General features: G+C 72.4%; 50 protein-coding genes and 1 tRNA gene (1 of these 51 running past the window's edge). 18 read left to right on the forward strand and 33 right to left on the reverse strand.

Annotated elements, in window-relative coordinates:
• Positions 1-846: 846 nt before the first annotated feature.
• Entirely contained in the window at positions 847-1611 is a 765-nt protein-coding gene (locus tag V6U89_RS02725; RefSeq protein ID WP_334568995.1) for an SDR family oxidoreductase, read from the reverse strand.
• Positions 1612-1711: 100 nt separating this feature from the next.
• Between V6U89_RS02725 and V6U89_RS02730 the strand changes: the two genes are divergently transcribed.
• The 4 genes from V6U89_RS02730 to V6U89_RS02745 all read left to right on the forward strand — a co-directional run bounded on the left by V6U89_RS02730 (position 1712) and on the right by V6U89_RS02745 (position 4529).
• Positions 1712-2566: an MmyB family transcriptional regulator gene (locus V6U89_RS02730; protein WP_334568996.1), complete on the forward strand. Its 855-nt coding sequence runs from the start codon at positions 1712-1714 to the stop codon at positions 2564-2566.
• A gap of 168 nt (positions 2567-2734) precedes the next feature.
• Positions 2735-3655 (forward strand): polysaccharide deacetylase family protein, encoded by a 921-nt coding sequence (locus tag V6U89_RS02735; RefSeq protein WP_334568997.1) that lies wholly within the window; start codon positions 2735-2737, stop codon positions 3653-3655.
• A gap of 48 nt (positions 3656-3703) precedes the next feature.
• Positions 3704-4153 carry an Rv0361 family membrane protein gene (locus V6U89_RS02740; protein ID WP_334568998.1) on the forward strand — a complete coding sequence of 150 codons (450 nt, stop codon included), beginning with the start codon at positions 3704-3706 and terminating at the stop codon, positions 4151-4153.
• A gap of 73 nt (positions 4154-4226) precedes the next feature.
• Positions 4227-4529 carry a DUF1540 domain-containing protein gene (locus tag V6U89_RS02745; protein ID WP_154942291.1) on the forward strand — a complete coding sequence of 101 codons (303 nt, stop codon included), beginning with the start codon at positions 4227-4229 and terminating at the stop codon, positions 4527-4529.
• A 39-nt stretch (positions 4530-4568) separates the two neighbouring features.
• Here the strand turns inward: V6U89_RS02745 and V6U89_RS02750 are convergent, their stop codons facing one another.
• Positions 4569-6578, reverse strand: a complete 2010-nt coding sequence (locus V6U89_RS02750) for a protein meaA (protein WP_334568999.1) — start codon at positions 6576-6578, stop codon at positions 4569-4571.
• A 151-nt stretch (positions 6579-6729) separates the two neighbouring features.
• Here V6U89_RS02750 and V6U89_RS02755 point away from each other — a divergent pair, with 151 nt between their 5' ends.
• Both V6U89_RS02755 and V6U89_RS02760 read left to right on the forward strand, forming a co-directional pair.
• A complete protein-coding gene (locus tag V6U89_RS02755; RefSeq protein ID WP_334569000.1) occupies positions 6730-7578 on the forward strand; it encodes an ABC transporter ATP-binding protein in 849 nt (282 codons plus the stop codon).
• Positions 7575-8420 (forward strand): ABC transporter permease, encoded by an 846-nt coding sequence (locus V6U89_RS02760; protein WP_334569002.1) that lies wholly within the window; start codon positions 7575-7577, stop codon positions 8418-8420. Before V6U89_RS02755 ends, V6U89_RS02760 begins: the two co-directional genes overlap by 4 nt.
• A gap of 54 nt (positions 8421-8474) precedes the next feature.
• On the opposite strand, the gene V6U89_RS02765 is transcribed toward V6U89_RS02760, so the two are convergent.
• Both V6U89_RS02765 and murA read right to left on the reverse strand, forming a co-directional pair.
• On the reverse strand, positions 8475-9323 hold the full coding sequence (locus V6U89_RS02765; RefSeq protein ID WP_334569004.1) for a 3-hydroxyacyl-CoA dehydrogenase family protein: 849 nt from the start codon (positions 9321-9323) through the stop codon (positions 8475-8477).
• 151 nt (positions 9324-9474) lie between these two features.
• Positions 9475-10917, reverse strand: a complete 1443-nt coding sequence (gene murA, locus V6U89_RS02770) for a UDP-N-acetylglucosamine 1-carboxyvinyltransferase (protein ID WP_334569005.1) — start codon at positions 10915-10917, stop codon at positions 9475-9477.
• On the opposite strand from murA, the gene V6U89_RS02775 reads away from it, so the two are divergent.
• Together V6U89_RS02775 and V6U89_RS02780 are read left to right on the forward strand one after the other, a co-directional pair.
• Positions 10916-11488 carry a cob(I)yrinic acid a,c-diamide adenosyltransferase gene (locus V6U89_RS02775; RefSeq protein ID WP_088960578.1) on the forward strand — a complete coding sequence of 191 codons (573 nt, stop codon included), beginning with the start codon at positions 10916-10918 and terminating at the stop codon, positions 11486-11488. The genes murA and V6U89_RS02775 overlap by 2 nt on opposite strands.
• Positions 11489-11499: 11 nt before the next feature.
• Positions 11500-11889, forward strand: coding sequence for a VOC family protein (locus V6U89_RS02780; RefSeq protein ID WP_442933863.1), 390 nt, complete (start codon positions 11500-11502; stop codon positions 11887-11889).
• Between the two features lie 128 nt (positions 11890-12017).
• Here V6U89_RS02780 and V6U89_RS02785 read toward each other — a convergent pair whose 3' ends face one another.
• The 13 genes from V6U89_RS02785 to glyA form a co-directional block, all read right to left on the reverse strand.
• Positions 12018-12473, reverse strand: a complete 456-nt coding sequence (locus V6U89_RS02785; protein WP_154942282.1) for a DUF2550 domain-containing protein — start codon at positions 12471-12473, stop codon at positions 12018-12020.
• A 12-nt stretch (positions 12474-12485) separates the two neighbouring features.
• Positions 12486-12764 carry a F0F1 ATP synthase subunit epsilon gene (locus V6U89_RS02790; RefSeq protein WP_088960575.1) on the reverse strand — a complete coding sequence of 93 codons (279 nt, stop codon included), beginning with the start codon at positions 12762-12764 and terminating at the stop codon, positions 12486-12488.
• Between the two features lie 147 nt (positions 12765-12911).
• On the reverse strand, positions 12912-14060 hold the full coding sequence (locus tag V6U89_RS02795; protein ID WP_334569006.1) for an LCP family protein: 1149 nt from the start codon (positions 14058-14060) through the stop codon (positions 12912-12914).
• A 212-nt stretch (positions 14061-14272) separates the two neighbouring features.
• Complete coding sequence (gene atpD / locus V6U89_RS02800) at positions 14273-15712, reverse strand: F0F1 ATP synthase subunit beta (protein ID WP_334569007.1); 1440 nt, start codon at positions 15710-15712, stop codon at positions 14273-14275.
• The gene (locus V6U89_RS02805) at positions 15712-16641 is read right to left on the reverse strand and encodes a F0F1 ATP synthase subunit gamma (RefSeq protein ID WP_334569008.1); all 930 of its coding nucleotides are present in this window, start codon (positions 16639-16641) and stop codon (positions 15712-15714) included. Before V6U89_RS02805 ends, atpD begins: the two co-directional genes overlap by 1 nt.
• Positions 16642-16645: 4 nt before the next feature.
• Positions 16646-18298, reverse strand: a complete 1653-nt coding sequence (gene atpA / locus V6U89_RS02810) for a F0F1 ATP synthase subunit alpha (RefSeq protein WP_334569009.1) — start codon at positions 18296-18298, stop codon at positions 16646-16648.
• Positions 18299-18384: 86 nt separating this feature from the next.
• Positions 18385-19206: a F0F1 ATP synthase subunit delta gene (locus tag V6U89_RS02815; protein ID WP_334569010.1), complete on the reverse strand. Its 822-nt coding sequence runs from the start codon at positions 19204-19206 to the stop codon at positions 18385-18387.
• Complete coding sequence (locus tag V6U89_RS02820; protein ID WP_088960569.1) at positions 19206-19748, reverse strand: F0F1 ATP synthase subunit B; 543 nt, start codon at positions 19746-19748, stop codon at positions 19206-19208. The genes V6U89_RS02815 and V6U89_RS02820 overlap by 1 nt, the downstream gene beginning before the upstream one ends.
• A gap of 27 nt (positions 19749-19775) precedes the next feature.
• Positions 19776-20006, reverse strand: a complete 231-nt coding sequence (locus tag V6U89_RS02825; protein ID WP_210776188.1) for an ATP synthase F0 subunit C — start codon at positions 20004-20006, stop codon at positions 19776-19778.
• Between the two features lie 67 nt (positions 20007-20073).
• Positions 20074-20871, reverse strand: a complete 798-nt coding sequence (gene atpB / locus V6U89_RS02830; protein ID WP_210776187.1) for a F0F1 ATP synthase subunit A — start codon at positions 20869-20871, stop codon at positions 20074-20076.
• 11 nt (positions 20872-20882) lie between these two features.
• Positions 20883-21119 (reverse strand): AtpZ/AtpI family protein, encoded by a 237-nt coding sequence (locus V6U89_RS02835; RefSeq protein ID WP_088964442.1) that lies wholly within the window; start codon positions 21117-21119, stop codon positions 20883-20885.
• A 211-nt stretch (positions 21120-21330) separates the two neighbouring features.
• Entirely contained in the window at positions 21331-21762 is a 432-nt protein-coding gene (locus tag V6U89_RS02840) for a hypothetical protein (protein WP_334569011.1), read from the reverse strand.
• Complete coding sequence (glyA, locus tag V6U89_RS02845) at positions 21755-23044, reverse strand: serine hydroxymethyltransferase (RefSeq protein WP_334569012.1); 1290 nt, start codon at positions 23042-23044, stop codon at positions 21755-21757. The genes V6U89_RS02840 and glyA overlap by 8 nt, the downstream gene beginning before the upstream one ends.
• Before the next feature lie 35 nt (positions 23045-23079).
• On the opposite strand from glyA, the gene V6U89_RS02850 reads away from it, so the two are divergent.
• Positions 23080-24546, forward strand: coding sequence for an SDR family oxidoreductase (locus V6U89_RS02850; protein WP_334569013.1), 1467 nt, complete (start codon positions 23080-23082; stop codon positions 24544-24546).
• Positions 24547-24562: 16 nt separating this feature from the next.
• Here the strand turns inward: V6U89_RS02850 and V6U89_RS02855 are convergent, their stop codons facing one another.
• The 4 genes from V6U89_RS02855 to prmC form a co-directional block, all read right to left on the reverse strand.
• Positions 24563-26680: a transglycosylase domain-containing protein gene (locus tag V6U89_RS02855; protein WP_334569014.1), complete on the reverse strand. Its 2118-nt coding sequence runs from the start codon at positions 26678-26680 to the stop codon at positions 24563-24565.
• Between the two features lie 149 nt (positions 26681-26829).
• Positions 26830-27441, reverse strand: coding sequence for an arsenate reductase/protein-tyrosine-phosphatase family protein (locus tag V6U89_RS02860; RefSeq protein ID WP_334569015.1), 612 nt, complete (start codon positions 27439-27441; stop codon positions 26830-26832).
• A complete protein-coding gene (locus V6U89_RS02865; RefSeq protein WP_334569400.1) occupies positions 27442-28086 on the reverse strand; it encodes an L-threonylcarbamoyladenylate synthase in 645 nt (214 codons plus the stop codon). It lies immediately after the preceding gene.
• Positions 28086-29033, reverse strand: a complete 948-nt coding sequence (prmC, locus tag V6U89_RS02870; RefSeq protein ID WP_334569017.1) for a peptide chain release factor N(5)-glutamine methyltransferase — start codon at positions 29031-29033, stop codon at positions 28086-28088. Before prmC ends, V6U89_RS02865 begins: the two co-directional genes overlap by 1 nt.
• A gap of 74 nt (positions 29034-29107) precedes the next feature.
• Here prmC and V6U89_RS02875 point away from each other — a divergent pair, with 74 nt between their 5' ends.
• A complete protein-coding gene (locus V6U89_RS02875) occupies positions 29108-30658 on the forward strand; it encodes a GGDEF domain-containing protein (protein WP_334569018.1) in 1551 nt (516 codons plus the stop codon).
• 140 nt (positions 30659-30798) lie between these two features.
• On the opposite strand, the gene prfA is transcribed toward V6U89_RS02875, so the two are convergent.
• Both prfA and rpmE read right to left on the reverse strand, forming a co-directional pair.
• Entirely contained in the window at positions 30799-31887 is a 1089-nt protein-coding gene (gene prfA / locus V6U89_RS02880; RefSeq protein ID WP_334569019.1) for a peptide chain release factor 1, read from the reverse strand.
• A 100-nt stretch (positions 31888-31987) separates the two neighbouring features.
• Positions 31988-32212, reverse strand: coding sequence for a 50S ribosomal protein L31 (gene rpmE / locus V6U89_RS02885; RefSeq protein ID WP_280835989.1), 225 nt, complete (start codon positions 32210-32212; stop codon positions 31988-31990).
• A 274-nt stretch (positions 32213-32486) separates the two neighbouring features.
• On the opposite strand from rpmE, the gene V6U89_RS02890 reads away from it, so the two are divergent.
• A complete protein-coding gene (locus V6U89_RS02890; protein WP_334569020.1) occupies positions 32487-33383 on the forward strand; it encodes a phosphatase domain-containing protein in 897 nt (298 codons plus the stop codon).
• 276 nt (positions 33384-33659) lie between these two features.
• On the opposite strand, the gene V6U89_RS02895 is transcribed toward V6U89_RS02890, so the two are convergent.
• The 3 genes from V6U89_RS02895 to thrB form a co-directional block, all read right to left on the reverse strand.
• Positions 33660-37112 (reverse strand): phosphodiester glycosidase family protein, encoded by a 3453-nt coding sequence (locus V6U89_RS02895; protein WP_334569021.1) that lies wholly within the window; start codon positions 37110-37112, stop codon positions 33660-33662.
• Between the two features lie 144 nt (positions 37113-37256).
• Complete coding sequence (gene rho / locus V6U89_RS02900) at positions 37257-39278, reverse strand: transcription termination factor Rho (protein ID WP_334569022.1); 2022 nt, start codon at positions 39276-39278, stop codon at positions 37257-37259.
• 297 nt (positions 39279-39575) lie between these two features.
• Positions 39576-40520 carry a homoserine kinase gene (thrB, locus tag V6U89_RS02905; RefSeq protein WP_334569023.1) on the reverse strand — a complete coding sequence of 315 codons (945 nt, stop codon included), beginning with the start codon at positions 40518-40520 and terminating at the stop codon, positions 39576-39578.
• Between the two features lie 105 nt (positions 40521-40625).
• On the opposite strand from thrB, the gene V6U89_RS02910 reads away from it, so the two are divergent.
• Positions 40626-41105: a hypothetical protein gene (locus V6U89_RS02910; protein WP_334569024.1), complete on the forward strand. Its 480-nt coding sequence runs from the start codon at positions 40626-40628 to the stop codon at positions 41103-41105.
• A gap of 51 nt (positions 41106-41156) precedes the next feature.
• On the opposite strand, the gene V6U89_RS02915 is transcribed toward V6U89_RS02910, so the two are convergent.
• The 7 genes from V6U89_RS02915 to argS all read right to left on the reverse strand — a co-directional run bounded on the left by V6U89_RS02915 (position 41157) and on the right by argS (position 52397).
• Positions 41157-42401: an MFS transporter gene (locus V6U89_RS02915; protein ID WP_334569025.1), complete on the reverse strand. Its 1245-nt coding sequence runs from the start codon at positions 42399-42401 to the stop codon at positions 41157-41159.
• 23 nt (positions 42402-42424) lie between these two features.
• Complete coding sequence (locus V6U89_RS02920) at positions 42425-43198, reverse strand: polysaccharide deacetylase family protein (protein ID WP_334569026.1); 774 nt, start codon at positions 43196-43198, stop codon at positions 42425-42427.
• Positions 43199-43402: 204 nt separating this feature from the next.
• The gene (locus V6U89_RS02925) at positions 43403-46666 is read right to left on the reverse strand and encodes an efflux RND transporter permease subunit (protein WP_334569027.1); all 3264 of its coding nucleotides are present in this window, start codon (positions 46664-46666) and stop codon (positions 43403-43405) included.
• A 195-nt stretch (positions 46667-46861) separates the two neighbouring features.
• The gene (gene thrC / locus V6U89_RS02930) at positions 46862-47911 is read right to left on the reverse strand and encodes a threonine synthase (RefSeq protein WP_334569028.1); all 1050 of its coding nucleotides are present in this window, start codon (positions 47909-47911) and stop codon (positions 46862-46864) included.
• A gap of 107 nt (positions 47912-48018) precedes the next feature.
• Positions 48019-49332, reverse strand: a complete 1314-nt coding sequence (locus V6U89_RS02935; RefSeq protein WP_334569401.1) for a homoserine dehydrogenase — start codon at positions 49330-49332, stop codon at positions 48019-48021.
• Between the two features lie 8 nt (positions 49333-49340).
• Entirely contained in the window at positions 49341-50726 is a 1386-nt protein-coding gene (gene lysA, locus V6U89_RS02940) for a diaminopimelate decarboxylase (protein WP_334569029.1), read from the reverse strand.
• Between the two features lie 6 nt (positions 50727-50732).
• The gene (gene argS, locus V6U89_RS02945) at positions 50733-52397 is read right to left on the reverse strand and encodes an arginine--tRNA ligase (RefSeq protein WP_334569030.1); all 1665 of its coding nucleotides are present in this window, start codon (positions 52395-52397) and stop codon (positions 50733-50735) included.
• A gap of 97 nt (positions 52398-52494) precedes the next feature.
• On the opposite strand from argS, the gene V6U89_RS02950 reads away from it, so the two are divergent.
• The 6 genes from V6U89_RS02950 to mmsB form a co-directional block, all read left to right on the forward strand.
• The gene (locus V6U89_RS02950; protein WP_334569031.1) at positions 52495-53295 is read left to right on the forward strand and encodes a DUF3105 domain-containing protein; all 801 of its coding nucleotides are present in this window, start codon (positions 52495-52497) and stop codon (positions 53293-53295) included.
• An 8-nt stretch (positions 53296-53303) separates the two neighbouring features.
• Positions 53304-53972, forward strand: coding sequence for a DUF305 domain-containing protein (locus V6U89_RS02955; protein ID WP_334569032.1), 669 nt, complete (start codon positions 53304-53306; stop codon positions 53970-53972).
• Between the two features lie 190 nt (positions 53973-54162).
• Positions 54163-54858 (forward strand): winged helix-turn-helix domain-containing protein, encoded by a 696-nt coding sequence (locus V6U89_RS02960; protein WP_334569402.1) that lies wholly within the window; start codon positions 54163-54165, stop codon positions 54856-54858.
• Positions 54859-55019: 161 nt separating this feature from the next.
• Positions 55020-55091, forward strand: a tRNA-Arg gene (locus V6U89_RS02965).
• Positions 55092-55670: 579 nt separating this feature from the next.
• On the forward strand, positions 55671-57218 hold the full coding sequence (gene mmsA / locus V6U89_RS02970) for a multiple monosaccharide ABC transporter ATP-binding protein (protein WP_334569033.1): 1548 nt from the start codon (positions 55671-55673) through the stop codon (positions 57216-57218).
• Positions 57215-57671 carry the 5' end (the start) of a multiple monosaccharide ABC transporter permease gene (gene mmsB, locus V6U89_RS02975; RefSeq protein ID WP_334569035.1) on the forward strand. Its footprint extends 845 nt past the window's final position, so 457 of the gene's 1302 nt are visible here — the first part of the coding sequence; its start codon is at positions 57215-57217; the stop codon falls past the right edge of the window. Before mmsA ends, mmsB begins: the two co-directional genes overlap by 4 nt.

Raw genomic sequence — 57671 nt, forward strand, 5'->3', positions numbered from 1 at the left:
GGTGACGGGGCCGGCGAAGACGCCACCGGCGAAGGCCAGACCAGCGATACCCAGCACGCTCTTCCGCAGAATGGTGGTGTTCATCAGGATGGCTCCATTCGGGGGTCGGCACCCGGCTCGATGGGGGTCGAGCGGGTGCAAGCACCACGACGGCGCTCAAAGAATTCAAGGGGGAAAGTCTTCGCCCGGCAGGCTTCACGAGCGGGGGGCTCGGCGCCGGGTCCATGTGTAACGACCGGCGGCCCACCATCATTCCGGGGGCCCGGCATCCCGGGCCGGCCACTCGATGGGGCCAGGCCAGCGGGTGCTGCTGCGATCGTCCAGGTGATGTAACGACCCCGGGCGGGTCGCCATTCCGCCGCCCGGGTGCCGCCGGTCACGGGACGACCCGCCACCGGCTGGCCCAGACCCGGACATCCGGCACCTTCAGTGGCCCCCGGCAACCGGACATTCGGCACGCCGATGCCAAACCGGGGCCGGTCATCCAGGCACGCCGAGCCGGGCCCGAACCGAAAACGCGTGCCGATTTGCTCCCCCGAGCCGCCACGCGGGTGTCTCGTCGGCACGGCCGTCACCCAATGAGTGCGATACCTCAGAGGCATCAACATGCCTCTGAGGTATCACGCTCGTGCTGGTGTCATCCCCCAGACTGGCGCGACCGGATCGGCACGGCCGGCGGAACGCAGGAAGTCGGCCACCCAGGTTCGCCACGCCTCGTTGGTCGGGATGGCCAAGCTCGGCCGGAAGGCCGAGGAAGCCCTGGTCCCGACCCTGGGGGCCCCGCTTCAACCGGCCGCGGTGAGAGGGCTAGGACCGGGAGAGGCAGGACCGGAGAGGAACCTGACGCTACTTCCCGTGCGGGTCGGCGGCGTTCAGCGTCGCGACCACCTGGTCGTAGTCGCCGCGCGCCTCGCCGTACCGGAGGAACTTGACCCGCTCGACCTGGATCTCCGTCGCCGCGGGCTGCGTCTCCAGCAGCCCGACCACCTCCGCCACGAACTCGTCCAGCGGCACCGCGAACTCGCTCTCCTCCTGGCCGGGCAGCAGCGAGGTACGCACGGCCGGCGGTTCGAGCTCCACGACCTTCACGGTCGTGTCAGCGAGCTGCAGCCGGATCGACTCGCTGAGCATGTGGATCGCGGCCTTGGACGCGTTGTAGCTCGGGGTGGCCTTGAGCGGCGCGAACGCCAGGCCCGACGACACTGTCATGATCGTGGCGTCCGGCTGCGCCCGCAGGTGCTCGACGAACGCGGCGATGAGCCGGATCGGGCCGAGCACGTTGGTGTTCACCACGGCCTCGGCGGAGGCGAGGAACGTCTCGGGCTGGTGCCAGTCCTCGACGCGCATGATGCCGGCCATGGTGACGAGGACGTTGAGGTCCGGGTGCCTCGCCAGCACCTCCCGCGCCGCCGATGCGATGCTCGCCGGGTCCGCCGTGTCGATCGTGACCGTGTCGATGCCCGGGTCCTCGGCGGCGATCTGCTTCAGCAGATCGGTGCGGCGGCCGCCGACGATGACGGTGTTCCCCCTGGCCTGCAGTTCGAGGGCGAGGGCGAGGCCGATCCCGCTCGTGGAGCCGGGAATGAAGACGGTGTTGCCGGAGATGTTCATGCACCCACCTTCGCCGGTTCGCCGGGGGTGGGTGCAGAGAGCGCTCATCGGGGGATCGGCAATCCCTGGTTCGTCCCGGCGGGGGGCGGATACTCGGATCATGGACCGTGCAGCGCTGGCCGACTTCCTCCGCCGCCGCCGGGAGGCGTTGCAGCCCGGGGACGTCGGGCTGGCAGCCGGCGCGCGGCGGCGCGCGGCGGGCCTGCGGCGCGAGGAGGTGGCCACCCTGGCCGCCATGTCGACCGACTACTACACCCGGCTGGAGCAGCAGCGCGGCCCGCAGCCGAGCCCACAGATGCTCGCCGCGCTGGCCCGGGCGCTGCGGCTGACGACCGGTGAGCGCGACTACCTGTTCCGGGTGGCGGGGCACAACGCCCCGGCGCGGGTGACGACGGCGACGCACGTCGCCCCGGCGCTGCTGCGCGTGCTGGACCGGCTCGACGACACCCCGGCGCTCATCCTGTCCAACCTCGGCGAGATCCTCGTGCAGAACCGGATGGCCGAAGCCCTGTTCGGGGACCGGTCGGGCCACACGGGCCTCGCCCGCAGCGAGATCTACCGGTGGTTCACCGACCCGGCCGAGCGGCTGCGCTACCCGGAGGCCGACCGCCCCCGGCAGAGCCGCGCCCAGGTCGCCAACCTGCGCGCCGCGTACGGGTCGATGGGCCCGCGGTCGCGCGCCGGTGAGCTGGTGCGGGCGCTGCAGAAGGCGAGCCCGGAGTTCGCCGAGCTGTGGGAGCGGCACGAGGTCGCGCAGCGCTTCGCCGACCACAAGACGCTCATCCACCCCGAACTCGGCGCGATCGAGCTGGACTGCCAGGTCCTGTTCACCGAGGACCAGTCCCAGGCGCTCCTCGTGCTCACCGCGCCGCCGCGCAGCGAGGGCGACGAGAAGCTGCGGCTGCTCGCCGTCCTGGGGCACGAGCGCTTCCCCGCCGACACCACACCTGGTTAGCCCCGCCGCACCTCGCCCTGCGGCCACCCTGCGGCATGCCGCGAACCGTGCGACTGGTGGCCGGGCCGACGCGCGGGTGCGGACGGCGATCCCGGACGGACCGGCCGCCAGGCGGAAGGGGCCGTTCGGGGGCCACCGCGACACCGCACCCACTGCCATGATCACCCGGTGCTCGTGAAGAACTCCCGCGTCCTGCTCACCGCCGCCACCCTCGCGCTGGCCGCCATCGTCGCGCTCATCGTCGGCCCCGCGCCCCATCGGACCCCGGAACGGGCCGCCGTGCTGAAGCTGCCGGCCGGCGCCGGAACCACGGCGGGCGGGACCGCGGTAACGCCGACCCCCGGGCCGAGCGGACAGCCCGGCAACGGTGGGCGGCCGGGGGCGGACTCCGCGCTGCCCGGGGCGACGCCGCCGGGCACCCTGCCGCCGGTGGTCGACCATGGTCCGCGTACCGGGCGCAAGGTGGCGCTCACCTTCGACGCCGACATGACCGACACCATGCGCCGGCAGCTGCGCGGGCCGCACCCGCCGTCGTACGCGAACCTGGCGATCGTCGAGCTGCTGGAACGGGAGCGGGTGCCGGCCACCTTCTTCCTCACCGGCAAGTGGGTCGAGGACTACCCGGAGCTGACCCGCCGGCTGGCCGCCAACCCGCGCTTCGAGCTGGCCAACCACACCTACGGGCACGCCGCGTTCACCCCGCGCTGCTACCACCTGACGTCGCTGCCGCGACGGGAGATGACCCGGGACGTGGCGCGGACCTTCGAGGTGATCGGCCGGTACGGCGGCCGGCAGACCCGCTACTTCCGCTTCCCCGGCCTCTGCCACGACCGGGCGGCGCTGGCCGAGCTGGCCCCGCTCGGAGTGACCGTGGTGGACGGTGACGTGGTCAGCGGCGATCCGTTCGCCACCGCCTGGCAGCCGATCGTCCGGGCGGTGCTCAGCCAGGTCCGGCCCGGTTCGGTGATCATCCTGCACGTCACCGAGGCGAACGCGGCGATGACCGACGAGGCGCTGCCCCGGATCCTGGCCGGGCTGGCCGAGCGAGGGCTGGAACCGGCCCCGCTCTCCGAGGTGCTCGGCCGCTGACCCCGAGCGCGGACGGCGGCGCTTGCGCAACCCGCCTAGCCTGCGGCCATGACGTACCAGCCGATCCCGGTGCCCCCGCGCGACAATCGCCGTACCCTGCGGATCGTCCTGATCGTGGTGGGCGCGGTGCTGGCGCTCTGCTGCCTCGGCGGCGCGGTCGGCGGCTTCTTCGTCTACGGCGCGGCGAAGGAGGCGGTCGGGCCGGTCCGGGAGGCCACCACGAGCTACCTGGACGCCATCCGGAGCGGCGACCACCAGCGGGCGTACGACCTGCTCTGCCGGGCGGAGCGGGAGCGGACGTCGCTGGCCGAGTTCCGCCGGCGGTGGGAGGCCGAGCCGCGCCTGGTCGACTACGACGTCGCCGGGCTGACCGTCAACAACACCAACGGCCGGGTCCGGGGCACCGCCACCGTGCGGCTGACGACGGAGACCGGCGGCGCGAGCACCCAGGTGTTGACGCTGGTCAAGGAGGACGGGGCCTGGCGCCTGTGCGGGTGACGGTCCCGCCGAACTCCGCGCCGAAGTCGGGCAAATGCCTACCATCGGTACAGGAGTCGAGAGGGAGGCCGTCATGACCGCATCGATCGAGATGCCCCGGGTGCAGGAGTGCACCGTGGCGTCCTGCGCCTACAACCGCACCAACGACTGCCACGCCTTCGCCATCACCGTCGGCAGCAGCGACCACGCCCACTGCCACACGTTCGTCGAGATGCCGGTGCGGGGCGGGATCGAGCAGCTGATCGCGCAGGTGGGCGCGTGCAGCCGGTCGGACTGCCGGCACAACTCGGAGCTGGAGTGCCACGCCCCGGCGATCACCGTCGCCCCGGACCAGGACATGGCCGACTGCGTGACGTACCAGCCGCAGACCGTGTGAGCCCGCGCGACCGGGCGGTCGCGCGGGCGGTGACCCCGGTCAGGCGGTCAGACCGTTCGCCTGGCGGATCACGCCGACCAGTTCGTCGATGATCCCGGTCAGGGCGAAGTCCTTCGGGGTGAAGACCCGGGCGACCCCGGCGGCGCGCAGCGCCTCGGCGTCCCCGGCGGGGATGATGCCGCCGACGACCACCGGCAGGTCACCACGCCCGGCCGCGCGCAGCCCGTCCAGCACCGCCGGCACGGCCGCGAGGTGCGAGCCGGAGAGCACCGAGAGCCCGACCAGGTCCACGTCCTCCTCGACGGCGGCGGCGACGATCTGCCCGGCGGTCAGCCGGATGCCCTGGTAGACCACCTCGAAGCCGGCGTCCCGGGCGCGTACCGCGATCTGCTCGGCGCCGTTGGAGTGCCCGTCCAGGCCCGGCTTGCCGACCAGCAGCCGCAGCCGGCCGCTGCCCAGCTCGCCGGCGGTGGCGGCGACCCGTTCCCGGACCGCGACGAGGGTGGCGTCCCCGCCGACCCCGGCCGCGCCGGTCAGCCCGGTCGGTGCGCGGTACTCGCCGAAGACCTGGCGCAGCGCGCCGGCCCACTCGCCGGTGGTCACCCCGGCCCGCACGCACTCCAGCGTCGCCGGCATCAGGTTCGCCGTGGTCGCGGCGTCCGCCCGCAGCCGGGCCAGTGCCGCGTCGACGGCCGCCGTGTCCCGGCCGGCCCGCCATTCGCGTACGGAGGCGGTGGCGGCCGCCTCGACCGCCGGGTCGACCTGCTCGACGGCCTCGGCGCCGGCGGCGGTCAGCGGGGAGGGCTCGGTCTCGGTGTACCGGTTGACGCCCACCACCACGTCGGCGCCGGACTCGATCCGGCGGCGCCGGTCGGCCAGCGAGGCGACCAGCGCGCTCTTGAGGTAGCCGCTCTCCACGGCGGCCACCACGCCGCCCATCTCCAGCACCTTCTCCAGCTCGACGCGGGCGCCGGTGACGATCTCGTCGACCAGCGCGGTCATCACGTGCGAGCCCTCGAAGAGGTCCGGGTACTCCAGCAGGTCGGACTCGTACGCGAGCACCTGCTGCATCCGCAACGACCACTGCTGGTCCCACGGCCGGGGCAGGCCGAGCGCCTCGTTCCAGGCGGGCAGCTGCACCGCGCGGGCCCGGGCGTCCCGGGAGAGGGTGACGCCGAGCATCTCCAGCACGATGCGCTGGATGTTGTTCTCCGGCTGCGCCTCGGTCAGGCCGAGCGAGTTGACCTGCACCCCGTAGCGGAAGCGGCGCTGCTTGGGGTTCTCCACGCCGTAGCGCTCGCGGGTGATCTCGTCCCAGAGCGCGCCGAAGGCGCGCATCTTGGCGATCTCCTCGACGAAGCGCACCCCGGCGTTGACGAAGAACGAGATCCGCTGAACCACGTCGCCCATCCGCTCGGCGGGCACCTGGCCGGAGTCGCGGACCGCGTCGAGCACGGCGACGGCGGTGGCCAGCGCGAAGCCGACCTCCTGCACCGGCGTCGCGCCGGCCTCCTGCAGGTGGTACGAGCAGATGTTCGTCGGGTTCCAGCGCGGCATCTCGCGCAGCGTGTACGCGATGACGTCGGCGGTCAGCCGCAGCGACGCCGCCGGCGGGAAGATGTACGTCCCCCGGGACAGGTACTCCTTGATGATGTCGTTCTGCGTCGTCCCCGCGCAGCGGGACAGCTCGGCGCCCTGCTCCGCGCCGACCGTGCCGTAGAGGGCGAGCAGCCACATCGCCGGCGCGTTGATGGTCATCGAGGTGTTCATCTCGGCCAGCGGGATGCCGTCGAAGAGCGCCCGCATGTCGCCCAGGTGGGCCACCGGCACCCCGACCCGGCCCACCTCGCCGGCGGCCAGCTCGTGGTCCGGGTCGTACCCGGTCTGGGTCGGCAGGTCGAAGGCGACCGACAGACCGGTCTGACCCTTGGCCAGGTTGCGCCGGAAGAGCGCGTTGGTGGCCGTGGCGGAGGAGTGCCCGGCGTACGTGCGCATCACCCAGGGGCGGTCGCGCTCGGGCAGCCGGCCGGAGAGTGCCTTCTCGTCCATGGCCGGAGTTTAAGTTACCGTTCAGTAAAACGGGCTGTGGAAAACCACACAGGTCCATGGAGCGGACCACCGGGCACGGCCGACGCGACATGGCCGACACCACCACACCCCGGGCCGCCGCCACGTGCGCCGGGGTCGCACACTGGACGTCATGGATGACGAGCTCGCGATCTCCGTCCGGGGACTGCGCAAGGCGTACGGCGACACCGTCGCGGTGGCGGGGGTCGACCTCGACGTCCGGCGCGGCGAGGTGTTCGCCCTGCTCGGCCCGAACGGCGCGGGCAAGACCACCACCGTGGAGATCCTCGAGGGCTACCGGCAGCGCGACGCCGGCGAGGTCTCGGTGCTGGGCAGCGACCCGGCCCGTCCGGACCCGCACTGGCGGTCCCGGGTCGGCATCGTGCTCCAGGGCACCGGCGAGTTCGACGAGCTGACCGTGGCCGAGGTGGTCCGGCACTTCTCCGGCTTCTACCCGGACGCCGACGACCCGGACAAGGTCGTCGAGCGGGTCGGCCTGGCCGGCAAGGCGAAGGCCCGCACGCACACCCTCTCCGGCGGGCAGAAGCGCCGGCTCGACGTGGCGCTGGGCATCATCGGCCGCCCCGAGCTGCTCTTCCTCGACGAGCCGACCACCGGCTTCGACCCGGAGGCCCGGCGGGAGTTCTGGGAGCTGATCCGGGACCTGGCCGCGGCCGGCACCACCATCGTGCTGACCACCCACTACCTGGACGAGGCCGAGTCGCTCGCCGACCGGGTGGGGGTGATCGCCGGCGGCCGGCTGGTCGAGGTGGCCCCGCCGAACCGGCTGGGCAACCGGCAGGAGGCCCTGGCGACCGTTTCCTGGCGTACCCCGGACGGGACGCCGCAGACCGCGCAGAGCGCGACGCCGACGGCGCTGGTGGCGGAGCTGGCCGCGCGGTTCGGCGGCGAGGTCCCCGGCCTGACCGTGACCCGGCCGACCCTGGAAGACGTCTACCTGCGGATGATCGGACAGTCATGACGACCACGACGAAGCCGGCGGCCCCGGTCGCCGCCACCGGCGGCCGGCGGGTGGGCCCCGGTGCCCTCACGCTGCGGCAGGGCCGGCTGGAGATCACCCAGTTCCTGCGCAGCCGGGAGTCCGTCGTCTTCACGATGGGCTTCCCGGTCATCATGATCCTGATCTTCGCGGCCATCTTCGGCGACGAGATCGCCCCCGGGGTCAGCTACACCCAGTACTTCATCACCGGCATGATCGCCACCGGCCTGATGACGGTGAGCTTCCAGAACCTCGGCATCTGGATCCCGATCGAGCGCGACCGGGGAGTGCTCAAGCGCTACCGGGGCACGCCGATGCCGAAGTGGGTGTGGTTCGCCGGGAAGGTGCTGATGGTGGTCGCCATCGGCGTCGCGGAGACCGTGCTGCTGCTGGCCGTCTCGGTGGCGCTGTTCGACCTGGACCTGCCCGGCACCGCCGCGAAGTGGCTCACCTTCGGCTGGGTGTCGGTGCTCGGGGTGACGGCCTGCACCCTCTGCGGCATCGCCATCTCGTCGCTGGCCCGCACCGCGCGCAGCGGCTCGGCGGTGGTCACCCCGGTCGCGCTGGTGCTCCAGTTCATCTCCGGGGTGTTCTTCGTCTTCACCGAACTGCCGTCCTGGATGCAGCAGGTGGCCGCGCTCTTCCCGCTGAAGTGGATGTGCCAGGGGCTGCGCTCGGTCTTCCTGCCGGAGAGCTTCGGCGCCCAGGAGCCGGGCGGCTCGTTCGAGCTGGGCCGGGTCGCCCTGGTGCTCGCCGCCTGGTGCGTGATCGGGCTGGTGCTCTGCCTGACCACCTTCCGCTGGACCACCAAGCGCGACGGCTGACGACGGGAAAGGGGGCGGGCGCACCGGCGCCCGCCCCCTTTTTCGTGCCCGGACTCAGTACGTGTAGAAGCCCTTGCCGGTCTTGCGGCCCAGGTCGCCGGCGGTGACCATGCGCTGGAGCAGCTCCGGCGGGAAGAACTTCTCGTCGGCGGTGTCGGTGTAGATGTTCTTCGAGGCGTGCAGCAGCACGTCCACGCCGGTCAGGTCGGTGGTGGCCAGCGGACCCATGGCGTGGCCGAAACCGAGCTTGCAGGCGGTGTCCAGGTCCTCCGCCGACACCACGCCGGACTCGACCAGCTTGACCGCCTCGACGACCAGCGCCGCGATCAGCCGGGTGGTGACGAAACCGGCGATGTCCCGGTTGACCACCACGACCGTCTTGCCGATCCCCTCGGCGAACGCCTTCACCGTCGCCAGCGTCTCGTCGCTGGTCTTGTAGCCCCGGACCAGCTCGCAGAGCTTCATCATCGGCACCGGCGAGAAGAAGTGGGTGCCGACGACCGCCTCCGGCCGCTGCGTCACCGACGCGATCTGGGTGACCGGGATGGCAGAGGTGTTGGTGGCCAGCACCGCGTCGGACTTGCAGATCTTGTCCAGCGCGCGGAACACCTCGTGCTTGATCTCCAGCCGCTCGAAGACCGCCTCGACCACGATGTCCGCGTCGGCGACCGCCTCCAGGTCGGTGGTGGGGGTGATCCGGCCGAGCGTCGCCTCGACCTCGGACGCGTCGATCCGGCCCTTCTCGGCGAACTTCTCCAGCGACTTCCGGATGCCGTCGACGCCCCGCCCGGTGGCCGCGTCGTCCAGGTCGCGCAGCGTCACCTGCCAGCCCGCCTGCGCCGCCACCTGGGCGATGCCCGAACCCATCAGCCCGGCACCGACGACCGCGAGTCGACCCGCCATCTGCTTCTCCCTCGCTGCGAATGAGTTGTCTGTCAGCACCCTAGTCATGACTGAACGCACCGAGCGCAGCGAGGGCCGTGAGGGCATGACAGACAGTCAAGTCGGCGAGCCTGAACGACGGCTAAGGCACCGGCCGCGGCGGCGGGGCCGATCAGATGGTGAGGTCCGGGGCCTCCGGCGCGGTCCCCCGCTCCACCCGCACACCGAGCGCCCGCAGGTCGGCCACGAAGTCCGGATAGCCCCGGTCGACGTGGTACACGTGGGAGACCTCGGTGACCCCCTCGGCGCAGAGCCCCGCGATGATCAGACCCGCGCCGGCCCGGATGTCGGTGGCGCGTACCGGGGCGCCGGAGAGGCGGTCGCGACCGCAGACCAGCGCGTGGTGGCCGTCGGTCTTGATGTCCGCCCCCAGCCGCATCATCTCGTTGGCGAACATGAACCGCCCGTCGAAGATGTTCTCCGTGATCAGCGAGGCGCCGTGGCTCACCGCGGCCAGGCCGATCGCCATCGGCAGCAGGTCGGTGGCGAAGCCCGGGTACGGCAGGGTGACCACGTCGACCGCGGCGGGCCGGTCGTCGGCGCGTACCCGGAAGGCGTCGCCCCGGGTCTCCACCAGCGCGCCGGCCGAGACCAACTTGTCCAGCGCGACCTCCAGGTAGGCCGGATCCACGCCGGTGACGGTGACGTCCCCCCGGGTCATCGCGGCGCCGAACGCCCAGGTGCCGGCGACGATCCGATCCCCCACGGTGGCGTGCCGCACCGGGTGCAGCTCGGGCACCCCGACGATCCGCAGAGTGGAGGTACCCGCACCGGAGATTCGCGCGCCCATCTGGTTGGCCATCGTGCAGATGTCGACGATCTCCGGCTCCCGGGCCGCGTTGTCGATCACCGTCACGCCGCGGGCCAGCACCGCCGCCATCACCAGGTTCTCGGTCGCCCCCACGCTGGGGAAGTCCAGCACGATCTCCGCGCCGTGCAGGCCGTCCGGAGCCGAGGCGATGACGAAGCCGTGCTCACCGGAGATGTCCGCGCCCATCCGGGTCAGCCCGGAGATGTGCATGTCCAGCCCCCGGGAGCCGATCGCGTCCCCGCCCGGGTGGGCCACCCGGACGTGCCCGCGACGGGCCAGCAGCGGGCCCAGCACGCAGATCGACGCGCGCAGCCGGCGGACGAGGTCGTAGTCGGCCTCCACGCCGGGCCGCTCGGGGACGTCGATGACGACCGAGCGGGACCGGGCGACCCCGCCCCGGGCGACCATCGGGTCGACCGGATCGTCCGCCTCGAACCGCACGCCGCAGCCGAGCCGGCGCAGCACCTCCCCCATGGTCGCGATGTCGGTGATCCGGGGGACGTTGGTGATCACGCTGCGCCCCGGGGCGAGCAGCGCGGCCGCCATCAGCTTGAGCGCGGAGTTCTTGGCGCCGACCACGTGCACCGTGCCGGCCAGCCGGGCGTCGCCGCCGACCCGGATCACGTCGACGTCGTTGACCGCCTGGTCGGCGGCGTCACCGGCCCCCGCTCCGCCCGGCCAGCCGACGGCAGGGTCCGGCCGTGCCGGGATCGTCAGGTCCGGTATCCGTAGGCTGTGCGTCATGGCCGTCCACCTCACGCGCATCTACACCAAGGCCGGCGACGCCGGCATGACCAGGCTGAGCAACAACGAGCAGGTGCCGAAGACCGACCCGCGGATCGCCGCGTACGCGGACGTCGATGAGTGCAACGCCGCGATCGGCGTGGCGCTCGCCCTGGGGCAGCTCGACGAGGAGCTCCGGGCGGTGCTGGGGTCGATCCAGAACGACATGTTCGACGTGGGGGCCGACCTGGCCACCCCGGTCGAGCCGGATCCGGCGTACCCGCCGCTGCGGGTCACCGAGGAGTACGTGGAGCGCCTCGAGGGCTGGTGCGACGAGTACAACGCACGCCTGAGCAAGCTCGACTCCTTCATCCTCCCCGGCGGCACCGCTGGCGCGGCGCTGCTGCACGTGGCACGGACGGTCGCCCGGCGTGCCGAACGGGCCGCCTGGGCACTGGTCGCGCACGACCCGGATCGCACCAGCTCCCTTCCGGCAAAGTATCTCAACCGCCTCTCCGATCTGCTGTTCATCCTGTCAAGAACGGCAAATCCGAACGGAGATGTGCTATGGGTGCCGGGCGGTAAGCGCTGAGCGTCGGCGGGCTGCACCACGTCGAGGTCTGGGTACCCGACCTCGACGCGGCCCGGGCCAGCTGGGGCTGGTTGCTGGGCGAGCTGGGCTGGACGCCGTACCAGGACTGGCCCGCCGGCCGGTCCTGGCGGCTCGGCCGGACGTACCTGGTGCTGGAGGAGTCTCCCGCGCTGTCGGGGCGGGCGCACGACCGGCTCGCCCCCGGGCTCAACCACCTCGCGTTCCACGCCGGTCCGCCCGCCGCGGTGGACCGGCTGGTCGCGGCCGCGCCCGCGCACGGCTGGACGCTCCTCTTCCCGGACCGCCACCCGCACGCCGGCGGCCCGAACACCTACGCCGCCTACCTCACCAACCACCACGGCTACGAGGTGGAACTGGTCGCCACCGACGAAACCCGGTAACGGCGCAAGGTAAGAAGGTCTGGCGGAGCCGGACACGTGAGGTGTTTCCGGGGAGCCCGCCCGCGGAGGGATCAAGCCTGACCGCCCGGAGCGGGTGGGCTCCCCGGAAACACCGGAGAACCGGGAGATCAGGCCGCGGGCCAGTCCTGGGAGGCCACACGCGGCGAGGCCGCCCCGGGCGGGGCGGCCTCCAACCAGCTGAGGAATCCGGTGACGGTGGAACGCGCCATGGCGATCTCGACCGGAGCGTGGTGACTGGTACACCGGAGGATCACCCAGTCGGCGGGCATCGAGAGGCGCTCCTGCCCCTCCGGCAGGCGCCGTCGCTCCACCACCAGCTCCTTGCGGGAGAGCACCCGCTTGGGTCGCAGGGCGAAGCTGAACATCCGGTACCACCGGAGCTCGTCACCGACGAAGCGGCCGAAGCCCGGCGACCAGCCCCGGCCGTCGAGCACCGTGGTGACCCGGACGCCGAGCCGGATGATGCCGCCGCTACGGGTGACCAGGGCCCGCCGGATGAAGAGGATCAGGATCGCGGCGACGACCACCGCAAAGCCGATTCCGATCCCTTCCACGATCTCCATCGGCGGGTCGGCTCAGCGCGCGGGGGTGGCCGGGGAGGCGCTCTCGGCGAGGACGGTGACGCCCTCACCGGTCACCGACAGGAAGCCGCCGGCGACGTCGTACGCGACCTGCTGGCCGCCGGCCTGCTTGATGCGGACCTGGCTGGGCTCCGCCAGCTGGCCGAGCAGGGGCGCGTGCCCCGGCAGCACACCCAGCTCACCCTCGGTCGTCCGGGCGACGACCATCTCGGCCTCGCCGGACCAGACCTTCTCCTCGACGGCTACGAGCTCGACGTGAAGCTGCTGTGCCACGCTGTCTCCTTGCTGCGGCGGCGGAATGTCGAAAGTCTAGTCCCGCCGCCGGGAGCGCCCCAACGCGGGTGGCGAGACCTGCGACACCCGGTGTCGTGACACGCAGAGCCGGGCCGGCGGGGAGCCGGCCCGGCGGTGGCGCGGAGGTCACTTGTTCCGGTTGCGGAACTCCGGGTGTTCGAGCAGGAACGCGTCGAGCTGTTCGTTCTTCAGCGCGGTGAAGAAGTCGTCCGCGGCGGGCAGCAGCCGCTCACCCCGGTACGCGCTGCCGGTGCCGATGCCCTCCCCCGGCAGCTTGATCAGCTCGACGTTCTCCGACCGGACGCCCTTGAGGGCGATGGCGAAGTCGACCACGCTGTTGCCCCGGCCGTTGAAGGTCAGCGACTGGCCGGCGGCGCGGATCACCCGGTCCAGCTTGATCGGGTTGGTCACCACGTCGGCGCTGAACGCCTGGTTGACCATCGCCTTGATGAACTGCTGCTGGTGGCGCTGGCGGCCGTAATCGGCGTCCGGGACGCCGTTCTTGGGGTAGCGCTGCCGCACGTAGTCCAGCGCCTGCCAGCCGCTCAGGTGCTGGTTGCCCTTCTTGTACTCCGCCTGCGGGCCGATGTACCCCTCGCCGTACGGGTTGCCCTTGCGGTGCGTGCCGTCCGGCTCGCGGTGCTCGGACTTCACGTCCCGCTCGATGTACATGTCGACGCCGCCCATCGCGTCGACGATCTTCTGGAAACCGGTGAAGTTGATGATCGCGCCAGCGTCGAACCGCTCGATGCCGGTCACGTTCCGCACGGTGTTGGCGAGCAGCTCGAAGCCCTGCGCGGCGCTCGGGTTCTGCCCCTGCACGGCGCTGCCGTGCGACATGGCCCCGTTGAGTTTCCCGCTGCCGCCGCCGTAGCCGGCCTTGTCGAACTTCGGGATGTCGACGTAGAGGTCGCGGGGCAGGGAGAACAGGTACGCCCGGTCCATCGACGCCGGCACGTGCAACACCATGATCGAGTCGGCCAGCGGCCGGTCCTCCGGCTTGCGCGGGTCGATGCCGACCAGCAGGATGTTGAGCGGGCCCTTGACGTCGCTCTTGCGCTCCTGCGCCCCGGCCGCCTGGTCGCCGAAGAGGTCGGCCTTGCCGACGGCGCCCTCGTACCGGGCCAGCAGCGCCTCGTAGCCGACCAGCACCACGCCGCTGAGCAGCATGAGCACGGCGCCGAAGATGGTGCACGTCCTGGCCCACCGCGGCACGCCCGACCACATGGACGGCTTGCCGCCGCCCTTGCCGGCCTTAACCACGAGCTTCTCCATTCGTCGTCACGCCCACAACTGAAGGGACGGGCGGACGCAGCCGAAAAGTTGCACCGGATCGACGCCGACTGGCGTGCGTCGCGCTCGAAACGGTACCCCGCCATCGTGGGAATCGCTGGCCCGACAATCGGACACCGGGTCCGAACAGGCCCGGAACAGGCGAAGGCCACCCCGGCGAACCGGGGTGGCCTTCGTCAGTTGTGGCGGAGTTCTCAGCCCTCCGACATCAGTTCCTTCGCCTTGCGCTCCAGGTCCTCAAGACCGCCGCACATGAAGAAGGCCTGCTCGGGGAAGTGGTCGTACTCGCCCTCGCTGATCTTCTTGAACGCCTCGATGGTCTCGCTGATCGGGACCGTCGAGCCCGGCACGCCGGTGAACTGCTCGGCGGCGTAGGTGTTCTGCGACAGGAAGCGCTCGATCCGCCGGGCCCGGGCCACGGTGATCTTGTCTTCCTCGGAGAGCTCCTCGATGCCGAGGATGGCGATGATGTCCTGCAGGTCCTTGTAGCGCTGCAGGATCCGCTTCACCTCGGTGGCGACCTGGAAGTGCTCGGCGCCGACGAACTCCGGGGCGAGGATCCGGGACGAGGACGCCAGCGGGTCCACGGCCGGGTAGATGCCCTTGTCGGAGATCGACCGCTCCAGGTTGGTGGTCGCGTCCAGGTGGGCGAACGTGGTGGCCGGCGCCGGGTCGGTGTAGTCGTCGGCGGGCACGTAGATCGCCTGCATCGAGGTGATGGCCTGGCCCCGGACGGAGGTGATCCGCTCCTGGAGCTCGCCCATCTCGTCGGCCAGGGTCGGCTGGTAACCCACGGCGCTCGGCATGCGGCCGAGCAGCGTGGAGACCTCGGAACCGGCCTGGGTGAAGCGGAAGATGTTGTCGATGAAGAGCAGCACCTCCTGCTTCTTCACGTCGCGGAAGTACTCCGCCATGGTCAGCGCGGAGAGCGCCACCCGCAGCCGGGTGCCCGGCGGCTCGTCCATCTGGCCGTAGACCAACGCGGTCTTGTCGATGACGCCGGACTCGGTCATCTCGGCGATGAGGTCGTTGCCCTCACGGGTGCGCTCACCCACGCCGGCGAAGACCGAGGTACCACCGAAGTTCCGGGCGACACGGGTGATCATCTCCTGGATGAGCACCGTCTTGCCCACGCCGGCACCGCCGAACAGGCCGATCTTGCCGCCCTTGACGTACGGGGCGAGCAGGTCGATGACCTTGATGCCGGTCTCCAGCATCTCGGTCTTCGGCTCCAGGTCCGCGAAGGCCGGGGCCTTGCGGTGGATGACCCAGTGGTCGTCCGGGGTGAGCGTCTCGCCCTCGGTGAGGTTGAGCACCTCACCGATCGCGTTGAACACGTGGCCCTTGACCGCGTCGCCCACCGGAACGGTGATCCCCGAGCCGGTGTCGCGCACCTCCGACCCACGCACCAGGCCGTCGGTCGGCTGCATCGAGATCGCGCGGACCATGTTGTCACCCAGGTGCTGGGCAACCTCCAGGGTCAGCTTCTTCTCGCCGCCGGAGAGCGTCACGTTGACGTGCAGGGCGTTGAACAGGGGCGGCATGGCGTCGCGCGGGAACTCGGCGTCGACGACCGGGCCGATGACCCGGACCACGCGACCCGTGGCCGTCTTGGTCTCTACTGGGGCAGTCATCACACTTCACTTCCCGACGCGGCCAGCGCGTTCGCGCCGCCGACGATCTCGCTGATCTCCTGGGTGATCCCGGCCTGGCGGGCCGAGTTCATCTCGCGCGTGTACTTCTCGATCATCTCTTCGGCGTTGTCCGTGGCGCTCTTCATCGCCCGCCGCCGGGACGCCGACTCGCTCGCCGCCGACTCGATCAACGCCGCGTAGATCCGCGTGTTGATGTACTTCGGCAGCAGCGCGTCGAGCAGCGCCTCCGCCTCCGGCTCGAACTCGTACGCCGGCAGCAGCCCCTCGGACCGCGGACGATCCTCGACCTGCATCGGGCCGATGATCTTCGCGACCGGCGTCTGGGTCATCAGGGAGTGGAACTCGGTGTAGACGATGTGCAACTCGTCGATCCCGAGCACCCCGTCCGCCCCGGCCTGACCGTCCGCGTCGTCCGCGCCGGCCGAGAACGCCTTGATCAGCGTCTCGCCCACCTCGCGGGCGTCGGCGAACGAGGGCTGCTCCGAGAAGCCGGTCCAGTTCGCCGCCATGTCCCGGTCGCGGAACCGGTAGAACCCGACGCCCTTGCGCCCGATGACGTAGAGCACCGGCTCCTTGCCGTCGGCCTTGAGCCGGGCGATCAGCGACTCCGCCGTCCTGATCGCGTTGGAGCTGTAACCACCGGCCAGGCCGCGGTCGCTGGTGACCAGCAGCACGCCCGCCCGCCGTACCCGCTCACGCGGGGTGAGCAGCGGGTGGTCGATCCGCGCGTTGGACGCCAGCGCCGTGAGCACGCCGGTGATGGCCCGGGCGTACGGCAGCGACGCCTCCACCCGGGCCTGGGCCTTGGCGATCCGGCTCGTCGCCACGAGCTCCATCGCCTTGGTGATCTTCTTCATCGACTTCGCCGAGCGGATCCGTTGACGAAGAACGCGAACCTGGGCCGCCATTGGATCAGCTCTCGGCCGGGCGGTCGGTCGTGCCGTCGCGGAAGCGGGTCACCGTCTCGCGGTTCTCCTCGCCCTCGAGCGGCGCGGCCGGGGCCTCGTTGATCCGACGCTCGTCCTCCTTGCCCAGGAAGACCTGCTTGAACTCGGTGATGGCCGAGTCCAGCGAGCCGACGATGTCGTCGCCCCACTTGTTGTCCGCGATCGCCGCCAGGACACCCTCGTGCTTGTGCCGCAGGTACTGGAGGAACTCGGACTCGAAGCGACGCACCTCGCCGACCGGGATGTCGTCCAGCTTGCCCTCGGTGCCGGCCCAGACCGTGACGACCTGCTCCTGCACCGGGTACGGCGAGTAGTTCGGCTGCTTGAGCAGCTCGACCAGGCGGGAACCGCGCTCCAGCTGGGCCCGGGAGGCCCGGTCCAGGTCGGAGGCGAAGGCGGCGAAGGCCTCCAGCTCGCGGTACTGGGCCAGGTTGAGCCGGAGCGAACCGGCGACCTTCTTCATCGGCTTGACCTGCGCGGCGCCACCGACCCGGGAGACCGAGGTACCGACGTTGATGGCCGGCCGGACGCCCTGGTTGAACAGGTCGGTCTCGAGGAAGATCTGGCCGTCGGTGATCGAGATGACGTTGGTCGGGATGAAGGCCGAGATGTCGTTGGCCTTCGTCTCGATGATCGGCAGACCGGTCATCGAGCCGCCACCCAGCTCGTCGGAGAGCTTCGCGCAGCGCTCCAGCAGGCGGGAGTGCAGGTAGAAGACGTCACCCGGGTACGCTTCGCGGCCCGGCGGGCGACGCAGCAGCAGCGACACGGCCCGGTACGCCTCGGCCTGCTTGCTCAGGTCGTCGAAGACGATCAGGACGTGCTTGCCGCCGTACATCCAGTGCTGCCCGATGGACGAGCCGGTGTAGGGGGCGAGGTACTTGAAGCCGGCCGGGTCGGAGGCCGGAGAGGCGACGATGGTGGTGTACTCCATCGCGCCCGCCTCCTCCAGGATGCCCTTGATCGAGGCGATCGTGGAGGCCTTCTGGCCGATGGCGACGTAGATGCAGCGGACCTGCTTCTTCGGGTCGCCGGAGCGCCAGTTGTCGCGCTGGTTGAGGATGGTGTCCAGGGCGACCGTGGTCTTGCCGGTCTTCCGGTCACCGATGATCAGCTGACGCTGGCCCCGACCGACCGGGGTCATGGCGTCGATCGCCTTGATACCGGTCTGCAGCGGCTCGTCGACGGACTGCCGGGCCATCACGTTCGGGGCCTGGAGCTCCAGCTCGCGGAAGCCCTCGTTGGCGATGTCGCCGAGCCCGTCGATCGGCTGGCCGAGCGCGTCGACCACGCGGCCGAGGAAGGCGTCGCCGACCGGCACCGAGAGCACCCGGCCGGTGCGCTTGACGCGCTGCCCCTCCTCCAGCTTGGCGGAGTCACCGAGAACGACGACACCGATCTCCCGGACGTCGAGGTTGAGCGCCACGCCGAGCGTGCCGTCCTCGAACTCCAGGAGCTCGTTGGTCATGGTCGAGGGCAGGCCCTCGACGTGGGCGATGCCGTCACCGGTGTCGGCGACGGTGCCGACCTCCTCGCGGGAGACGTCGGCCGTGTAGGAGGAGACGTAGCGCTCCAGGGCGCCGCGGATCTCCTCCGTCGAGATGGTCAGCTCGGCCATCCTCTGCTTCCTTAAGTATCAGGGTCCCGGGATACCTAGTACCGACCGGTCCGAATGGCGTCGATCAGGGGCTGCGGAGACGCTGGTCAGCGCTTCGCGAGCGCGTTGCGGGTCTCGTTGAGGCGGCGCAGGACGGTGCCGTCGTACAGGTCGGAGCCGACCTGCACGCTCACCCCACCGAGCACCTCCGGGTCGACCGTCTGCTTGACGGAAACCTCTCGACCGTACATCGCGGAGAGGCGGGCACCGAGGCGTCGCTCCTCCTCGTCAGTCAACGGGGCTGCCACCGTGACGTACGCCACCTGGCGGTCCCGCCGTTCGGCGGCCAGCTCGACCAGCCGGGTGAGCGATCCGGTGAAGGAACGCCCCCCGAAGCCGGCCAGCGCCACCTCGATGAGGCGGACCGTGGCCAGCTTGGCCTTGCCGGCCAGCAGCTCGCCGACCAGGACGCCCCGCTGCTCCACCGGAGCGACCGGGTTCGACAGCACCGCGGAGAGGGCGGGCTGGCCGGCGACGACCTGCCCGAAACGGAACAGCTCGTCCTCGACCTCGCCCAGGTCACCCGCGGCATCGACGCTGGCCAGCACGGCCTCCACGCCGAGCCGCTCGGCGCCGTCGAGCAGTTCCGACGGCGCCGACCAACGGCCGGAGACCAGCGAGGCGAGCAGGTCGAGCGCGCCCTCGCTGATCTTGCCCCGCAGCATCTCGCCGAGCAGGCCGGCGCGGTCCGGGGCGGACCGGGCGGAGTCCGAGAGCGCCCGCCGCAGCCGAGTCTCCCGCCGGAGCAGGCCGGCGACGGCGAGCAGGTCGTTCGCGGTGTGGGCCACCGCGACCGGGTCGGCACTGCGCGCGTACGCGTCGAGGTGCTCCGCCGCGACCTTGTACGACTCCCGGCTGGCGGCCTGCATCAGCGGGCCCCCGCGCTCTCGAGACCGCTCAGGAACCGGTCGACGGTGCCCTTGCGACGAGCCTCGTCGGCGAGCGACTCACCGACGATCTTGCTGGCCAGGTCGACCGCGATCGTGCCGACCTCCGTGCGCAGCTCGCGCACGATGGTGGCCCGCTCGGCGGCGAGCTGCTCCTTGCCCGCCGCGATGATCCGGTCGGATTCCTCCCGCGCCTTGGCGAGGATGTCCTGGCGGATGCCCTCGGCGTCGGCCCGGGCGTCGTCCCGGATCTTGGCGGCGTCGGTGCGCGCCTCGGCGAGCTGCGCGCGGTACTGCTCGAGGAGCTGGTTGGCCTCGGCCTGAGCGGCCTCGGCGCGCTTGATGCCACCCTCGATCGCGTCGACCCGCGCCTGGAACGTCTGCTCCATGCGGGGGAAGACGAACTTCATCAGCACGAAGCAGAGCACGGCAAAGGCGACCGTCCCGACCACGAGCTCCTGCCACAGCGGGACGATCGGGTTGTGGGCCGTTTCACCACCTTCGGCGGCGAGCAGGTGGTACATGGTTACCTCCCGGTCAACAGGGGTGGATCAGGCGCCAGCCCAGATGAAGCCGAAGGCGATACCCAGCAGCGCGAGCGCCTCGATGACGGCGAAGCCGATCCAGACGTACGGCAGGGTCATCCGCGACGACTCCGGCTGGCGGGCGGTCGACTGGATGTAGGCGGCGAAGACCAGGCCGACACCGATGCCCGGGCCGATGGCCGCGAGACCGTAGCCGATGGCGGCGGTGCTGCCCTCTACCGCGGCGTAGACGTCCATTAGTGGGTTCCTCCTGGTTATCACGCGTGACGGTCACGCGGGACGACAACTGTTGGTGCGAAGTGGATCAGTGCTCTTCGGCGAGCGCGCCCTGCACGTAGCTGGCGGTCAGCACCGTGAACACGTAGGCCTGCAGGACGATCACCAGGAACTCGAGGAAGGTGAGCGCGATGGTCATCACCCAGGACAGCACCGAGACCGGGGCCAGCCAGGTGTTGGCGCTGAGCATCGCGAAGCCGCCGAGCGTGAAGACCAGCAGGAGCATGTGGCCGGCGAACATGTTCGCGAAGAGACGGACGGCCAGCGAGAACGGCCGGACGAGGAAAGTCGAGAAGAACTCGATCGGGATCAGCAGCGGCAGGATGTACCAGGGCGCCGGCGGGATCAGAGAGTTCTTGATGAACTTGCCGGCGCCGTGGTGCTTGATGCCGGCGTAGATGAAGAGCACGTAGCTGATCACCGCGAGGATCGCCGGGAAGGCGATGTGCGAGTTCGGCGAGATCTGGAAACCCGGCAGGATCGCGAAGAAATTGGTCAGCAGGATGAAGCAGAACAGCGTGGTGAAGTACGGCGCGAACCGCACACCCGCGTGCCCGATCATGTCGACCGCGATGTTGTTCCGCACGAAGCCGTAGATCGACTCGGCGAACCACTGCTTCTTCGTCGGGACCAGCTGCGGCTTCCGGTAGCTGGCCAGGAAGAAGATGATCAGGACGCCGACCGCGATCCAGACCATCGCCGTGATCTTGGTGAACCAGTAGGAGTCGTGCGCACCCCAGGGCAGGATGCTGGGCAGGTAGAAGTCCTCCACACTGGGTGGGAATGCCGCCTGGCCCGCTGCCAGGACGTTCGCCTGTCCGAACACCGCGTCCCTTCCTAAGTAGGCGTGCCGAGTCGGCGGACGACCAGGATGATTCCCCCGGCCATGCCGAGCACGACGCCGATCCCGGTGGCGATGCCCCCGGTGTCGAGCCACTGGTCGACCAGCCAGCCGATGAAACCCCAGAAGACCATGCCCGTGATGAGGTATCCGAGCGCGGTCCAACCCTGGCCGGCACCGGACGGAACGTCGCCTGAGCCGCCGCTGGATCGGGGGGTTTGGTCATCAGCCATGACGGGGCGAACGATATCAGCCGGGAAGACGAGGCTGTGCCTCACCCCCCGCACAACCGTCGTTGTGTGGGCCTTTGGCGGGCGCGTCGTCTGGAGGCACGCTACTCCCCTTCCGCCGGCCAGAAAATGACCGAAGGTGGACAGACGCGCGCGTCGCCCGCCAGGTGGGACGGCGCTACAGATCCACCACGCTCGGTGTGCGCCAGACCGGTCAGCCGGCGACCTCGCGCCGGTGCACCCTGGTCAGCCACCAGATGTGCACCCCGGTCCAGACCGCCACGCCCGCCGCGATGCCGAGGCAGAGCGGGAGCAGCCCGGCCCAGCCGGTCGACGCCACGGCCACCATCACCACACCCAGCAGGGTGAACTTGGCCGCGTACAGGCCGAGCCCGAACGGGAGCACCAGCTGCGGGTTGACCGCGTCGGCCCAGGCCAGCACCACGGTGGTCAGCGTGTAGCTGGCCGCCGTCACCGCCACCCCGGCCGCCGCGCCCAGCGCGGCGTCGCCACCGCCGGCCACCCCGCCCACCAGGGCGGCCACCGCGCCCAGCAGCACCGAGGCGATCAGCAGCACCGGCAGGTGGCGTAGCCGCCAGCGCCGGTCCGCGGCCAGCTCCGCCGCGCGCACCCCGGGCTCAGCCACGGGGGTACGCCGGGAAGGCGGCGGCCAGCTCGGCGACCTCGCCGGCGATCCCGGCGAGCGTGTCCGCTCCCCCGGGCGCGGCCGGATCGGTGCGTACCGCGCGGGCGATCAGCGAGGCGACCTGACGCATCTCCGGGACCCCCATGCCCTGGGTGGTGACGCTCGGCGTGCCCACCCGGATGCCGGAGGCCACCATCGGCTTCTGCGGGTCGTACGGGATCGCGTTCTTGTTCAGGGTGATGGTCGCGGCGTCGCAGCGGGCCTCGGCCGCCGCGCCGGTCACCCCGGTCTCGCGCAGGTCGATCAGGGCCAGGTGGGTGTCGGTGCCGCCGGAGACCGGGCGCATCCCCTCGGCGGCCAGCCCGGCGGCGAGCGCCTTGGCGTTCTGCACCACCTGCCCGGCGTACGCCCGGAACTCGGGCTGCGCGGCCTCGCGCAGCGCGACCGCCTTGGCCGCGACCGCGTGCATCAGCGGGCCGCCCTGGGTGAACGGGAAGACCGCCTTGTCGATCCGGGCGGCCAGTGACTCGCGGCAGAGGATCATGCCGCCGCGCGGGCCGCGCAGCACCTTGTGGGTGGTGAAGCAGACGACGTCGGCGTACGGCACCGGCGACGGGATGGCCCGGCCGGCGACCAGCCCGATGAAGTGCGCGGCGTCCACCATCAGGTACGCGCCGACCTCGTCGGCGATCTCCCGGAACCGGGCGAAGTCGATCAGCCGGGGGTAGGCGGTCGCGCCACAGATGATCATTTTGGGCCGGTGCGCCAGGGCCAGGTCGCGGACCTCGTCGTAGTCGATCAGCTCGGTGTCCGGCCGGACGGTGTAGCCGACCGGATGGAACCACTTGCCGGAGAAGTTCACCCGGCTGCCGTGGGTGAGGTGCCCGCCGTGCGGCAGGTCCATCGCCAGCACCGTGTCGCCGGGCTGCACCAGGGCGGCGTACGCGGCGAGGTTGGCGCTGGCCCCGGAGTGCGGCTGGAGGTTGGCGTGCTCGGCGTCGAAGAGCTCCTTCGCCCGGGCTATGCCGATCTCCTCGGCCCGGTCGACCTCGCCGCAGCCGCCGTAGTAGCGCCGGCCCGGGTAGCCCTCGGCGTACTTGTTGGTCAGCGTCGAGCCGAGCGCCGCGAGCACCGCCGGGGAGGTGAGGTTCTCGCTGGCGATCAGTTGCAGGCCGCCGCGCAGCCGTTCCAGTTCGCCCAGCACCACCCCGGCGATCTCCGGGTCGGCGGTACTGAGCTGCTGGAAGTCCGGCCCCCAGAAGGTGTTGCTCGCGTTCTCCACAGCGAAGGAGTCTATGGGGCCGCAGACTGGAAACCGTGAGATGCCTGGTCACCGGAGCCACGGGTTACATCGGCGGACGGCTCGCGCCCCGGCTGCTCGCCGAGGGGTACCAGGTGCGCTGCCTGGCCCGCAAGGCCGGACGGCTGCGCGACGTGCCCTGGGCGGCGCGGGCCGAGGTGGTCGAGGGCGACCTGCGCCGGCCGGAGACGCTGCCCGCCGCGTTCGAGGGCGTCGACGTCGCGTACTACCTGGTGCACTCGCTCGGGCAGGCCGGCTTCGAGGCGGCCGACCGGGAGGCGGCGATCCACTTCGCCGCGGCGGCCGCCCGGTCCGGCGTACGCCGGATCGTCTATCTGGGCGGCCCGGAGCCGAAGCAGGACGGCGCGGTCCCCTCGTCGCACCTGCGCTCCCGGGCGGAGGTGGCGCGGATCCTGCTCGCCAGCGGCGTGCCGACGGTGGTGCTGCGGGCCGCCGTGATCATCGGGTCCGGCTCGGCCTCGTTCGAGATGCTGCGCTACCTCACCGAGCGGCTGCCGGGGATGGTCACCCCGCGCTGGGTGCGCAACCGGATCCAGCCGATCGCGGTCCGCGACGTGCTGCGCTACCTGGTCGCCGGCGCGACGCTGCCGCCCGAGGTGGACCGGGCGTTCGACATCGCCGGCCCGGACGTGCTCACCTTCGAGCAGATGATGCAGCGGTACGCCCGGGTGGCCGGGCTGCGCCGCCGGGTGATCCTGCGAGTGCGGCCGCTGACCCCGTCGCTCTCCTCGTACTGGGTCGGGCTGGTCACCCCGGTGCCCAACAAGATCGCCCGGCCGCTGGTGGAGAGCCTGGTCCACGAGGCGGTGGCGCACGAGCACGACATCGCCCGGTTCATCCCCGACCCGCCGGGCGGGCTGACCGGCTTCGACGAGGCCGTGGCGCTGGCGCTGGCCAAGGTGCGCGACGCCGAGGTGGAGACCCGCTGGTCCACCGCGAGCGGCCCGGACGCGCCGGCCGAGCCGCTGCCCAGTGACCCGAAGTGGTCCGGCGGCACGGTCTACACCGACGTCCGGGAACGCGACGTCAACGCCCCGACCAGCGCGCTGTGGCGGGTGATCGAGGGGGTCGGCGGCGAGCACGGCTGGTACTCGTTCCCGCTGGCCTGGTCGGTGCGGGGCTGGCTGGACCGGCTGATCGGCGGGGTCGGGCTGCGCCGGGGCCGGCGGGACCCGCACCGGCTCCAGGTCGGCGAGGCGCTGGACTTCTGGCGGGTCGAGGAGATCGTGCCGGGCGAGCTGCTGCGGCTGCGCGCCGAGATGCGGCTGCCCGGCCGGGCCTGGCTGGAGATGCGCGTCGAGCCCACCACCGACGGTCGCAGCCGGTACGTGCAGCGCGCCGTCTTCCTCCCCCGCGGCCTGGCCGGGCACGCCTACTGGGGCTCGGTCGCCCCCTTCCACGCCGTCGTCTTCGGCGGGATGGCCCGCAACATCGCCCGGGGGGCCGAACACGCCACCGGCTGACCCGCTCCGCGGCGGATCAGTTGCCGTCGCGGGGGCCGGTCTGGCGATAGGTGACCGCCGCGCTGGGCGGGACGAAGTCGCGGACGGGCTGGTCCTTGAGCGCGGTGAGGAGCACCCGGCCCACCGCGTCCACCATCTGGGCCTGCACCGCCTTGCCGACCGCGTCCCGCGGGTCGTCCGGGTTCGCCGCCATCGAGGCGATCGCGAGCTGCGGGGTGAACGCGACCACCGACTCGCTCTCGTACCCCTCCGAGCTGCCGGTCTTGCCGGCCACCGGGCGGCCCAGCAGCGGCCGGAGCCGCTCCGCGGTGCCGCCGTCACAGCGGTGGTACATGCTCTGGTCGCCGACCGGACAGCGGGCCGCGTCCACCGCCGCCCGGGCCACGTCGGTGTCGACCACCTGCCGGCAGTCCGGGCGGCCGGCGGCCACCTCGTGCCCGGCGCTGTCGGTGATCGACACCACCGGCAGCGGCGCGCACCAGGTCCCCTCGGCGGCGATCGTGGCGTAGGCGTTGGCCAGGTCGAGCGGGGTGGTCGAGGAGACCCCGAGGGTGAACGCGCCCCAGTTCCGCGCGCCGGAGCGGGCCAGCCGGGCGTCGTCCTCGGCCCGGAACACGATGCCCAGCCGCTCGGCCATCTCCACCACCTTGTCCGCGCCGACCCGCTCGATCAGCCAGGCGAAGTAGGTGTTCACCGAGCGGCCGAAGGCGGTCCACATGGTGTGCGGCCCGTCCATCCAGTCCGGCGTGGCGTTGGCCGGGCACCAGTTGCCGTCGCAGCTGGCCCGTCCCCCGTCGACCGGGAACCGGGTGACGATCCGGGTCGGGGCGTCGAAGCGGGTGTCCAGCGGCAGCCCGGACTCCAGGGCGGCCAGCATGGTGAAGAGCTTGAAGGTCGAGCCGCCCTGGTAGCCCTCGATGCCGCCGCCGCCGGCGACGAGCTGGTTGACGGTGTTCGGGTAGTTCTTCCGGCCGCCCGGGTTCTCGGCCACGCTGTAGTTCCGGTTCACCGCCATCGCCAGCACCCGGCCGGTGCCGGGCTGGACCGCCGCGGTCGGCACGGCCCGCCGATCGGTGCCGGGGTAGATGTCCAGCACCTGCCGCAGGGTGGCCCGCTGCACGGCCGGGTCCAGCGACGAGACGATCCGGAAGCCACCCCGGCGCAGGGTGTCCTGCCGCTCGGCGGCGGTCGCGCCGAAGGCCGGCTGGGCGCTCCACCACTGGGTGAACCAGTCGCAGAAGAAGCCCCAGTCGCTCTGCTCGCGGGGCACGGCGGTGCAGTCGTTCGGGGTCTGGCTGGGGCGCAGTGACAGCGGGGCGGCTTTCGCCTGCGCCGCCTCGGCCGCCGGCACCTGCCCCGCGTCGACGAGCCGGTCCAGCACGTACGCCTTGCGGCGCAGCGCCGCGTCGGCGTCGCCGTTGATCGGGTCGTCGGTGTCCGGCGAGCGGACCAGACCGGCGAGCAGGGCCGCCTGGGGCAGCGTGAGGTTCGCCGGCGAGGTGGAGAAGTAGCGCTTGCTGGCGGCCGCGATGCCGTACGCCCCGGCGCCGAAGTAGGCGATGTTGAGGTAGCGGCGGAGGATCTCGTCCTTGTCCAGCTCCCGCTCCAGCGACAGGGCGTACCGCATCTCCCGCAGCTTGCGGGCGGCGCTGATCTCGGTGGCCGCGGTCCGCTGCTCGCGGGTCAGCCGGGGATCGCTGGCCAGCACGTTGCGCACGTACTGCATGGTCAGCGTGGAGGCGCCCTGCCGGGTCGCGCCGTCGCGCCGGTTGACGGTGAAGGCCCGGACCACGCCGCGCAGGTCGACGCCGCGGTGCTGGTAGAAGCGGGTGTCCTCGGCGGCCACCATGGCCTGGCGCATCACCGGCGCCACCTTGTCCAGCGGCACCTCGACGCGGTCCTCGGTGTAGAACGAGGTGATCAGCGTGCGGCCGTCGTTGGCGTACAGGTTCGACCGCTGCGCGGTGGGTGGGGTGCGCAGGCTCGACGGCAGCTCGGAGTAGGGCGCGGAGAGCGCGCCGAAGCCCAACCCGAGCACCAGGGCGACCGGGAGGGCCGCGGCCGCCAGCACCAGCCCGGCGAGCACGCCGGCGATCACCACGGTGAACAACTTGTCGAGATGGGCCCGGATCATCAGCACTCCCCGCAGGAGCCGTCAGGACCCGTTCAGAATGACCCGCTATGCCCCTTCGGCCCTCATATTTCGCGAAACCCGGAGGAAACTCGCGAGCGGGACGCGGCGCGGAGCACCGGACACGCCGCCCGGTTCACCCGGGCGGGGGGTCAGGGCAACAGCGCCGCGGTGAGCGGGTGCACGGTCTCCTCGATCTCGTCGGCCACCCGGCTGAAGCACTGGTCGCCCCGGCCCCAGGGGTCGTCCAGGTCGTCGGAGTGCAGCGCCGACGCCCCCTGCCGGGCCGCGTCGGCGGCCGCCACCAGGGCCACGCCCCGGGCGTACACCGCCTCGCCGGTGGCCTCCGCCGGTGGCAGGGCGGCGGCGTCCACCAGCCCGAGCAGCCGGCCGAACTCGCCGAGCACGAAGGTGCGGGCCGCGGCGTCGGGACGCAGCGCCACCACGTACTCCTGCTGGTCGGCGGTGGCGGTGAGGACCAGGTCGGCGGCGTCGATCAGATCGGAGCGCAACTTGCGGGCGGCGAAGCCGTCCACGTCACCCCCGCGCGAGAGCACCTGCCGGGCCGCCGGCGGGTTCATCTCCTCGCCGGCGTGCCAGCCGCCGGTGCCGGCGCTGTGGCTGTGCAGCAGCTCGTCGGAGCGGGTCGGGTCGACGCCGAGCCGGCCCAGCCGATCCCGGACCGCGAGCACCAGCAGCCGCTCCGCCATCGGCGAGCGGCAGATGTTGCCCATGCACACGTGCAGGACGGTGAACGGCGGCACTCAGGCCCCCCGCTCGTCGAGGATGTCCGGCGCGACGTCGCGGAGCTTGTCCAGCCCGATCGCGCCCAGCCGGAGCACCCGCGGCACCTCGCCGGTCAGGTCGACGATCGTGCTCGGCACCGGGTCCGGGCAGGGGCCGGCCTCCAGGTAGGCGCGCACCGAGTAGCCGAGCTGGTCGCGGGCCTCCTCGGCGGTCAGCGCGGCCGCCTGGCCCGCCTTGTTCGCCGAGGCCACCGCCATCGGCCCGGTCTCCCGCAGCACCTCCAGCGCCACCGGGTGCAGCGGCATCCGGACCGCCACCGTGCCGGTGGCGTCGCCCAGGTCCCAGGCCAGGCTCGGCGAGTGCTCCACCACGATGGTCAGCGCACCGGGCCAGAACGCCTCGACCAGATCGCGCGCGACGCGCGGCAGCGAGAAGACCAGGCCGTCCAGCGTGTGCCGGGAGCCGATCAGCACCGGCGGCGCCTGCCGGCTGCCGCCCTTGGCGTCCGCCAGGGCCTTCACCGCGTACGGGGTGAAGGCGTCCGCGCCGATCCCGTAGACCGTGTCGGTCGGCAGGACGACCAGCTCGCCGTTCTTGACCGCCTCGATGGCAGCGGCGATGCCGCGGTCCCGGTCGGCGGGCGACCGACAGTCGTAGAGCATCACGAGGAGCCAGTCTGCCACGCCGGGGCCACACCGGCGTGCGGGCCGTCCGCCCGCCGGGACGCGGTGGCGAAACGGGACCGTCCCGCCAGGTCCCGATGCTCCGCCACGTCGACGTACCGGCCGTCGGCGGCGAGCAGCGCCGGCACCGCCGCCCCGTGCGTGTCGTCGTGCTCCACACCCAGCCCGCCGCCGGGACGTAGCAGGTCCCCGGCGCGGGCCAGCACCGGCCGGATCACGCTCAACCCGTCCGTCCCACCGAAGACCGCCTCGTCCGGGTCGTGCCCGGCCACCTCCGGCGGTACGGCCACCGCCCGGGGCACGTACGGCGGGTTGCAGAGCAGCACGTCCACCTCGCCGACCAGCGTGGCCAGCAGCTCCGGGTCGGTGACGTCGGCGGCGACCACCTCGATCGGCCGGTCCCCGGCGGCGGCCCGCTCGGCGGCGTTGCGCCGCAGCCACTCCAGCGCGGCGGACGACCGCTCCACGGCCACCACCCGGGCGGCCGGCACCTCCTGGGCGACCGCCAGCGCGATCGCCCCCGAGCCGCTGCACAGGTCCACCACCAGCGGCGCCGGCCGGGTCCGGGCCACCTCGATCCCCCAGCCGGCGAGCAGTTCGGTCTCCGGGCGCGGCACGAAGACCCCCGGGCCGACCGCCAGCTCCAGGTGCCGGAACCCGGCCCGCCCGGTCAGGTGCTGCAACGGCTCCCGGTCGGCCCGGCGGGCGACCAGCGCCTCGAACCGGTCCCGCTGGGCGGCGGTGAAGCCGTCCGCCAGCGCCAGCCGGCCGCGGGGCACGTCCAGCACGTACGCGGCGAGCAGCTCCGCCTCGGCGCGGGCCGACTCCACCCCGGCGGCGGTCAGGGCACGGGTGGCGCGGGTCACGGCGAGCGAGGGCCGCTCGCGTTCTGTCCCTTCGGAGGGGTGGCGCGGAAGGAAGGTCACGACATAATCATGAAGCGTCGCGGGTCGCGTCACGAGTCGGTGCGGCCGGACGCACACCGACAGGAGGTTCGCAGGTGGGGTGGCTCGACCGGGTCGATGACCAGGTTGACGCCCTCCGGCGTGCCCGGGCCCTGCAGGAGGCGAGCCGGTCCGCCGAGGCGTGCGGCCTGCTCGAGCAGGTGCTGCGCAGCACCACCGACCCGCACACCCGCGCCGACGCGCTGGTACAGCGCCTCTGCGCGCTGATCAATCTCGGTCGGACGGCGGAGTTCACCGGGGCCATCGAGGAGGCGTCCACCGCCGTCCGTGACCTGCCCGAGCCGTACCTGCACGGGCACCTCAACGCGCTGGCCGCGCTCGCCGCGCACCACCAGGGCGCGCTGGACCGGTGCGTCACCCACCTGGTCCGCGCCGCCCGGGCGCTGGGCGCGGCCGAGGAGCGGGACCGGGACACCGCCTGGGGCTGGCACGACCTGGCGATGGCCTACTCGTACCTCAGCTTCCACGGCTATGCCCTCGGCGCGATCGAGCGGGCCCGGCAGCACGGGATGGCCGCCGGGCTCCCCGAGGAGGTCTTCGCCGCGCCGGGGATCCGGCTGCGCAACGCGGTCGCCCTGGACCACAACGGCGACAGCGACGGCTGCCTGCGGGTGCTCCGGGACATCGCCATCGACCTGAACCGGTTCGTCCGCGACGGCCGGAGCGAGCGGATCCGCCCCAGCAGCCTGGCCGCGTACGGCTACGCGGCCGCCCGTCGGGCCGCCCTCGGCGACCCGCTGGAGACCGGCACCAAGACCGACCCGGTCCGGCTGCTCGCCCACGGCGGCGACAGCGCCCGCGCCCGCGACATGCGGCAGCTCGGGCAGATCTGCCTGGCCGTCGCCGACGGCCGGCCGATCGAGGCGATCACCCGGCTGGACACCGCGCTGGTCTCCAACGAGACGCTCGGCGCGGCCGAGCCGTCCCGGCTGCGCAGCATCGCGTACGCCCGGGCCGGCGACCACGTGGCGGCGCACCGGGCCGACCGGATGGCGTTCCGGCTGGCCGCCCAGCGCAACGACCGGCTGCGCGACGTGTACATCGACGGCATCGCCGCCCGCATCGACCACGAGGAGATGCGTCGCGAGGCCGCCCGGTACGAGGGCGAGGCGCTGACCGACCCGCTCACCGGCCTGCCGAACCGGCGCCGGCTGGAGCGCTACATCGCCTCGGTGACCTCGGGGGGCGAGCGGGTGGTGATCGGCGTCTGCGACCTGGACGGGTTCAAGGCGGTCAACACCACCCACGGCCACCACTCCGGGGACCTGGTCCTGCAACGCATCGCCGGAGTGATCAACCGGGTGATGCGCCGGGGCGACTTCGTCGCCCGCTACGGCGGGGACGAGTTCGTGGTGGTGCTCTCCGGGGCCGGGATGACCGAGGCGGCCGAGGTGGCCCGGCGGATCCACGCGGCGGTGCGCACCGAGGACTGGGAGTCCCTGGTGCCCGGCACCCCGGTCGGGGTGAGCATCGGCTTCGCCGAGGTGGACGGCGCCCACGGCGCCCTGCGCGACGCCCTCGGCACCGCCTTCGAGATCGCCGACCGCGAGATGCTCCGCGCCAAAACCCGCCCCCGCGCCTCCTGACCCCGCCCCCTTCCCGCGCCCCCCTCCCCGCACGCTTGAGGCCTCTTTCACGGAAAGCGTGGCTATTCGGCGTCGAATAGCCACGCTTTCCGGGAAAGTGCCGTCGTGGATGGGGTGGGGGCGCCCGGTGGGAGGTGGGGTCAGCGGCGGGTGAGTTCGGGGTCGCCGGCCAGGCGGGCGGCACGGTCGGCCTCGGTGAGGGCGTCCAGGACGCCGTCCAGGTCGCCGGCGAGCGCCAGGTCGAGGTTGTACGCCGTGTAGCCGATCCGGTGGTCGGTGATCCGGTTCTGCGGGAAGTTGTAGGTGCGGATCCGCTCCGAGCGGTCCACCGTGCGCACCTGCGCCTTGCGGGCGTCCGAGGCGGCGGCGTCGGCCTGCTCCTGGGCGACGGCGAGCAGCCGGGCCCGCAGGATGCGCATCGCCTGCTCCCGGTTCTGCAGCTGGGACTTCTCGTTCTGGCAGGAGACGACCACGCCGGTCGGCAGGTGGGTGATCCGGACCGCCGAGTCGGTGGTGTTCACCGACTGGCCGCCCGGCCCGGACGAGCGGAACACGTCGATCCGCAGCTCGTTGGGGTCGATGGTGACGTCGACGTCCTCGGCCTCGGGCAGCACCAGCACGCCGGCGGCGCTGGTGTGGATGCGCCCCTGCGACTCGGTGACCGGCACGCGCTGCACCCGGTGCACGCCGCCCTCCCACTTCAGCCGCGACCAGACGCCGTGGCCGCCCTCCGGGACGCCCTTGGTCTTGATCGCCAGCGAGACGTCCTTGACCCCGCCCAGGTCGGAGTCCTGCGCGTCGATCACCTCGGTGAGCCAGCCGTGCCGCTCGGCGTACCGGGTGTACATCCGCAGCAGGTCACCGGCGAAGAGCGCGGACTCCTCGCCACCCTCGCCGGCCTTGATCTCGATGATCACGTCCTTGGCGTCGTGCGGGTCACGCGGGATCAGCAGCTCGGCCAGGCGCTCCTCCAGTGCCGGCAGGCTCGCCGCGATCGACTCCGCCTCCGCGGCGAAGGACGGGTCCTCGGCGGCCAGCTCGCGGGCCGCGGCCAGGTCGGCGCGGGCCTGCTCCAGCTCACCGGCGGCCTTGTGCAGCGGAACCAGCTCGGCGTACCGGCGACCCACCCGACGGGCGGTGCCCTGGTCGGCGTGGATGGCCGGGTCGGCCAGCCGCTTCTCCAGCTCGGCGTACTCGTCGAGGAGGGAAGCCAGGCGCTCGCTGCTCATGCGGGGGATGCTCCTTCGACGGACGGGCGGGCGTAACCGGGGGCGGAACGGACGAACGCCCGTGCCCGGCCGAAGCCGGACACGGGCGTCGTCGGTGGAGCTACTTGGCCTTCTTCGGCTGAACCTTGGCGTACTTCTGCTGGAACTTGGCGACCCGGCCGGCGGTGTCGAGGACGCGCTGCTTACCGGTGTAGAACGGGTGGCAGGCGCTGCAGGTCTCGACGTGGATCGAGCCGCCCTTGGCGGTGCTGCGGGTCGAGAAGGTGTTACCGCAGGAGCAGGAGACCTCGGTGGTCACGTACTCCGGGTGGATGTTGGGCTTCATGTCGCCTCGGTCCTTTCGTCGGTGGTCGCCGGGTCGCCGCTGATCTCCCCGTCGCCTGGTGCGCGACGGACTCGGGCGTGAACCGGAACCGGTGGCCGATTGACCAGTGTGCCACGGGCGTGAGCCGACCCGGTAAGCGGGCCGCACGATCGGTCCGGCAGTGGAAACGCCCGCCTCCCTGCTCGCATTCCCGCCACCGCCGACCAGCATTCCCGCCCCCGGCGTACGGTGGGATCGTGCCCGATTCGTCCCCGACCCGAGTGGGCTGGGCAGGATGCCCCGACTGATCGCCACCCGCGGGCTGCCCGCCTCCGGCAAGACCAGTTTCGCCCGTACCCTGCAACCGGGCGTGGCCCGGGTTAACCGCGACGACCTACGCCGGATGCTGCACGGTGAGCGGCTGTTCACCCAGCGGGCCGAGTACCAGGTGACGCTCGCCCAGCGGGCCCAGGTGGAGGCGCTGCTGCGGGCCGGGGTCAGCGTCTGCGTGGACGACACCAACCTGCGCTCGCGGACCCTGCGCGACTGGGCCGACCTGGCCGCCCGGTACGACGCGGACTTCGAGGTGCACGACTTCACCGACGTACCGCTGGACGAGTGCCTGCGCCGCGACGCCGTGCGGGCGGAGGCGGACCGGGTCGGCGAGTCGGCCATCCGTCGCCTGCACGAGCGCTACCTGGCCAACCGGCCGCTGCCGCTGCCGGTGCCGACGGCCCGCACCGGCCGGGCCGGCACGGTCGACGCGACCCCGGCCGGCCCGCCGGAGATCGTGCTGGTGGACATCGACGGCACGGTCGCGCTGAACGTCTCCCGCAGCCCCTACGACATGACCCGGGTGGGCGAGGACGAGCCCAACGAGGCGGTGATCGCGGCGGTCCGGGCGATGCATGCCGCCGGGTACGGGGTGATCTTCTGCTCCGGACGTGACGCCACCGCCCGCGCCGCCACGGAGGCCTGGCTGGACCGGCACGTGCGGGTGCCGTACCTCGGTCTGCACCTGCGCGCGGTGGGCGACTCCCGCAAGGACGCCGTGGTGAAGCAGGAGATCTACGAGCGTGAGGTGCGCGACCGCTACCGGGTGGCCGGGGTCTTCGACGACCGGCAGCAGGTGGTGCGGATGTGGCGGGCGCTCGGGCTGACCGTCTTCCAGGTCGCCGAGGGCGACTTCTGAGGCCTCGGCGCACCGCGGCCCCCGGCAACGTCCACCCCGCACGCTTTGCTCTGCTGCCGCCACGGCGACACCCGACGTCCGGTATCCGGACGGTCGGTGTCGCGCCGAGGGCAGCAGAGCAAAGCGGGTGGAAGGAGCGTCCTCGGCCAGGTGGAGACGCGCCGCCCGGTCGGCCCTCGCCGGGGAGACCGACGACCGGGCCGCAGCGCACCGCCGGTCGGCCCCTCGCCGCAGGGGGCCGACCGGCGGACGGGACGCCCGGCGTACGCCGGGCCGTCAGGCGGCGGGTGCCTCCCCAGGTGCCTCGGCCGCCGTCATCGCGACCGTCGCCTCGGCCCGGACGCCGTTCACGGTCACCGCGAGCAGCACCTGCGCGCCGGCCCGCAGCGCGGTCAGCTGCCCGGTGGCCGGGTCGAAGCGGGCCACGTGCCAGGGCCGCACCCCGCCGGCATCTCCGATGTGGACGTTCGGTGACGCGGACCAGTCGGCGCTGACCGGCGCCGCCACGGGCACGGCACGGCCGCCGGGCTGGGTCAACGTCGCGGTCACCGTGGCCGGCGTCCCCACCGGCACGGCGGCCGGCGCGCTCACCGCGAGCCGGTCGGTGTGGGCGTGGAACTCCGCGGCGACCCAGCGCGGCCCCTCGACCAGCGGATCCCGGCGGGCCCGTTCGGCCTCGGCCGGGGTCACCGGGTCCACGCCGAACTCGGTCCAGCCCGTGAAGCCGCCGAGCTGCGGCGGCGTCGACGGGTTCTTGCCCGAGTTGCCGTTGATCACGTACGGCACGCCGTCCACCCGGTCGGCGTGGAAAGTGCCGACGTGCCCGCCGACGAACAGTGCGCCCTTGCCGGTGCGGTGCTGGAAGTCGGCCAGCCACTGCTCCAGCAGCGCCGCCTCCTTGCGGTCGCCGAGCTGGCTGGCCTTGGCCGGGCTCGGGTCGCGGGGCGGGTGGTGGTGCAGTACCACCACCGAACCGACCGCCGGGTCGGCGGCGGCCGAGTCCAGCGCCTCGCGCAGCATCCGGACCTGGTCGAAGCCGCCACCGCGCAGCGACCCGGTGGACGAGTTCAGCGTGACGAACCGGGTGCCCTCGTGGTCGAAGACGCGCTGGGTGTCGCCGAAGACGGCGCGGAAGTTGTCGATCGGCGCGCCCATGATCTCGTGGTTGCCCGGGACGTAGTACCACGGCAGCTCGCCGCCCAGTTCCTCGTCCAGCAGCCGCTTGGCCAGAGCGAAGTCCGCCGGGTACGCGGTGTCCACGAAGTCACCGTTTATCACCAGGAAGTCCGGCTTCGCCGCCTTGACCTCGCGCAGCGTACGGCGGGCCTGGGCGACCAGGGCGCTGTCCGGGTCGGCGGCGACGAACTGGGCGTCGGACATCACCGCGAAGCGCCAGGGCGCGCCGTCCACCGCGCCGTCGCGCAGCACCACCCGGTCGGTGCGGGGCGGCTCGGCCGGCGCGTCGATGGTGGGCGGCACCTTCGCCACCAGGTCGTCGATCACCACCTCGCTGGTGTACTGCGCCGCCGGGTTGGTCTCGGCCACGTAGAACCGGCGGACCCGCACCGGGTACTGCACGCCGGGCGGCACCGCGAACTCCACGTACCGCCAGCCCTTCCAGGTGACCAGCGGGCCGCGCAGCACGTGCTGGGTGTCCTGCGCGTCGTGCAGGTGCAGGCTGGGCCACTCGCCGGTGCCGTTGCCGTGGATCCACATGCCGAATGCCTGCGGCTGGCCGGGCACCGCGATCCAGGCCGGCGGGTCGGCGTAGGCGGCCCGGGTGCCGGTGGACTGGCTGAAGTCGTACGTCATCCGCAGGCCGGTGCCGGTGTGTCCGGGCGCCGGGGCGACCGCGCCGCTGGCCCGGGCCTGGCTGAACCGCCAGGAGGCCGCGTCGTCGAAGCCGGCCACCGGTACGTCGGTCAGCCCGACGGTCACCGGCAGCACCGTGGCGTGCCGGCCGACGTGGACCGTGACCAGGGCGGAGCCGCTGTCGCCGAGGGCCTTGACCGACAGGTTGCCGTCGGCGGTGGGGGTGACCGCCAGCAGCGACCGGTCGTACTCCAACGTCAGGTCGGCCGGCTCGATCGGCGCGGTGTTGCCCTCGGCGTCGTAGCCGACCACGCCGAACAGCCCGCTGTCGCCGGCCCGGTTCAGGCCGACCCGGTCCACGGTGGAGTCGACTCGGGCCAGCGGACCGAGCACGGTCAGGTCGAGCGTGCCCCGGGCCTCGCCGCGCCAGGCGGTGACGGTGCTGCGGCCGGATGCGCCGGCGCGGAAGACCCCGTCGGCCACGGTGCCCTGCGCCGCCGGGTTCGCCCGCCACGTCGGCGTGCCCTGCGCCGGGCCGTACGTCTCGTCGTAGCCCGCGGCGGTGAGCCGGCGGGTCAGTCCGGGGAAGACCCGGTCGGGCCGGCCGCCCCGCACCGGCGCGACGCCCGGCGCGGCGGTCGGGTCGCTCGCCGTCTCCAGCCAGTACCCGGTGAGCCGGCCACTGCCCTCGGGGGCGTAGACCGCCAGCCCGTTGGGGACCGCCCGCTCGGTGCCGTCGGACGGGCTGTTCTCCACCTGCACGGCCGCCGCGCCCGGCTCCCGGGCGAGCAGCGTGGACGAGCCGCCCCCGTCCAGGTTGAGCGCGTGGTACGCGCCCAGCCCGGCCATCATCTCGCCCATCTCGGTCTGCGTGACGCCCCGGCTGTCCACCTGACGCCCGTCCACGGTGAGCAGGATCATCCGTCGCCCGTCGGCGGAGAAGCCCACGGCGGTGCGCGGGGCCAGGGTCGGGTCGGCGATGGTCTGCACCGCCCCGTCGCGGACCAGGACGTTGCCCCCGCCCACGGCGGCGCGCAGGTCGCCGCCCTCGGACGGCTTGGGCTTCCAGGTCAGGTCGATCGGGTCGCCCGGGCGCAGGCCGGCCAGGGCGTCCGCGCCGGCGTCCCGGCCGAGCAGCACCGTGGTCCCGGCCGGAATCGGCCCCTCGCCCGCCGCGGCGCCGACGGTGGCCACCCGGCCGTCCCGGACCGCCACCTCGGTGACCCGGGCCGCCCCCTCCACCGCCCGCCGCCGGGGGTACGACCCCCAGAGCGCGGTGAACACGCCGACGCCGTTGGCCTGCACCATGTTGTTGAACTGGGTCAGGGTGACCGGGCCGGACGGCAGCGTCGCGGTGCCGTCGAAGTGCACCTGGACCACCCGGCCGAGGCCGTCACCGGTGATCGCGGCGGCGTTGTGGTGGCCGGCGACCGGCGACTGGACCAGTTCCCCGTCGCGGATGCCGACGCCCTGCGCGGCACCGGAGTTGTTGATGTCGAAGAAGTCGCCGTTGACCGCGGCGACGGCCCGGGACCGGTCGACCGCGCCGCGCAGCGGCTCGGCTCGGGCCACCTCCCCGGAGTTGACGTAGTCGACCCTCAGCCCGCCGTTCAGGTCGGCGGTGAGCGCGTCGGCGCGCAGCCAGCCGGCGGCGTCGTACCGGTCGAAGGAGGTGAGGTCGAGCCCCGGCGCGACCGGCCGGATGGTCCGGGCGGTCTCCAGTCCGTCGGCCGGCGCGACGGCGGCTGGGGCGAGCGCCACCGCGGCGGCCGGGTACGACGAGGCGGGGGGCGCGTCCTCGGCGGCGGTGCCGGCGGCGGGCGGCGCGGCGGACGCCGGGACGGCCCCGGCGAGCGCGAGCAGCGGCGTCAACAGCAGGACGCCGGGAAGGCGGGCGGTTCGGCTGCGGGTACGCATGGACGACAGTCAACCCGGCGGTGCACAGAAGTTTCAATACCCGGGGACTTAATTGAAGGAAAATTCCAGCGCCCACCGCCCCCGGACACGACGAAGGGCACGGCCGGTGTGGCCGTGCCCTTCGCGGGTCTCACCCGGGTGAGGTCACTCCCCCGGCGTCGACTTGGCGATCTGCATCAGGAACTCGATGTTGGTGCGGGACTTCTTGAGCCGGTCCAGCAGCAGGTCCAGCGCCGCCTGGGAGTCCAGCGAGTGCAGCACCTTGCGGAGCTTGTGGATGATGGCCAGCTCCTCCGGCGAGAGCAGGATCTCCTCCTTGCGGGTGCTGGACGCACTGACGTCGACCGCCGGGAAGGTCCGCTTGTCGGCGATCTTCCGGTCCAGCTTCAGCTCCGCGTTACCGGTGCCCTTGAACTCCTCGAAGATGACCGTGTCCGCCATGGATCCGGTCTCCACCAGCGCGGTGGCGAGGATGGTCAGCGAGCCACCGTTCTCGATGTTGCGGGCCGCGCCGAGGAAGCGCTTCGGCGGGTAGAGCGCGGTGGAGTCGATACCACCCGACATGATCCGGCCGCTGGCCGGCGCCGCCAGGTTGTACGACCGGCCGAGCCGGGTCACCGAGTCGAGCAGCACGACCACGTCGTGGCCCAGCTCGACCAGGCGCTTGGCCCGCTCGATCGCCAGCTCGGCCACCGTGGTGTGGTCCTGCGGCGGACGGTCGAACGTGGCCGCGATGACCTCGCCCTTGACCGTGCGCTGCATGTCGGTGACCTCTTCGGGCCGCTCGTCCACCAGCACCACCATCAGGTGGCACTCCGGGTTGTTGTGCGTGATCGCGTTCGCGATCGCCTGCAGCACCATGGTCTTACCGGCCTTCGGCGGCGACACGATCAGCGCGCGCTGCCCCTTGCCGATCGGCATGACCAGGTCGATCACCCGGGTGGTCAGGATGTGCGGCTCGGTCTCCAGCCGCAACCGCTCCTGCGGGTACAGCGGAGTGAGCTTGTAGAACTCGGGACGACGCTTGGCCTCGTCCAGCTCCATGCCGTTGATGGTGTCCAGCCGCACCAGCGGGTTGTACTTGTCCCGCCGCTGCTCGCCGTCGCGCGCGGAAGCCCGCACCGCGCCGGTGATCGCGTCACCGCGGCGCAGCCCGTACTTCTTGATCTGGGACATCGAGACGTAGACGTCGTTCGGGCCGGCCAGGTAGCCGGTGGTCCGGACGAAGGCGTAGTTGTCGAGGATGTCGACGATGCCGGCCACCGGGACGAGCACGTCGTCCTCGCTGACCTGCGGCTCGCGACCGCCCTCGCGACCGCCCTCGCGGCCACCGTCGCCGCCCTCGGCGCGCTCGCCGCGGCCACGCCGACGGTCGCGGAACCGGCTGCGCCGGCCACGCCGGCCGCCGCCCTCGCCGTCCTCGTCGGTGTCGTTGTCGCGCTGGGCCCGATCGCCACCGCGGTCGTTGCGGTCGCCCCGGTCGGTGCGGTCACGCTCGGCCCGCTCACCGCGGTCGTTGCGCTCGCCGCGCTCGGCCCGGTCGCCACGATCGGCCCGCTCGTTGCGGTCACCGCGCTCGGCACGGTCACCGCGCTCGGCACGCTCACCGCGCTCGGCCCGGTCCCGGCCACGGCCCTCGGCGCGCTCGCCGGTCTCGGCGGGAGCGGCCTCCTCGGTCCGCGCCTCGACGGCACGCCCCTCGGCGGGACGACCCTCGACGGCACGCCCCTCGGCGGGACGACCCTCGACGGGACGGCCCTCGACGGGACGGCCCTCGGCGGCGGCCCGGCTGCGGCGGGTCCTGGTACGGCCCTCGGCCTCGCCGGCGGCCGGTGCGGCGGCAGCCTGCTCGGCAGCCCGCTCACCGGTCTCGCGAACCTCGGCGTGCACCTCTTCACGGGCGGGGGCGGCCGCGGCCGCGACCTCGGCCCGGGGTCGAGGGGTGCCGGCGGCGCCCTGCTGCCGCTCGGTGATCGCGCTGATCAGCTCGCCCTTGCGCATGCGCGCCGTCCCGGAGATGCCGAGCGACGCGGCCAGGCTCTGCAGCTCTGGCAGCAGCATCGCCGACAGACCGGTGCCGCTGCGTCGACGACGGGCGGGGGCAGCGGTGGTGGCATCGCCAGCGACGTTGGAAACATCCGACGTCACGTCGGTGGTGTCGCTCAATGGATTCCTTCCCTCGATAGGCCGGGACTGCCCGGAGTCGACAAGCTCAGGTGGCCGGGCGGCCTCGGTGCACCCGCCTCGCATGGACACGTCGCGGGAGTCTGTGGCACAGCAGCTGGTCGGTTTCCCGACTCACCAACATCGGTGAGCAGGTCTCGCCGTCTGCGGCGACCTGTGGAAACTGCGGTGCGGCGTGGGCCTTGGCAGGGGTGACGGGCTTACCGCCGAGAGCTTCGGGGGTGCGCCGACCCGCAGGGAGATCGCATGCTTCGCGGCTGTGCTAAGTCTAGAGCGTAATCAACTCTTCCGACCTGCGGCAACAGGGTCCCGCTCGGCGTGTCCCAGTCTACCCCGCGCGACCGTTGCGCCGCGCACCTCTACCGACAACCGCCAGACCTGCCAGTCTGTTCCCGCCTGAAAGCCGCCCGGCAGCTCGCCCAACGCCAGCACGGTCGGCCCCGCCCCACTGACCACAGCCGCCACATCCGCCGCACGCAACGCGCTGACCAGGGCCGCCGTCCCCGGCATCCCGGGCGCCCGATAGTCCTGGTGCAGCCGGTCGACGGTCGCCGGCAGCAGCAACGCCGGCTCGGCCGTCAGGGCGTGCACCAGCAGCGCCGCCCGGCCGGCGTTCTGCGCGGCGTCGGCGTGCGGGACGGTCACCGGCAGCGCCGCCCGGGCGGTCGCGGTCAGCCCGCGCTCGGCCGGGACGAAGACGGTGGGCCGGACCCCCGCGGCGACGGGCAGCGACACCGCCCGCGCGCCGCCGGGCTCCGTCCAGGCCACGGTGAACCCGCCCAGCAGGCAGGGGGCCACATTGTCCGGATGGCCCTCGATCTCGGCGGCCAGCCGGAGCACCCCGTCGTCGTCGAGCCGTTCCGGCCCGTCGGTGACCAGCGCGCGGGCCAGCAGCACCCCGGCCACGATCGCCGCCGAGGAGGAGCCCAGGCCACGGGCCTGCGGGATCCGGTTGACGCACTCCAGCGCCAGCCCCGGCGGCTGGCCGCCGAGCAGGTCGAAGGTGGCACGCATGGCGCGGGCCACCAGGTGCCGGTCGTCCTCCGGCAGCTCACCGGCGCCCTCGCCGGTCACCGACACCCGTACGCCGCCCGAGGTCACCTCGGCCGCCACGTCGTCGTGCAGCCCGAGGGCGAGGCCCAGCGCGTCGAAGCCCGGGCCCAGGTTGGCGCTGGTGGCGGGGACCCGGACGCGGACCGGCCCGGCGGCGAAAGTCAACGGCACCGGCTCATGCTAGGGCCCGGGACCGACGTGGCGGGGTTCCGCCCGGAGCGTGGGAACTGATCATTTCGGCTAGCCTGACCCGACCCACGGTCAGACGGAGGCGGCATGGAACTCTTCAGTTTGTCGATTTTCGCCGGGGAGTTGCCCACTCTGGCCGTGCTGGTGACCGGCCTGGTGCTGGCCGTGGCGCGCCGCGGCCGGCTGCCCCGCCGGGCCCGGGCGCTGATGATCTCGGGCATTGCGGTGCTGCTGGCGGTCAGCCTGCTCAGTCTGACCTTGAACCTTGTCCTGCCGCACCTGCTCGATGTCGGCTGGGCCGGTGGCGGCGGGTACCGCCGGTTACGGCTGTTCAGCCTCGCCGTCGGTGTGCTGTGGGCGATCGGATATCCGGTCGGGCTCGGCCTGCTCGTCGCCGCGGTGTTCGCCGGCCGGCCGATCGCCGCGCCCGCCGTGGACTGGGCGGGCTGGACGCCGCCGGCCGGGGACGACGCGGACCACCCGGACCCCGGCCCGCTGTCGCCGGCCCCCGCCGCCACCCAGTGGGGCGTGACCGACCTCCCCGCGCCCCCGCCCGACCGCACCTGATCCGCCGGGTGACGCCGGCCGCCACGGGGCATCGGGAGGGCGGGCCGGCGGTCAGGGAGCCGGCGCGGGCGCCGCCTCGGTGGCCGGGTCGGACAGCGAGAGGCGACGGGTGGCGATCCGCCAGCCCACCGCGTAGACCAGCGTCACCAGGCCGCAGCCGGCGAGCACCACCCGCTCGTCGACCACATCCACCACCGAGGCCACCACCAGCTGGCTGACCGAGATGGCCAGCGTCGCCAGCATCATGTCGGTGGCGAAGACGCGGCCGCGCAGCCGGTCCGGCACCTCGCCCTGGAGGGCGAAGTTCGACAGCACCCAGTTGCTGCCGCCACCGAAGTGGGCGACGAAGACCAGGACCAGCACCAGCGGGAACCAGCCGACCACCGAGGTGCCCAGGTAGGCCAGGCCGTACAGGGACATCGACGCGGCCAGGCCGGGCAGCAGCCAGGCCCGGTTGGTGAGCACCCGGCGCATCAGGATCGGCCCGACCAGCGCCCCCGCTCCCCGGAACGCGAAGAGCAGGCCGGCGCCGACCGGCCCGACGCCGTACACGCCGGCGAGCAGCGGGAAGACGGTCAGCACGCCGTTGCCCAGCCCGACCGCCGACTTGACCGTGACCAGCGCCAGCACCCGCGGCCGGTGCCCGATGTAGCCCAGGGCCTCGCGGATCGCCGCCCAGGTGCGCGGCGTCGGCAGGTCGGCGTCCCGGGGGGCCTGCAGCGGCCGGCGGATCAGCGCGGCGAGGCCCGCGGCCAGCGCCAGGCCGACGGCCGCCACCCAGAAGCAGGCGTACGGCCCGGCCGCCGCGCTCAGCACGCCGCCGAGCGAGGCGCCGACCACGGTCATCGTGCCCCAGGCGGAGCCGGCGACCGCGTTGCCGGCGGCCAGCTCGTCCGGGTCGAGCACGTTGGGCAGGGCGGCCTGCGCGGCGGGCGAGTAGAACGCCTTGGCCACCGCCACCGCGGCGATCGCCAGCATGGCCAGCCACGCGGTGCCGGCGGTGCGCACGCCGAGCAGGAGCAGCACCCCGAGCAGGGCGGCGGCGTTCGCCACCATCATGATCTTCTTACGGTCGAACCGGTCGGCGATGGTTCCCGTGTACGGCAGCAGCAGCGCGACCACCCCGGTGTCCAGGGCGAGCACCAGCGCGCCCCAGACGCCGCTGCCGGTCAGCTTCGGCAGGAGCACCAACAGCGGCACCATGACGAACCAGTCGGCGCCGAAGACCACCAGCTCGGCCAGGAAGAGGTTGCGGAAGTTCCGGTTGCGGGTGAGGACCGAGAAGGTGGGCGACACGTGCCCGAACCTTACCCGGCCGCTCACACCGCAGTGGCGCGTCGCAACAGCTGGGAGACGGTGACGAAGGTGTAGCCGCGGTCCCGCAGCCCGTCGATCATCGCGGGCAGGCCGCGCAGCGCCACCTGGCGGCGCTCGGCCCCCACGTCGTGGGCGAGCAGGATGGCGCCCGGCACGACGTCGGCCACGATGCGCCGGGCGTGCCCCGCCGGGTCGTTCGGGAACTCGCTCTCGACCATCTGGAGCGACCAGAGCACCAGGCGGTAGTCGAGGCGTACGGCGGCGTGCAGGACCGCGCCGCCGAGGTGCCCGTACGGGGGGCGGGCCACCCGGGGCGGGCGGCCGGTGACGTCGGTGATGGCGTCGTGCGAGCGCCGCAGGTCGTCGTGGACCTCGGCGGCGTCCATCCGGGCCAGGTCCCGGTGCCGCCAGCTGTGGTTGCCCACCTCGTGCCGGCCCAGCCGGTCCCGGATCAGGCCGGCGTGCCGGCGGACCCGCTGGCCGACCAGGAAGAAGGTGGCCGGCACGTCGTGCTCGTCGAGGGTGTCCAGCACCGTCGGCGTCCACTGTGGCAGCGGGCCGTCGTCGAAGGTGAGTGCCACCGTCCGGCTCTCGGTCGGGACATGCCAGACCACCTCCAGCGCGCCGCCGCCGACCTGCTGCCGGCGGTTTCCCACGGTGGCGCTGGCCGGCCCGCCGGCGAGCGGGAGCCGCCGGTCGGCGAGGTACGTGGTCTCGGACATCCCGACGGCGCCGACCGCGGTGCCACCGGCCAGCAGCGCGCCGCCGCGAAGCACCGTCCGTCGTCCCCACCGCGCACCGTCCCCGCCCGGCATGCCCCGCCCCCGCCCGTGTCGTCCGAAGTGGATGATCGACAACCGACGGTAGGGGGCGGCCGCAACGCCGGCACAGGGCGAAGGTCACGCTGGGCTGTCGGAGGGTCGACAGCGCAGCGCCCCCGGCCGGTGGTACGGGGCCGGGGGCGCTGCGGGTGGGTCGGACTACTCCTCGGTCGGCGGCAGCGGCGAGCGCCGGCTCTTCGGCAGCCGCAGCACTTCGAACTGGTCCGTGCCGTCCAGCAGCGCGGCCGAGGGCGCCGGCCGGGCCGGCGACCCGGCGGCCGGCGTACCGGTGGCGGCGACCCCCACCGGGACCGGCGCGTCGGCCTCGTCCCCGGCCGGCGCGGCCGGCTCGACCGGGGCCGGGTCACCGGAGCGCCGGGCCCGGCGGGCCCGCAGCGACTCCTTGGTGCGCTCCACCATGGTGTAGAGCGTCGGCACCAGCACCAGGGTCAGCAGCGTCGAGGTGAGCAGACCGCCGATCACCACCACGGCCAGCGGCTGGGAGATGAAACCGCCCTCACCGGTCAGCCCGAGGGCCATCGGCAGCAGCGCGAAGATGGTGGCGACCGCGGTCATCAGGATCGGACGCAGCCGCCGCCGGCCGCCCTCGACCACAGCCTCGGTCACGCCCATCCCCTGCGCCCGGTACTGGTTGACCAGGTCCAGCAGCACGATCGCGTTGGTCACCACGATGCCGACCAGCATGAGCACGCCGATCAGCGCCGGCACGCCCAGCGGGGTGCCGGTGACCAGCAGCAGGCCGATCGCGCCGGTCGCGGCGAACGGGATCGAGATCAGCAGGATCAGCGCCTGGGTGATGCTGCGGAAGGTCGCCACCATGATCAGGAAGACGATCGCGATCGCGGCCAGCACCGCCAGGCCCAGGTCGCCGAAGGCGTCCTCCTGCTCGGCGCTCGCCCCACCGACGGCCACCGTCGCGCCGGGCACGTCGATCTCGGCGACCCGCTTCCGCAGCTCCTTCGTGATCGCCCCCAGGTTGGAACCGGTGGCGGTGCCGGTGACGGACACGCTGCGCTCACCGTCGATGCGGGTGACCTGCTGCGGTCCCTCGCCCTGGGTGACGTCCGCGATGTCGTCCAGCTTGACCGGGCCGACCGGCAGGGCGCGCAGCTGCTCCACGGTCGTCGGCGGGGTGGCCGAGGCCCGCAGCACCACGTCCTGCTGGCCGCCGTCCAGGGTCACCCGCCCCAGCGGGGAACCCCGGTACGCCTGCGACACCAGCTGCCCGACCGCCGCCTCGCTCAGCCCGACCCGGGCCGCGGCGAGCCGGTCGACGGTGACGTCGACCCGGGGCACCCGTGTCGCCAGGCTGGTCGAGACGTCCGCGACGTCGGGCGTGCCGGCCATCGCCGCGCGAGCCTCCTCGGCGGCCCTGGCCAGCGTCTCCTGGTCGGCGGCCTGGACGACCAGCTCCAGCTGGTCACCCTGGCCCTGACCGAAGGTGAGTTCGCCGCCCTCGGCGCCGAGGGCGTCGAACTTCTCCCGCAGGATCTCCTTCATCTCCTTGGCGTCGGTGTCGCCGTTCAGCGCCACCGACCAGCGGGCGGTGTTGTTGCCCCCGCCGCCCAGCCACGGCTGGTCGCTGCCGCCCGCGGTGACCTGGTACGTCTCGACGCCGTCGGTCCGGCCGAGCACCTCCTCGACCCGGCGGGCCGCCTGGTCGGTGGCGGCCAGGCCGGCGCCCGCCGGCAGCTCCTGGGTGATGTTCAGGGTGTCCTGGCCGGAGTCGTCCAGGAAGTTGGTCTCCAGCTTCTGGGCGAGGCCGAACGTGCCGAGCAGCACCAGCAGCCCCACCGCGACGGTGATCCAGCGGGTCTTGCGGGTGCGGGTGGCGAACCCGATCGTCGGCAGGTACGTCCGCTGCAACGGGCTGCGCAGCTCCTTCTCCTCGGCGGCCCGGCGCACCTCGGCGTCGTCCGCCCCGGCCCGGCGCGGCGTGAGGAACCAGTAGGCCAGCACCGGGATCACGGTCAGCGAGACCAGCAGCGAGGCGAGCAGGGCCACCGTCACGGTGATCGCGAACGGGGCGAAGAGCTGCCCGACGAAGCCGCCCACCAGCGCGATCGGGGCGAACACCGCGACCGTGGTGAGGGTCGACGCGGTCACCGCGCCGGCCACCTCGCGGACCGCGGCGACGATCGCGTCCCGCTTGGGTTCGCCGTACTCCAGGTGGCGCTTGATGTTCTCCAGCACCACGATCGAGTCGTCGACCACCCGGCCCACGGCGATGGTGAGCGCGCCGAGGGTGAGCAGGTTGAGCGAGTAGTCGCCGACCCAGAGCGCGAGCAGCGCCACCACCACCGACAACGGGATGGAGACCGCGGTGACCAGGGTGGAACGCACCGACAGCAGGAAGACCAGGATCACCACCACGGCCATCAGCAGGCCGAGCAGGCCCTCGGTGGTCAGGCTCTCGATGGACTTCTCGACGAACGGCGCCTGGTCGAAGACGACGGTCAGCTCGGCGCCGGAGGCGGAGCGCAGGGCGTCGAGCCGGTCCCGGATCTCGTGCGAGATGCGCACGGCGTTGCCGTCCGGGGCGGCGATCACCTGGACGCCGAGGCTCTCGATGCCGTTGGTGCGGGTGATCGCGGTGGCCGGGGCGAGCTGCTGCTGCACCGCGGCCACGTCACCGAGGCGGACCGGCGGCGCCTTGGGCACGCTCGGGGTGAGCACGATGCCGCGCAGCTCGTCCAGCGTGGTGATCGGGGCGCCGACCTGCACCGGGAGCGCCCGGGTGCCGTCGGTGACCGCGCCGGCCGGCACGGAGATCCCGTTGGTCTTCAGCGCCGTCGCAATGGCGGTCGGGGCCAGCTTCGCGGCGGCGAACTTCGCCGGGTCCGGCGTGATCGTCACAACCTGGTCGCGGGTGCCGGTCACCTCGACGGTACGGACGCCGTCGATCCCCTCCAGTTCGGGTACGACGGTGCTGCGCAGCTTCTCCGCCAGCGCCCTCTCGTCGCCGCCCCCGCTGGCGGCGAGCACCACCGCGGGCAGGTCGTCGGTGCTCCCGGTGAGGACCTGCGGGTCCACCTCCGCGGGGAGCTGCGCGTCGATCCGGCCCAGCGCGGTCTGCATCTTGTTGGCCGCGTCGTCGACGTCGGTGCCGAACTCGAACTGCACCGAGACGGTCGCCGAACCCTCCCGCGAGGTGGAGGTGACCTTCTCCAGCCCGGGCAGGCCCTGGAGGCTGTTCTCGATCGGCTCGGTGACCTGGGACTCGACGATCTCCGGCCCGGCGCCGGGGTAGACCGCGACGACGAACGCGCCGGGGAACTCCAGCGACGGCAGCAGCTGCTGCTTGAGCGAGGGGACGGCGAACGCCCCGAACGCCGCGGTCACCACCGCGATCAGGGCGACCAGTCCCCGGTTGGCGAGGCTGGATCTGGCGAGCAGCGACATCGGCGGACTCACTCCTGCAGGAGGTCGACGGGGTGACCAAAGTGTGCCCGATTCACTTTCCCCCACCCCCACCGCCCCACGTGCGCCCCCACCCACCGGCAGCCCGCTCGTTGATCATGAAGTTACGTGGGAGGAAAGCGCGTTCCATGCCGCCAACCTCATGATCAACGCTCGATCCCGGCGGGGCCGGGGAGGTCAGGCGAGGTCGAGGGAGCGGGCGGCGGCCAGGGCGTCGTTGGCAATGGTGAGCGGCGCGGGGGCGGTGGAGATGGCCCACTCGGGGTCCTTGAGGCCGTGGCCGGTGACGGTGCAGACGACGGTGGAGCCGGGCGGGATCCGGCCCGCCGCGGCCTGCTGGAGCAGGCCGGCCACGCTGGCCGCGCTGCCCAGCTCGACGAAGACGCCCACCTCCCGGGCGAGCAGCCGGTACGCCGACAGGATCTCCCGGTCGGTGACCGCCGCGATCAGGCCCTGCGAGGCGTCCCGGGCGTCGATCGCCTTCGTCCAGCTCGCCGGGTTGCCGATCCGGATGGCGGTCGCGATCGTGGACGGCTCGTGCACCACCTGGCCGGTCACGATCGGCGCGGCGCCGGCGGCCTGGAAGCCGTACATCTTCGGGGTGCGGGTGGCGTTGCCGGCGGCCAGGTCCTCGCCGTAGCCCATCCAGTACGCGGAGATGTTGCCGGCGTTGCCGACCGGCAGGCAGTGGATGTCGGGGGCGTCGCCGAGCGCCTCGACGATCTCGAAGGCGGCGGTCTTCTGGCCGTGCAGCCGATCCGGGTTGACCGAGTTGACCAGCGCCACCGGGAAGTCCTGGGCGAGCTTCGCGGCCAGCGACAGGCAGTCGTCGAAGTTGCCCTGGACCTGGAGCAGCTTCGCCCCGTGCACCAGCGCCTGGGCGAGCTTGCCCAGCGCGATCTTGCCCTGCGGCACCAGCACCGCGCAGGTGATCCCGGCCCGGGCCGCGTACGCCGCGGCGGAGGCGCTGGTGTTGCCGGTGGAGGCGCAGATGATCGCCTTGTCGCCCGCCTCGACCGCCTTGGACACCGCGACGGTCATGCCGCGGTCCTTGAACGAGCCGGTCGGGTTGGCGCCCTCGACCTTCAGGTGCACGTCACAGCCGAGCCGGGCGGAGAGCACCGGCGCGGGCAGCAGCGGGGTGTTCCCCTCGTGCAGGGTGACGACGGGGGTGGCGTCGGTGACCGGCAGCCGGTCCCGGTACGTCTCGATCAGACCGCGCCACATGTCGCTCTCCTCGCCTCGCCCCGTCCCAGTCGGGGGTGTCTCAAGCCTGGACCAGCCGACCGGGGCGACGACCGGCGCACCCGCCGCCACCCACCAGACGGGACGCCCTACTGCCCGCCCTCCACCCGCAGCACGCTGGTCACCGATCCGACGATGTCCAGCCCGCGCAGCTCCCGTACGGTCGCGGCGAGCGCCGCGTCCGGCGCGACGTGGGTGACGATGACCAGCTCGGCGTCGGAGCCCCGACCGGCCGGCCCGCCGCCCGCCGGGCCCTGCCGGACGGTGGCGATGGAGACCTCGTGCCGGGCGAACACCCCGGCCACCGCCTCCAGCACACCCGGACGGTCGGCCACGTCGAGGCTGATGTGGTAGCGGGTCAGCGCCTCCCCCATCGGCCGCACCGCCAGGTCGGCGTACGCGGACTCGCTGGCCGCCCGCGCCCCGGCGAGCCGGTTGCGGGCCACCGCCACCACGTCGCCGAGGACGGCGCTGGCGGTCGGCGCGCCACCGGCGCCCCGGCCGTAGAACATCAGCTGCCCGGCCGCCTCGGCCTCGACGAAGACCGCGTTGAACGCGTCGCCGACGCTGGCCAGCGGATGGGTCAGCGGGATCATCGCCGGGTGCACCCGGACGCTGACCGTCTCCCGGCCTTCGGCGTCGGCGCCCCGGGCCGCGATGCAGAGCAGCTTGATCGTGCAGCCCATCGCCCGGGCGCTGGCCACGTCCGCGGCGGTCACCTCGGTGATCCCCTCGCGGTGCACGTCGGCGGCGGTGACCCGGGTGTGGAACGCCAGCGAGGCGAGGATGGCGGCCTTGGCGGCGGCGTCGAAGCCCTCCACGTCGGCGGTCGGGTCCGCCTCGGCGTACCCGAGCTCGGTGGCCTCCTCCAGCGCCTCGGCGAAGCCGGCGCCGGTGGCGTCCATCGCGGAGAGGATGAAGTTGGTGGTGCCGTTGACGATGCCGGTGACCCGGTTGATCCGGTCTCCGTGCAGCGAGTCGCGCAGCGGGCGCAACAGCGGGATCGCCCCGGCCACCGAGGCCTCGTAGTAGAGGTCGGCGCCACCCTCGGCGGCCGCGTCGTGCAGGGCCGCCCCGTCCTCGGCGAGCAGCGCCTTGTTGGCGGTGACCACGCTCTTGCCGGCCCGCAGCGCCTCGACCAGCCAGCCGCGCGCCGGCTCGATGCCGCCGACCACCTCGACCACCACGTCCACGTCGTCGCGCTTGATCAGCCCGAGCGGGTCGGTGGTGAACAGCGCCGGGTCGACCGGCAGGTCACCGCGGTCGCGCCCGACCCGGCGTACGGCGATGCCGGCGATCTCCAGCGGGGCGCCGATCCGGGCGGCGAGGTCGGCCGACTGCTCGTGCAGCAACCGGACCACCTCGCTGCCCACGGTCCCGCAGCCGAGCAGCGCCAAACGCACAGGTGACGTCATCCCACATCCAAAGCGAGCAGGTCCTCTTCGGTTTCCCGCCGGACGATCAGCCGGGCCCGGCCGTCCCGCACCGCGACCACCGGGGGGCGGGGCACGTGGTTGTAGTTGCTGGCCATGCTGCGGCAGTACGCGCCCGTGCCGGGCACCGCGACAAGATCTCCGGGCTGCACGTCGGCGGGCAGGAATTCATCCTTCACCACGATGTCCCCGGACTCACAGTGCTTTCCCACCACGCGGGCGAGCATCGGCTCGGCCACCGACGCCCGGTTCGCCATGGTGGCCGAGTACGAGGCGTCGTAGAGCGCGGTGCGGATGTTGTCGCTCATCCCGCCGTCGACGCTGACGTAGGTGCGGATCCCGTCGACGTCCTTGACCGTGCCGACCTCGTACAGGGTGAAGACGGCCGGGCCGACGATCGCCCGACCGGGCTCGATCGACAGGTGCGGCACGGCCAGCCGCTCCGCCGCGCACTCGCCGTCCACGATCTTGCGGAGCCGCTTGGCCAGCTCCTGCGGCGAGGCCGGGTCGTCCTGGGTGGTGTACGCGATGCCGAAGCCGCCGCCGAGGTCCAGCTCGGGCAGCTCCACGCCGCGGGCGTCGCGGATCTGCGCCTGCAGGGCGAGCACCCGGCGGGCGGAGACCTCGAAGCCGCTGGCGTCGAAGATCTGCGACCCGATGTGCGAGTGCAGGCCGCGCAGGTCGAGCACGCCCTCGTCGAGCACCTTGAAGGCGGCCGCCGCGGCCGCCCCGCCGGCGAGCGAGAAGCCGAACTTCTGGTCCTCGTGCGCGGTGGCGATGAACTCGTGGGTGTGCGCCTCGACGCCGACGGTCACCCGGATCAGCACGCCGGGGCGTACGCCGCGCTCGCGGGCCAGCGCGGTGAGCCGGTCGATCTCGGTGAACGAGTCGAGGATGATCCGGCCCACCCCGGCGTCCAGCGCCCGGGTCAGCTCGGCCACGGACTTGTTGTTTCCGTGGAAGCCGATCTTCTCCGGCGGCATCCCCGCCGACAGCGCGGTGGCCAGCTCACCGCCGGTGCAGACGTCGAGGTGCAGGCCCTCTTCGGCGATCATGCGGACCACGGCGCGGCAGAGGAACGCCTTGCCCGCGTAGTAGATGTCCACATCCGGGAAGGCGGCGCGGAAGTCGCGGCAGCGCGAGCGCAGGTCGTCCTCGTCGAGGACGTACAGCGGGGTGCCGTACTCGGCCGCGATGTCGCGGACGCCCAGGCCGGCGACGGCGAGCGCGCCGTCGTCGCCGCGCGTCACGTTGCGCGGCCACAGCTGCGGCACCAGGGCGTTGACGTCGGCCGGGCTACGCAGCCACGCCGGCCCCCGGCTGCCGATGTCGCCGTGCAGGGCACCGGCCTCATGCGCGCGCATCGATGCTCACATCCTCTCCGGAGCGGTGACGCCGAGCAGGCGCAGGCCGTTGGCGATGACCACCCGGGTCGCGTCGTTGAGCCAGAGCCGGGCCCGGTGCAGGTCGGTGACCTCCTCGTCGCCGCGCGGCAGGATCCGGCAGTTGTCGTAGAACCGGTGGTACGCCCCGGCCAGCTCCTCCAGATAGCGGGCCACCCGGTGCGGCCCCCGCAGCTCGGCGGCGGTGGCCACCACGGCGGGGAACTCGGCGAGCGCCTTGAGCAGCTCGTTCTCCTTCTCGTGCCCGAGCAGCTCGGCCCGGAAGCCGGCGGCGTCGCCGCGGGTCAGCCCGACCTCGGCGGCGTTGCGCCCGACGCTGGCCGTGCGGGCGGCGACGTACTGCACGTAGTAGACCGGGTTGTCGCGGGTGGCCCGCGTCCACAGCTCGACGTCGATGTCGATCGGGGAGTCGCTGGAGTAGCGGGCCAGCGCGTACCGGGAGGCGTCCACGCCGATCGCGTCGACCAGGTCCTCCAGGGTGACCACGGTGCCGGCCCGCTTGCTCATCCGCACCGGGGCGCCCTCGCGGACCAGGTTGACCAGCTGGCCGATGAGGATCTCCAGGTTGCGGTCCGGGTCGTCGCCGAAGCAGGCCGCCATCGCCTTCATCCGGCCGATGTAGCCGTGGTGGTCGGCGCCCAGCATGATCACGACCCGCTCGAAGCCGCGCTCGCGCTTGTCCAGGTAGTAGGCGCAGTCGGCGGCGAAGTACGTCCACTCGCCGTTGGACTTGCGCAGCACCCGGTCCTTGTCGTCGCCGAAGTCGGTGGTGCGCAGCCAGGTCGCGCCCTCGGCCTCGAAGAGGTGGCCCTGCTCGCGCAGCCGTTCCAGGGCGAGGTCCAGCTCGCCCCGGTCGTGCAGGTCCTTCTCGTTGAAGTAGGTGTCGAACTCCACCCCGAAGGCGCGCAGCGAGGACTTGATCTCGGCGAACATCAGCGCGACGCCCTCGACCCGGAAGACCTCCTGGGCGGCGGCGTCGTCCAGCTCCAGCACGTCCGGCCGGACGGCGCGGACCTGCTCGGCGATCTCGGCGATGTACGCGCCGCCGTACCCGTCCTCGGGGGCCGGCTCGCCCTTCGCGGCGGAGAGCAGCGACCGGGCGAACCGGTCGATCTGGGAGCCGGCGTCGTTGAAGTAGTACTCGGTGCCGACGTCGGCGCCGGTGGCGCGGAGCAGCCGGCTCAGCGCGTCGCCGACGGCCGCCCAGCGGACGCCGCCGATGTGCACCGGGCCGGTGGGGTTGGCCGACACGAACTCGAGGTTGATCTTCTGGCCGGCGAGGGCGTCGCTGCGGCCGTACTCCGCGCCGGCCTCGACGATCGACCGGGCGAGCTGGCCCGCGGCGGCGGCGTCGAGCCGGATGTTGAGGAAGCCGGGGCCGGCGATCTCCACCGACTTGACCCCCGGGGCCCGGCCGAGCTGGTCGGCCAGCGCGGCGGCCAGCTCCCGCGGGGGAACCCCCACCTTCTTGCTGAGCTGCAGCGCCAGCGTCGAGGCGTAGTCGCCGTGCTCCGGATTGCGCGGTCGCTCCACCGCCGTCCGCTCCGGGAGCGCGGCAGGGTCCAGGCCGCGCTCGGTGAAGACGGCGTGGGCTGCGGAGAGGACGACCTCGGCGAGTTCTGCGGGAGTCACTGAACCATGTTATCGGGGGTAGACTCGGTCACTCGGCGGCGACCCTGCGCGTCACCCTGCCCGCCAATCCCCTGACCGACCGACCTGACGAGGCACCATGAGCATCAGCACCCCGGGCGGCCCGGAGCGCCGTCCGACCGTGGTCAGCACCGGCAAGAAGCCGGCGGCTGGCCGGCCCGCGTCCGGCGCCAAGCCCGGGGCCGGCAAGTCGGCGGGCTCCCCCCGCCAGACCTCGGGTGGCAAGGGCCCCCGCAAGCCGATCGCGCCGGTCAAGGTGAGCCAGGGCCGGTCCTGGGGCCCGATCGCGCTCTTCGTGGCCGTCGGCGTGCTCGCCGCGGCGATCATCGGGTACGGCGCGTACGCGGCCTTCCAGGGCTCCAAGCCGTGGGAGAAGCGGGCCGCCGACATCGACGGCATCGTCGACTTCCGCAAGAAGGACGCCAAGCTCGTCCAGGGCGGCCAGCACCAGCAGGGCGTGATCAAGTACGACGTCAACCCGCCGGTCGCCGGCCCGCACAACGCGGCCTGGCAGAACTGCATGGGTGACGTCTACGACGCCCCGATCGCCAGCGAGCACGCGGTGCACAGCATGGAGCACGGCGCGGTCTGGATCACGTACCGCCCCGACCTGCCGGCCGACCAGGTGACGAAGCTCAAGACCAAGGTCCAGGGCAAGGAGAAGCTGATGCTCAGCCCGTTCGACGGGCTGGACAAGCCGATCTCGCTGCAGGCCTGGGGCTACCAGCTCAAGGTCGACAACGCCGATGACGGCCGGATCGACGACTTCATCAAGACCCTGCGGGTGAACGCCTCGGTCGAGGGCCCGAACGCCAACTGCGGCCAGGGCATCACGGCCACCGGCACCACCCCGCGCGACCCGCAGCCCACCCAGCAGTAAGGACGGCGATGACCGCTCCCGTGACGACGGACAGCGCGCCCGACGAGGCCCCGGCCACCGACGGCGGTGGCCGGCGGTCCGCGCGCCGCTACGGCGTCCTCGCGCTGACCGTCGCCGTCGTGGTCGGTCTCCTCCTGGGGTACGCCGGCGGCCTGCTGACGCCGAGCCTCACCCGACCGGGTGACAGCTCGGCCGAGGCGGGCTTCGCCCGGGACATGACCAGCCATCACGCCCAGGCGGTGGAGATGGGGCTGATCGCCTTCCAGAAGGGCAGCGACCCGGAGGTACGCCAGGTCGGCGGCGACATCGCCACCGGCCAGCAGGGCGAGATCGGCACCATGCAGACCTGGCTGCGGTCGTGGGGGCTGGACCCGACCGGCTCCGAGCCGGCGATGGCCTGGATGCCGGACGGCCGGGACAGCCTCCGGGACGGGCTGATGCCGGGCATGGCGACGCCGCAGGAGATGGCGCAGCTGCGCGCGGCGCAGGGGCACGACCTCGACGTGCTCTTCCTGCGCATGATGATCAAGCATCACCTGGGTGGGATCCACATGATCCAGGGCATCCTCGACCACGGCGGGGACGACGACGTCCTCACCGTCGCGCAGACCATGAAGAACACCCAGCAGACGGACCTGGTCAACCTCCAGAACGCCCTCAGGCGCCTGGGCGGCTGATCCCGGCAACCGGCTCGACGGAGGCCCGTGTACCGCTGCGGCGGACACGGGCCTCCGTCCGTTCCGGCCCGCGCCCCTGTCCGTTTAGATGGCTTTCGCGGCCTTTGGTCGCTCCGACCGATTGCGGTCGTTGGAGACTTTTCTCCCCACATATCGTGACCAGTTGCGATTCGGGCTCGTTGCGCAGGACGTGGGGGTTGCACTGAGAGACGCGCGGCGTTCCGTCACCAGCTGGTGCCGGCGCCACACCATCGGCGGTGACGGAGCGGTGGCAGCCGTCCGTCGCGGACACCGGCAGGGCGAGCCCGGAACGCTCAGCCGCGAACAGGAACTCGAACTGATCGACGCCCTGCGAGGCGTCCACCCCGACGAGTTCGGGCTGGACGAGGAGCTGTGGACGCGACAGAGCCTGACCACGCTGATCCAGCGCCAGTTCGACCTGGCGATGGACGCCGGCACCGTCGGGGCGTACCTGCGGGCCTGGGGTTTGGGTCCGCGGGAGCCGCGGGAGCGGGCCTGCGGGCTCTGCGTCGGCGCGGTCGAGCGCTGGGTACGCAGCGAGTACCCGGCGATCACCCGGGCCGCCCAGGAGCACTCCGCGGAGGTCTACTGGATCGGCCGGGTACGCCTGCGCGGCACCATGCCGGCCGCGGACGTGATCTCCGCGGTGTCGTCCCGGGGCCGGGTCCGGTTCATGGTGACCACGCCCGGCGTGGACGCTCCGCTCCCCCGCGACTTCGTGCTGCGGCTCAGCGGCGCCGAGGAGCGCACCGTGCACCTGATCGTGGACGGCTCGTGGCCCAAGAACGAGTGGCCCCGACGCCTCCCCCGCCGCATCGTCCTGCACCCCCTCCCCAGCTGCGGCCGCGCCCTCGCCGCCGCCTGACCCCACCCCTTCCCGCGTTGATCATGAAGTTGTTGTCGGCGGGCACGGCGTGTCGGGACAACAACTTCATGATCAACGCGGGATTCGAGGGACGCGGAGGGGTGCGCCGGGTGTCGATTCGGTGTTCGGGACGGGGTTTGGTACTCTTCTCGGGTCGCTGAGCCCCCGTAGCTCAGGGGATAGAGCACCGCCCTCCGGAGGCGGGGGCGCAGGTTCGAATCCTGCCGGGGGCACACAACATCGCAGAAGCGGGCTCCGCGACAAGACGAAACAAGGATTCCCCGGCGGGTAAGCCGGGGAATTTTTCGTTTCCGGATCGGCACCCGCCCGCAAGATCGAGTACCACGTCTGGCACGCGCCGGACGGCGAAATACGCGGCGTCGGCCGTGTCGCGCCCGGCGCGCGAGGGGTGAGGTCGCCCTGCCCGTCCCGTCCCGGCGTACAACACCGGCTCGGCCAGCAGGTCGTTGACGCTGCCCGGCCGCGACGCGCTGGCACGGCAGGACACGTCCAGGATCATCACACCGCCAGCAGCATCACCTCATCCGGCCGGGAGCCGGGGTGGACCGACCCGGGCCGGAGACCGGCGCCACAGCCGCCGATGTCTACCGTGTCACCCGGCGGCCGAGGAACCAGACAGCGCCGCCAGCCGGGGCAGGGACCGGGCGCCATATTGCCGGATTGTTACAACGGCCGGCCAACGGAAACTTGCGGATCGCCGTCGCGCGTGAATAAGTTGTGGTACGCAACAAAACCTCGTGAGGCCTAACCCAGCGAGAGGCATCCATGATGTTGGCGAGGTGCAGCAAGTCATGAGTGACGCGCCCATCCTCCTGGAGATGCGCTCCATCACCAAGGAGTTCCCGGGAGTCAAAGCTCTTTCCGACGTCAACCTCGTGGTGCGCGCCGGTGAGATCCACGCCATCTGCGGCGAGAACGGCGCGGGCAAGTCGACGCTGATGAAGGTGCTCAGCGGCGTCTACCCGTACGGCACGTACGACGGCGACATCGTCTACCAGGGAGCCGAGACCCGCTTCTCCGACATTCGGGCGAGCGAGGCCGCCGGCGTCGTGATCATCCACCAGGAGCTCGCGCTCATCCCGCACATGTCGATCACCGAGAACATCTTCCTCGGCAACGAGCCGCGCAAGCGGGGTGCGATCGACTGGAAGGCCGCGAACCGGATGGCGCTCGACCTGATGGCCCGGGTCGGTCTCCAGGAGGACCCGGACACCCTGATCAAGGACATCGGCGTCGGCAAGCAGCAGCTGGTGGAGATCGCCAAGGCGTTCGCCAAGGACGTCAAGCTGCTGATCCTGGACGAGCCCACCGCCGCGCTCAACGAGGCGGACTCGCGCCACCTGCTGGACCTGCTGCGCGGCTTCCGCGCGCGGGGCATCACCTCGATCATGATCTCGCACAAGCTGAACGAGATCGAGGCGATCGCCGACCAGATCACCATCCTGCGCGACGGCAGGACGGTGGAGACCCTGGACGTCCAGGAAGGCGCGGTCGACGAGGACCGGATCGTGCGGGGCATGGTCGGCCGCGAGCTGAGCAGCCGCTTCCCGGACCACACGCCCAAGATCGGCGAGGTCTTCTTCGAGGTCCGCGACTGGAACGTCCGGCACCCGATCTCCGCCGAGCGCCAGGTCTGCAAGAACGAGAGCTTCGTGGTGCGGCGCGGCGAGATCGTCGGCTTCGCCGGCCTGATGGGCGCGGGCCGCACCGAGCTGGCGATGAGCGTCTTCGGCCGCTCCTACGGGGTGTACGAGTCGGGCACGATCATCAAGGACGGCAAGGAGATCGTGCTGAAGTCGGTGGCGGACGCGATCCACCACGGGCTCGCGTACGTCAGCGAGGACCGCAAGGCGATCGGCCTCAACCTGCTCGACGACATCAAGGCGTCGACGGTGGCCGCCAAGCTGTCCAAGATCTCCCGGCACGGCGTCCTCGACCAGGTCGCGGAGTACAAGGCGGCCGAGTCGTACCGCCGGGAGCTGCGGACCAAGACCCCCTCGGTCGACGAGAGCGTCTCCAAGCTCTCCGGCGGCAACCAGCAGAAGGTCGTCCTGGCGAAGTGGATGTTCACCGACCCCGACCTGCTGATCCTGGACGAGCCGACCCGCGGCATCGACGTGGGCGCCAAGTACGAGATCTACGGCATCATCCAGCGGCTCGCCGACCAGGGGAAGGGCGTCATCGTCATCTCCTCGGAACTGCCTGAGCTGATCGGGCTCTGCGACCGCATCTACACCGTGTTCGAAGGAACCATCACCGGCGAGATCGCCCGCGAGGATGCGGACCCGGAGACCCTCATGAAGCAGATGACCTCTACGAAGAAGATGCAGACACGATGAGCCGAATCAAGGACCTGCAGAAGAACCTCTTCGGAGGCACCACCTCCAACGCCCGGCAGTTCGGGATGATCTTCACCCTGGTGGCGATCGTCCTTCTGTTCCAGATCTGGACGGACGGGCTGACCCTGCGGTCGGACAACCTGATCGCGCTGTTCCAGCAGAACTCGTACATCCTCATCCTGGCCATCGGCATGCTGATGGTGATCGTCGCCGGGCACATCGACCTCTCGGTCGGCTCGGTCGCGGCCTTCGCCGGCATCCTGGTCGCCAAGTCGATGGCGGAGTGGGACCTGCCCTGGCCGGTCGCCATCCTGTTCGGCCTGGCCATTGGCGCGATCATCGGCGCCTGGCAGGGCTTCTGGGTGGCCTACATCGGGGTGCCGGCGTTCATCGTCACCCTGGCCGGCATGCTGCTCTTCCGGGGCGGCAACCAGTACATCGGCAACGCGAACA

The sequence above is a fragment of the Micromonospora sp. CPCC 206171 genome (assembly GCF_036906755.1).
Taxonomy (GTDB): domain Bacteria; phylum Actinomycetota; class Actinomycetes; order Mycobacteriales; family Micromonosporaceae; genus Micromonospora; species Micromonospora purpureochromogenes.

Excerpts from the sequence above, each read along its gene's own strand:
- V6U89_RS02725 (WP_334568995.1), bottom strand. The coding sequence starts at position 1,611 with ATGAACATCTCCGGCAACACCGTCTTCATTCCCGGCTCCACGAGCGGG.
- V6U89_RS02730 (WP_334568996.1), top strand. The coding sequence starts at position 1,712 with ATGGACCGTGCAGCGCTGGCCGACTTCCTCCGCCGCCGCCGGGAGGCG.
- V6U89_RS02740 (WP_334568998.1), top strand. The coding sequence starts at position 3,704 with ATGACGTACCAGCCGATCCCGGTGCCCCCGCGCGACAATCGCCGTACC.
- V6U89_RS02745 (WP_154942291.1), top strand. The coding sequence starts at position 4,227 with ATGACCGCATCGATCGAGATGCCCCGGGTGCAGGAGTGCACCGTGGCG.
- V6U89_RS02750 (WP_334568999.1), bottom strand. The coding sequence starts at position 6,578 with ATGGACGAGAAGGCACTCTCCGGCCGGCTGCCCGAGCGCGACCGCCCC.
- V6U89_RS02755 (WP_334569000.1), top strand. The coding sequence starts at position 6,730 with ATGGATGACGAGCTCGCGATCTCCGTCCGGGGACTGCGCAAGGCGTAC.
- V6U89_RS02760 (WP_334569002.1), top strand. The coding sequence starts at position 7,575 with ATGACGACCACGACGAAGCCGGCGGCCCCGGTCGCCGCCACCGGCGGC.
- V6U89_RS02765 (WP_334569004.1), bottom strand. The coding sequence starts at position 9,323 with ATGGCGGGTCGACTCGCGGTCGTCGGTGCCGGGCTGATGGGTTCGGGC.
- V6U89_RS02775 (WP_088960578.1), top strand. The coding sequence starts at position 10,916 with ATGGCCGTCCACCTCACGCGCATCTACACCAAGGCCGGCGACGCCGGC.
- murA (WP_334569005.1), bottom strand. The coding sequence starts at position 10,917 with ATGACGCACAGCCTACGGATACCGGACCTGACGATCCCGGCACGGCCG.
- V6U89_RS02785 (WP_154942282.1), bottom strand. The coding sequence starts at position 12,473 with ATGGAGATCGTGGAAGGGATCGGAATCGGCTTTGCGGTGGTCGTCGCC.
- V6U89_RS02795 (WP_334569006.1), bottom strand. The coding sequence starts at position 14,060 with ATGGAGAAGCTCGTGGTTAAGGCCGGCAAGGGCGGCGGCAAGCCGTCC.
- atpD (WP_334569007.1), bottom strand. The coding sequence starts at position 15,712 with ATGACTGCCCCAGTAGAGACCAAGACGGCCACGGGTCGCGTGGTCCGG.
- V6U89_RS02805 (WP_334569008.1), bottom strand. The coding sequence starts at position 16,641 with ATGGCGGCCCAGGTTCGCGTTCTTCGTCAACGGATCCGCTCGGCGAAG.
- atpA (WP_334569009.1), bottom strand. The coding sequence starts at position 18,298 with ATGGCCGAGCTGACCATCTCGACGGAGGAGATCCGCGGCGCCCTGGAG.
- V6U89_RS02815 (WP_334569010.1), bottom strand. The coding sequence starts at position 19,206 with ATGCAGGCCGCCAGCCGGGAGTCGTACAAGGTCGCGGCGGAGCACCTC.
- V6U89_RS02820 (WP_088960569.1), bottom strand. The coding sequence starts at position 19,748 with ATGTACCACCTGCTCGCCGCCGAAGGTGGTGAAACGGCCCACAACCCG.
- V6U89_RS02825 (WP_210776188.1), bottom strand. The coding sequence starts at position 20,006 with ATGGACGTCTACGCCGCGGTAGAGGGCAGCACCGCCGCCATCGGCTAC.
- V6U89_RS02835 (WP_088964442.1), bottom strand. The coding sequence starts at position 21,119 with ATGGCTGATGACCAAACCCCCCGATCCAGCGGCGGCTCAGGCGACGTT.
- V6U89_RS02855 (WP_334569014.1), bottom strand. The coding sequence starts at position 26,680 with ATGATCCGGGCCCATCTCGACAAGTTGTTCACCGTGGTGATCGCCGGC.
- V6U89_RS02865 (WP_334569400.1), bottom strand. The coding sequence starts at position 28,086 with ATGCTCTACGACTGTCGGTCGCCCGCCGACCGGGACCGCGGCATCGCC.
- prfA (WP_334569019.1), bottom strand. The coding sequence starts at position 31,887 with ATGAGCAGCGAGCGCCTGGCTTCCCTCCTCGACGAGTACGCCGAGCTG.
- rpmE (WP_280835989.1), bottom strand. The coding sequence starts at position 32,212 with ATGAAGCCCAACATCCACCCGGAGTACGTGACCACCGAGGTCTCCTGC.
- V6U89_RS02890 (WP_334569020.1), top strand. The coding sequence starts at position 32,487 with ATGCCCCGACTGATCGCCACCCGCGGGCTGCCCGCCTCCGGCAAGACC.
- V6U89_RS02895 (WP_334569021.1), bottom strand. The coding sequence starts at position 37,112 with ATGCGTACCCGCAGCCGAACCGCCCGCCTTCCCGGCGTCCTGCTGTTG.
- V6U89_RS02910 (WP_334569024.1), top strand. The coding sequence starts at position 40,626 with ATGGAACTCTTCAGTTTGTCGATTTTCGCCGGGGAGTTGCCCACTCTG.
- V6U89_RS02925 (WP_334569027.1), bottom strand. The coding sequence starts at position 46,666 with ATGTCGCTGCTCGCCAGATCCAGCCTCGCCAACCGGGGACTGGTCGCC.
- thrC (WP_334569028.1), bottom strand. The coding sequence starts at position 47,911 with ATGTGGCGCGGTCTGATCGAGACGTACCGGGACCGGCTGCCGGTCACC.
- lysA (WP_334569029.1), bottom strand. The coding sequence starts at position 50,726 with ATGCGCGCGCATGAGGCCGGTGCCCTGCACGGCGACATCGGCAGCCGG.
- V6U89_RS02950 (WP_334569031.1), top strand. The coding sequence starts at position 52,495 with ATGAGCATCAGCACCCCGGGCGGCCCGGAGCGCCGTCCGACCGTGGTC.
- V6U89_RS02955 (WP_334569032.1), top strand. The coding sequence starts at position 53,304 with ATGACCGCTCCCGTGACGACGGACAGCGCGCCCGACGAGGCCCCGGCC.
- mmsA (WP_334569033.1), top strand. The coding sequence starts at position 55,671 with ATGAGTGACGCGCCCATCCTCCTGGAGATGCGCTCCATCACCAAGGAG.